Annotated in this window: 56 protein-coding genes and 1 other RNA gene (1 of these 57 running past the window's edge); 33 read left to right on the top strand and 24 right to left on the bottom strand. The window is 31.2% G+C overall.

Translation table 11 applies throughout. From position 1 onward, the window contains the following. The 5 genes in view from ACP5FO_RS01465 to ACP5FO_RS01445 are tightly spaced (each overlapping or abutting the next) and all read right to left on the bottom strand, a layout consistent with a single transcriptional unit that may run on beyond the window. A protein-coding gene (locus ACP5FO_RS01465; RefSeq protein ID WP_428156910.1) for a metal ABC transporter permease crosses the window boundary here: on the bottom strand, positions 1–377 show its beginning. It extends 439 nt beyond the left edge of the window; 377 of the gene's 816 nt are visible here — the first part of the coding sequence; it begins with the start codon at positions 375–377; its stop codon lies off the left edge, out of view. Continuing rightward, positions 353–1,120 carry a metal ABC transporter ATP-binding protein gene (locus ACP5FO_RS01460; RefSeq protein WP_428106933.1) on the bottom strand — a complete coding sequence of 256 codons (768 nt, stop codon included), beginning with the start codon at positions 1,118–1,120 and terminating at the stop codon, positions 353–355. Before ACP5FO_RS01460 ends, ACP5FO_RS01465 begins: the two co-directional genes overlap by 25 nt. Next, the gene (locus ACP5FO_RS01455) at positions 1,113–1,964 is read right to left on the bottom strand and encodes a metal ABC transporter substrate-binding protein (RefSeq protein ID WP_428106937.1); all 852 of its coding nucleotides are present in this window, start codon (positions 1,962–1,964) and stop codon (positions 1,113–1,115) included. The genes ACP5FO_RS01460 and ACP5FO_RS01455 overlap by 8 nt, the downstream gene beginning before the upstream one ends. Continuing rightward, positions 1,961–2,758, bottom strand: coding sequence for an inositol monophosphatase family protein (locus ACP5FO_RS01450; protein WP_025392045.1), 798 nt, complete (start codon positions 2,756–2,758; stop codon positions 1,961–1,963). Before ACP5FO_RS01450 ends, ACP5FO_RS01455 begins: the two co-directional genes overlap by 4 nt. Beyond that, a complete protein-coding gene (locus tag ACP5FO_RS01445) occupies positions 2,745–3,584 on the bottom strand; it encodes a 4-hydroxy-3-methylbut-2-enyl diphosphate reductase (RefSeq protein ID WP_428106943.1) in 840 nt (279 codons plus the stop codon). The genes ACP5FO_RS01450 and ACP5FO_RS01445 overlap by 14 nt, the downstream gene beginning before the upstream one ends. Before the next feature lie 89 nt (positions 3,585–3,673). On the opposite strand from ACP5FO_RS01445, the gene ACP5FO_RS01440 reads away from it, so the two are divergent. The 13 genes from ACP5FO_RS01440 to ACP5FO_RS01380 are packed head-to-tail and all read left to right on the top strand — an operon-like array spanning position 3,674 to position 17,248. After that, complete coding sequence (locus tag ACP5FO_RS01440) at positions 3,674–4,417, top strand: SAM hydrolase/SAM-dependent halogenase family protein (RefSeq protein WP_428106949.1); 744 nt, start codon at positions 3,674–3,676, stop codon at positions 4,415–4,417. Next, positions 4,401–5,918 (top strand): bifunctional phosphoribosylaminoimidazolecarboxamide formyltransferase/IMP cyclohydrolase, encoded by a 1,518-nt coding sequence (purH, locus tag ACP5FO_RS01435; protein WP_428106957.1) that lies wholly within the window; start codon positions 4,401–4,403, stop codon positions 5,916–5,918. The genes ACP5FO_RS01440 and purH overlap by 17 nt, the downstream gene beginning before the upstream one ends. Before the next feature lie 19 nt (positions 5,919–5,937). Then, on the top strand, positions 5,938–7,290 hold the full coding sequence (gene glmU, locus ACP5FO_RS01430; protein ID WP_428156909.1) for a bifunctional UDP-N-acetylglucosamine diphosphorylase/glucosamine-1-phosphate N-acetyltransferase GlmU: 1,353 nt from the start codon (positions 5,938–5,940) through the stop codon (positions 7,288–7,290). Next, positions 7,291–9,084, top strand: coding sequence for a glutamine--fructose-6-phosphate transaminase (isomerizing) (gene glmS, locus ACP5FO_RS01425; RefSeq protein ID WP_428156908.1), 1,794 nt, complete (start codon positions 7,291–7,293; stop codon positions 9,082–9,084). Next, positions 9,081–10,835 (top strand): chloride channel protein, encoded by a 1,755-nt coding sequence (locus tag ACP5FO_RS01420; protein ID WP_428106968.1) that lies wholly within the window; start codon positions 9,081–9,083, stop codon positions 10,833–10,835. Before glmS ends, ACP5FO_RS01420 begins: the two co-directional genes overlap by 4 nt. After that, positions 10,828–12,765 carry an ATP-dependent helicase gene (locus ACP5FO_RS01415; RefSeq protein ID WP_428106975.1) on the top strand — a complete coding sequence of 646 codons (1,938 nt, stop codon included), beginning with the start codon at positions 10,828–10,830 and terminating at the stop codon, positions 12,763–12,765. Before ACP5FO_RS01420 ends, ACP5FO_RS01415 begins: the two co-directional genes overlap by 8 nt. A gap of 8 nt (positions 12,766–12,773) precedes the next feature. Then, the gene (locus ACP5FO_RS01410) at positions 12,774–13,238 is read left to right on the top strand and encodes a hypothetical protein (protein WP_428106978.1); all 465 of its coding nucleotides are present in this window, start codon (positions 12,774–12,776) and stop codon (positions 13,236–13,238) included. After that, positions 13,216–13,755 carry a tRNA (adenosine(37)-N6)-threonylcarbamoyltransferase complex dimerization subunit type 1 TsaB gene (gene tsaB, locus ACP5FO_RS01405; RefSeq protein WP_428106983.1) on the top strand — a complete coding sequence of 180 codons (540 nt, stop codon included), beginning with the start codon at positions 13,216–13,218 and terminating at the stop codon, positions 13,753–13,755. Before ACP5FO_RS01410 ends, tsaB begins: the two co-directional genes overlap by 23 nt. A gap of 8 nt (positions 13,756–13,763) precedes the next feature. After that, positions 13,764–14,954: a DUF1015 family protein gene (locus ACP5FO_RS01400; protein ID WP_428106988.1), complete on the top strand. Its 1,191-nt coding sequence runs from the start codon at positions 13,764–13,766 to the stop codon at positions 14,952–14,954. Next, the gene (gene queD, locus ACP5FO_RS01395; protein WP_428106992.1) at positions 14,947–15,312 is read left to right on the top strand and encodes a 6-carboxytetrahydropterin synthase QueD; all 366 of its coding nucleotides are present in this window, start codon (positions 14,947–14,949) and stop codon (positions 15,310–15,312) included. The genes ACP5FO_RS01400 and queD overlap by 8 nt, the downstream gene beginning before the upstream one ends. Beyond that, a complete protein-coding gene (locus tag ACP5FO_RS01390; RefSeq protein ID WP_428106997.1) occupies positions 15,313–15,558 on the top strand; it encodes a DUF1844 domain-containing protein in 246 nt (81 codons plus the stop codon). It begins immediately after the preceding gene. A gap of 1 nt (position 15,559) precedes the next feature. After that, the gene (locus ACP5FO_RS01385) at positions 15,560–16,438 is read left to right on the top strand and encodes an HDOD domain-containing protein (protein WP_428107000.1); all 879 of its coding nucleotides are present in this window, start codon (positions 15,560–15,562) and stop codon (positions 16,436–16,438) included. Next, positions 16,439–17,248, top strand: coding sequence for a CheR family methyltransferase (locus ACP5FO_RS01380; protein WP_428107004.1), 810 nt, complete (start codon positions 16,439–16,441; stop codon positions 17,246–17,248). Here the strand turns inward: ACP5FO_RS01380 and rnpB are convergent. Both rnpB and ACP5FO_RS01370 read right to left on the bottom strand, forming a co-directional pair. Then, an RNA gene (rnpB, locus tag ACP5FO_RS01375) (RNase P RNA component class A) lies at positions 17,245–17,574 on the bottom strand. The two genes, ACP5FO_RS01380 and rnpB, sit on opposite strands and share 4 nt — an antisense overlap. 33 nt (positions 17,575–17,607) lie before the next feature. Further along, complete coding sequence (locus ACP5FO_RS01370) at positions 17,608–18,774, bottom strand: N-acetylmuramoyl-L-alanine amidase family protein (protein ID WP_428107007.1); 1,167 nt, start codon at positions 18,772–18,774, stop codon at positions 17,608–17,610. A gap of 90 nt (positions 18,775–18,864) precedes the next feature. Between ACP5FO_RS01370 and mltG the strand changes: the two genes are divergently transcribed. The 14 genes from mltG (at position 18,865) to yihA (ending at position 33,150) form a co-directional block, all read left to right on the top strand. Then, the gene (mltG, locus tag ACP5FO_RS01365; protein ID WP_428107011.1) at positions 18,865–19,878 is read left to right on the top strand and encodes an endolytic transglycosylase MltG; all 1,014 of its coding nucleotides are present in this window, start codon (positions 18,865–18,867) and stop codon (positions 19,876–19,878) included. Next, positions 19,878–21,146 carry a tRNA (N6-isopentenyl adenosine(37)-C2)-methylthiotransferase MiaB gene (gene miaB / locus ACP5FO_RS01360; protein WP_428107017.1) on the top strand — a complete coding sequence of 423 codons (1,269 nt, stop codon included), beginning with the start codon at positions 19,878–19,880 and terminating at the stop codon, positions 21,144–21,146. Before mltG ends, miaB begins: the two co-directional genes overlap by 1 nt. Continuing rightward, entirely contained in the window at positions 21,134–21,562 is a 429-nt protein-coding gene (locus tag ACP5FO_RS01355) for a hypothetical protein (RefSeq protein ID WP_428107021.1), read from the top strand. The genes miaB and ACP5FO_RS01355 overlap by 13 nt, the downstream gene beginning before the upstream one ends. After that, positions 21,563–22,576: a deoxyguanosinetriphosphate triphosphohydrolase gene (locus tag ACP5FO_RS01350; RefSeq protein ID WP_428107026.1), complete on the top strand. Its 1,014-nt coding sequence runs from the start codon at positions 21,563–21,565 to the stop codon at positions 22,574–22,576. A 15-nt stretch (positions 22,577–22,591) separates the two neighbouring features. Further along, positions 22,592–23,893: a TldD/PmbA family protein gene (locus tag ACP5FO_RS01345; RefSeq protein WP_428107031.1), complete on the top strand. Its 1,302-nt coding sequence runs from the start codon at positions 22,592–22,594 to the stop codon at positions 23,891–23,893. Continuing rightward, positions 23,869–25,404, top strand: coding sequence for a glutamine-hydrolyzing GMP synthase (gene guaA, locus ACP5FO_RS01340; protein WP_428107036.1), 1,536 nt, complete (start codon positions 23,869–23,871; stop codon positions 25,402–25,404). Before ACP5FO_RS01345 ends, guaA begins: the two co-directional genes overlap by 25 nt. A 1-nt stretch (position 25,405) precedes the next feature. Continuing rightward, on the top strand, positions 25,406–26,362 hold the full coding sequence (locus ACP5FO_RS01335; protein WP_428107042.1) for a PhoH family protein: 957 nt from the start codon (positions 25,406–25,408) through the stop codon (positions 26,360–26,362). Continuing rightward, on the top strand, positions 26,337–28,520 hold the full coding sequence (locus tag ACP5FO_RS01330; protein ID WP_428107045.1) for an HD family phosphohydrolase: 2,184 nt from the start codon (positions 26,337–26,339) through the stop codon (positions 28,518–28,520). Before ACP5FO_RS01335 ends, ACP5FO_RS01330 begins: the two co-directional genes overlap by 26 nt. Next, complete coding sequence (gene ybeY, locus ACP5FO_RS01325; protein ID WP_428107048.1) at positions 28,517–28,927, top strand: rRNA maturation RNase YbeY; 411 nt, start codon at positions 28,517–28,519, stop codon at positions 28,925–28,927. Before ACP5FO_RS01330 ends, ybeY begins: the two co-directional genes overlap by 4 nt. A gap of 65 nt (positions 28,928–28,992) precedes the next feature. Continuing rightward, positions 28,993–29,742, top strand: a complete 750-nt coding sequence (gene cysE, locus ACP5FO_RS01320; RefSeq protein ID WP_428156917.1) for a serine O-acetyltransferase — start codon at positions 28,993–28,995, stop codon at positions 29,740–29,742. Continuing rightward, complete coding sequence (gene leuC / locus ACP5FO_RS01315) at positions 29,723–30,991, top strand: 3-isopropylmalate dehydratase large subunit (protein WP_428156907.1); 1,269 nt, start codon at positions 29,723–29,725, stop codon at positions 30,989–30,991. The genes cysE and leuC overlap by 20 nt, the downstream gene beginning before the upstream one ends. After that, positions 30,988–31,482 (top strand): 3-isopropylmalate dehydratase small subunit, encoded by a 495-nt coding sequence (locus tag ACP5FO_RS01310; RefSeq protein ID WP_428107055.1) that lies wholly within the window; start codon positions 30,988–30,990, stop codon positions 31,480–31,482. Before leuC ends, ACP5FO_RS01310 begins: the two co-directional genes overlap by 4 nt. A gap of 1 nt (position 31,483) precedes the next feature. Then, on the top strand, positions 31,484–32,557 hold the full coding sequence (gene leuB / locus ACP5FO_RS01305; protein ID WP_428156906.1) for a 3-isopropylmalate dehydrogenase: 1,074 nt from the start codon (positions 31,484–31,486) through the stop codon (positions 32,555–32,557). Next, complete coding sequence (gene yihA / locus ACP5FO_RS01300) at positions 32,554–33,150, top strand: ribosome biogenesis GTP-binding protein YihA/YsxC (protein WP_428156905.1); 597 nt, start codon at positions 32,554–32,556, stop codon at positions 33,148–33,150. Before leuB ends, yihA begins: the two co-directional genes overlap by 4 nt. On the opposite strand, the gene ACP5FO_RS01295 is transcribed toward yihA, so the two are convergent. Continuing rightward, positions 33,128–34,150, bottom strand: a complete 1,023-nt coding sequence (locus ACP5FO_RS01295; RefSeq protein ID WP_428156904.1) for a TQO small subunit DoxD — start codon at positions 34,148–34,150, stop codon at positions 33,128–33,130. The genes yihA and ACP5FO_RS01295 overlap by 23 nt on opposite strands. A gap of 15 nt (positions 34,151–34,165) precedes the next feature. Then, positions 34,166–34,948: a sulfite exporter TauE/SafE family protein gene (locus tag ACP5FO_RS01290; protein WP_428156903.1), complete on the bottom strand. Its 783-nt coding sequence runs from the start codon at positions 34,946–34,948 to the stop codon at positions 34,166–34,168. A 120-nt stretch (positions 34,949–35,068) separates the two neighbouring features. On the opposite strand from ACP5FO_RS01290, the gene ACP5FO_RS01285 reads away from it, so the two are divergent. The 3 genes from ACP5FO_RS01285 to ACP5FO_RS01275 are packed head-to-tail and all read left to right on the top strand — an operon-like array spanning position 35,069 to position 38,695. Continuing rightward, positions 35,069–36,289, top strand: coding sequence for an NAD(P)/FAD-dependent oxidoreductase (locus tag ACP5FO_RS01285; RefSeq protein WP_428156902.1), 1,221 nt, complete (start codon positions 35,069–35,071; stop codon positions 36,287–36,289). A gap of 45 nt (positions 36,290–36,334) precedes the next feature. Continuing rightward, positions 36,335–37,804 carry an amidase gene (locus tag ACP5FO_RS01280; RefSeq protein WP_428156901.1) on the top strand — a complete coding sequence of 490 codons (1,470 nt, stop codon included), beginning with the start codon at positions 36,335–36,337 and terminating at the stop codon, positions 37,802–37,804. Between the two features lie 3 nt (positions 37,805–37,807). Then, the gene (locus tag ACP5FO_RS01275; protein WP_428107084.1) at positions 37,808–38,695 is read left to right on the top strand and encodes a DMT family transporter; all 888 of its coding nucleotides are present in this window, start codon (positions 37,808–37,810) and stop codon (positions 38,693–38,695) included. A gap of 4 nt (positions 38,696–38,699) precedes the next feature. On the opposite strand, the gene ACP5FO_RS01270 is transcribed toward ACP5FO_RS01275, so the two are convergent. The 15 genes from ACP5FO_RS01270 to ACP5FO_RS01200 form a co-directional block, all read right to left on the bottom strand. Further along, on the bottom strand, positions 38,700–39,788 hold the full coding sequence (locus ACP5FO_RS01270) for a branched-chain amino acid aminotransferase (RefSeq protein ID WP_428156900.1): 1,089 nt from the start codon (positions 39,786–39,788) through the stop codon (positions 38,700–38,702). A 57-nt stretch (positions 39,789–39,845) separates the two neighbouring features. Next, positions 39,846–40,796: an MBL fold metallo-hydrolase gene (locus ACP5FO_RS01265; RefSeq protein WP_428156916.1), complete on the bottom strand. Its 951-nt coding sequence runs from the start codon at positions 40,794–40,796 to the stop codon at positions 39,846–39,848. 37 nt (positions 40,797–40,833) lie between these two features. Then, on the bottom strand, positions 40,834–41,535 hold the full coding sequence (locus ACP5FO_RS01260) for an ABC transporter ATP-binding protein (protein ID WP_428156899.1): 702 nt from the start codon (positions 41,533–41,535) through the stop codon (positions 40,834–40,836). Further along, entirely contained in the window at positions 41,522–42,301 is a 780-nt protein-coding gene (locus ACP5FO_RS01255) for an ABC transporter ATP-binding protein (protein ID WP_428156898.1), read from the bottom strand. The genes ACP5FO_RS01260 and ACP5FO_RS01255 overlap by 14 nt, the downstream gene beginning before the upstream one ends. Beyond that, complete coding sequence (locus tag ACP5FO_RS01250) at positions 42,291–43,331, bottom strand: branched-chain amino acid ABC transporter permease (protein ID WP_428107101.1); 1,041 nt, start codon at positions 43,329–43,331, stop codon at positions 42,291–42,293. Before ACP5FO_RS01250 ends, ACP5FO_RS01255 begins: the two co-directional genes overlap by 11 nt. A gap of 1 nt (position 43,332) precedes the next feature. Beyond that, the gene (locus tag ACP5FO_RS01245) at positions 43,333–44,226 is read right to left on the bottom strand and encodes a branched-chain amino acid ABC transporter permease (RefSeq protein ID WP_428107105.1); all 894 of its coding nucleotides are present in this window, start codon (positions 44,224–44,226) and stop codon (positions 43,333–43,335) included. A gap of 83 nt (positions 44,227–44,309) precedes the next feature. After that, positions 44,310–45,446, bottom strand: coding sequence for an ABC transporter substrate-binding protein (locus ACP5FO_RS01240; protein ID WP_428107111.1), 1,137 nt, complete (start codon positions 45,444–45,446; stop codon positions 44,310–44,312). Positions 45,447–45,591: 145 nt separating this feature from the next. Next, entirely contained in the window at positions 45,592–46,572 is a 981-nt protein-coding gene (locus ACP5FO_RS01235) for a sodium:calcium antiporter (protein ID WP_428110572.1), read from the bottom strand. Positions 46,573–46,615: 43 nt separating this feature from the next. After that, the gene (locus ACP5FO_RS01230; RefSeq protein ID WP_428156897.1) at positions 46,616–47,815 is read right to left on the bottom strand and encodes an MFS transporter; all 1,200 of its coding nucleotides are present in this window, start codon (positions 47,813–47,815) and stop codon (positions 46,616–46,618) included. Next, entirely contained in the window at positions 47,808–48,566 is a 759-nt protein-coding gene (locus tag ACP5FO_RS01225) for a menaquinone biosynthetic enzyme MqnA/MqnD family protein (protein WP_428156896.1), read from the bottom strand. Before ACP5FO_RS01225 ends, ACP5FO_RS01230 begins: the two co-directional genes overlap by 8 nt. Continuing rightward, positions 48,563–49,108 carry a class II aldolase/adducin family protein gene (locus tag ACP5FO_RS01220; protein WP_025392000.1) on the bottom strand — a complete coding sequence of 182 codons (546 nt, stop codon included), beginning with the start codon at positions 49,106–49,108 and terminating at the stop codon, positions 48,563–48,565. The genes ACP5FO_RS01225 and ACP5FO_RS01220 overlap by 4 nt, the downstream gene beginning before the upstream one ends. Then, complete coding sequence (locus ACP5FO_RS01215) at positions 49,098–49,703, bottom strand: DedA family protein (RefSeq protein WP_025391999.1); 606 nt, start codon at positions 49,701–49,703, stop codon at positions 49,098–49,100. Before ACP5FO_RS01215 ends, ACP5FO_RS01220 begins: the two co-directional genes overlap by 11 nt. Next, complete coding sequence (locus ACP5FO_RS01210) at positions 49,700–50,494, bottom strand: DNA-3-methyladenine glycosylase family protein (protein WP_428156895.1); 795 nt, start codon at positions 50,492–50,494, stop codon at positions 49,700–49,702. Before ACP5FO_RS01210 ends, ACP5FO_RS01215 begins: the two co-directional genes overlap by 4 nt. Continuing rightward, positions 50,487–52,151, bottom strand: a complete 1,665-nt coding sequence (gene dnaG / locus ACP5FO_RS01205) for a DNA primase (RefSeq protein ID WP_428156894.1) — start codon at positions 52,149–52,151, stop codon at positions 50,487–50,489. The genes ACP5FO_RS01210 and dnaG overlap by 8 nt, the downstream gene beginning before the upstream one ends. Then, positions 52,148–54,385, bottom strand: a complete 2,238-nt coding sequence (locus ACP5FO_RS01200) for an endonuclease MutS2 (protein WP_428156893.1) — start codon at positions 54,383–54,385, stop codon at positions 52,148–52,150. The genes dnaG and ACP5FO_RS01200 overlap by 4 nt, the downstream gene beginning before the upstream one ends. 93 nt (positions 54,386–54,478) lie before the next feature. On the opposite strand from ACP5FO_RS01200, the gene ACP5FO_RS01195 reads away from it, so the two are divergent. The 3 genes from ACP5FO_RS01195 to ACP5FO_RS01185 all read left to right on the top strand — a co-directional run. After that, entirely contained in the window at positions 54,479–55,405 is a 927-nt protein-coding gene (locus tag ACP5FO_RS01195; protein ID WP_428156892.1) for a sulfurtransferase, read from the top strand. 75 nt (positions 55,406–55,480) lie between these two features. Continuing rightward, the gene (gene uvrC / locus ACP5FO_RS01190) at positions 55,481–57,259 is read left to right on the top strand and encodes an excinuclease ABC subunit UvrC (protein WP_428156891.1); all 1,779 of its coding nucleotides are present in this window, start codon (positions 55,481–55,483) and stop codon (positions 57,257–57,259) included. Positions 57,260–57,307: 48 nt separating this feature from the next. Then, positions 57,308–57,671: pyrimidine dimer DNA glycosylase/endonuclease V (locus ACP5FO_RS01185; RefSeq protein ID WP_428156890.1), on the top strand; the 364-nt coding region annotated here is incomplete at its 3' end.

Below are 57,671 nucleotides of genomic sequence, written 5' to 3'. Positions count from 1 at the left end.
ATATCGCCAAATAGCATTCCAAGTATATTTGCTGAGTACCCTGAAGAAAAACTCAATACTACAGCGCCCAAAGCCATTGTAAAAACGAACATTACATTTATAGCGCTGTCTTTGCTTAAACCCTTTCTATACAAAATGCCTATAAGTAAAGCAGTTAGGGTAGCAAACCCAACTGGTAAAAAAAGTGTGGTTAAACCAAAAAGGTAATTAAAGGCAAGACCCCCAAAAACGGAATGTGATATGCCAACACCTAAAAAATTTAATCGTTGCAAAACTATAAAATAACTCAAAATTGATAGCAGTATTGATAAACTAATGCCTACAATTAACGATTTGATAAAAACATCCAGTATTATTTGGTTTTGTAAAATTGACATGATTCACACCCATTTGAATGCACAACAATATTTGTGTCAGAGCCATACAATACAGAAACAAGTTTTGAGTAATCTATATTTTCTGGTTTTTCGCTACAGTGTAGCTTTACATTTAAACACATAATCCTATCCACAAACCTACTTACAGCACCTATATCATGGCTAACTAAAATGATAGTTGTATTATTTTTTTGTTTTTCTTCAACCAAAATGTTATACATTTTTTCATTGAATACAGCATCAAGAGCTGTGTTGGGTTCGTCTAATACTAAGATTTTTGGTTTTTTAAGTAGACATCTTCCCAGTTCTACTCTTTGCTTTTGACCACCAGATAATTCTTTTAAGTATTTATTTTCAATATCTAAAATCCCAAATCTATCAAGCATCAATCTTGCATTTTCAACTACATGTTTATCTGGTTTTTTAAAAACACTAAATGGTTTGAAATTTTCTATAAGCATAATGTCTATTACCCTAAGAGGCATAGACCAGTTTATACTTGTTTGCTGAGGTAAATATGATACTTTGTTTTTTGCAATATAATCTTTAGGGTCTTTTCCTTCAATCAATACTTTTCCACTTGTTGGCTTAATTAGCCCTAGCATAATTTTAATTAAAGAAGTTTTGCCTGCTCCGTTTGGTCCAATTATGCTTACAAATTCTGAAGTTTTAATAATAGCACTTATATTATCAATTACCGGTTTTTTATCGTAAATCAAACTGACATTTTGAAACTCAATCATTTATAGCACGTTTTAATTCTTCTAAATTGTACTTAAGTAATTTTGTGTAGCTATCTTGATTATTGTTTTTTGAGTTTCCAAGTGGGCTTAAGTATACTGGTTTGTAATGTTTTTCCTTGGCTATTGTTTGAGCTTGTTTTGATCTAAAAGCATAGATTGCAATACCTTTTTTGCATTTGCAATTTTCTAAAAGTTTGAAATTTCCTATTGAAAGTTCGCCTGAGCCTTCTTCAAGCATTTTAGCGCATGGTTTTTGACCAAAGCTTTCAAGAAAATAATCAAATGCAGGATCTACTTCAATAATGCATATATTTTTATTTTTAAATAGATTTTCATAATTTGTCTGAATATGCGATATTTGTTGACTTAAATGTTTGGCGTTTTGCATAAAAAATTGACAGTCTTTTGAGTCAATTTTGCATAAATGTTTTGCAATTTCAAATACTGCAGTATTTTTAACAAAATTCATATCAAGCCAAATATGAGGGTTTGCGATTGTTTGTCCTTTTAATACTTTTTTTCCAATGGGATTTGTGTAATAGTCTGAAAGCATTAAAATATTACCTTTTATATTATTTTTTACTTTATTAAACCAGAATTCAAAACCATAACCAACGCCAATAAATAAATTTGCTTTGGATAATTCCTGTACATCTTTTGGTGTTGGATTAAAGAAATGAGGGTTTGCGTTTTCTGGTACAATAAATTGTGTATCTATTTTATTTTGACCAATTTGTTTTGTAAGGGCACTTAAAATATAGGTACTTGTAACAACAAGTGGTTTTGAGAATGCATTTTGTACAAAAAATAAAACAAATAAAACAATAAATAATGATTTTTTCATTGACTTTCCTCCATAAAAACCTTGTTATAAAACTCATCAATATTTGTCAACTCAGCTACAGCCCAAAATGGTTTGTGTTTTTCCTGGTCTATTGGAACATTATACAGGTTTTTGGATTCAAATTCCAGCAAAACACCGCCTGATTCTTCAACTATAAGTTTTGCAGCTGCAAAATCTATGATTCTGGAAGGCTGAATATGAAAAAAAACATCTATCCTGCCACAGGCTAAATAACACAAATCTAGTGCCACACTACCCATTGATCTTACACGATAAAAGCTTTTATAGATTTTTTTTAAATCATCTAAATTAGTTTGTCGCTTTATTCCTTCAATTGCTGCAATGTAATTTTTTAGTGAGAGTTTTTTTATTTGTTTACCGTTTAAATAAGCACCATTAGATTTAGAAGCAAAAAACTCATCTGATGTTGATAGATTTAAAACATACGCTTCATTTATGAAGTCGCTTGAATCTGATGTAGAATAAGCAATAGAAAAAGCACTGTATGGTATACCCCTTTTAGCATTTAGACTTCCATCTATTGGATCAACTATAAATAATGGGTACTTTTGTCCAAAATCTAAAAATCCACTTTCTTCACTAAGTAATGTGCATTTTATTGATTCTTTTATTATTGATTCGACAACGATTTCCTGAGCTTTTTTGTCAATATACACACTTACATCACCAAAGGGATTTTCTTCAAACTCAAAGCTTGCTATTTTTTCGCCAAAAAATTTATTTAATTGTTGGATTTTTTTCCCTAAATTTTTAAAAAAATCAATGTATATCATATTCAATTTCTTCTATGGCTTTTATGACGTCTTCTATAAGCCAGTTTGGTGTACTCGCACCTGCTGTGATGCCTACATTTTCAATACCTTCAAACCAATCTTTTTTTAATTCTTCTTTTGTTTCTATGTGGTAGACTTTTTTGCAAAAGTTAAGGCAAATTTCATATAATTTGCGTGTATTGGCAGAATTTTTACCGCCTATTACTATCATAAGGTCAGAATTTTTTGCAAGCTCTTTAGCTGATTCCTGTCTTTTTTCTGTTGCGTCGCAAATTGTATTGAATATTCTTATTTCTTTTGCTTTTTTTACAAGCTCAGATACAATAGATACAAAATTATCCACAGATTGTGTGGTTTGTGATATGACACCTATTTTTTGAGCTTCAATATTTTTTGCTTCTTGTATCGAATTTATTACTTGAGCTTTGTAATTGGCATAAGCAATATGAGCTTTGACTTCGGGGTGGTTTTGGTCTCCAACTATAACTACAAAATAGTCTTCTTCGTACAACTGTTTAGCGTAATCTTGTGCTTCTTTTACAAAAGGGCAGGTTGCGTCAATACAATCTAAGTTTTTTTCGCTTATTTGCTCATATACTTGCGGTGGTATACCATGCGAGCGAATAAGCACAGCATTTTTTGCTTCTTCTATTGTTTCAACAACCTTTAATCCTTTTTTTTCATAACGACTTACTACCTGCGGATTATGTATTATAGGACCTAAACTATAAATTATTTTGTTTTTTTTTAGAGCTTCGTCTGCTATTTTTATAGCTCTTTTTACACCATAACAAAAACCAGCATTTTCGGCTATCCTAATTTTCACAAATTTATTATATCAAATACTAACAAAGTTTTCAAATTAGTATTTTATATAAACTTGAAAAACTTTTAATTAAGTATAAAATATAAAAGATGCAAACAGTAGTGTTTTTATCGGACTTTGGCTATTTTGATCCCTATGTAGGTATTGTAAAAGGTGCAATAAAGTCAAATTGCAATGCTGATATTATTGATTTAACTCACGGGATAGAGTCTTTTAGCTTAAAAAGCGCTCAGTTTATACTTAAATATTCTTTTGAGTATTTTCCAAAAGGAAGTGTTTTTTTAGTTGTTGTTGATCCGCAGGTTGGTTCTTTAGAAAAACCTATTGTTGTCAAAAGGAATGGTTATATATTTGTTGGTAGGGATAATGGTATTTTGACATTCGATGGTGATTTTGAAGTTTTTTATATTGATGAAGAATTTAAAAGTAAATCATCTACTTTTCATGCAAGGGATATTTTTTCAAAAGTAGTATGCAAATTGTTAAATAATGATATCAAACTTGTAAAAACAGATTCTTATGAGAAATTTGATTGTTTGGAGGTGATTTTTGACAATAAAGAACAAAAAGGTGAAATATTATGGATAGATAAATTTGGTAATATAATTACAAATATTAAATCAAAAATAGATAATTTTGAATTAGTTGTGAATAATAAGATTATAGACAAAAAAGCTAAATATTATGCACAATTTAAAGAAGGCTTGTTTGTAATAGAGGGTTCTTTTGGTTTTTTAGAGATTGCTGCCTATAAAAATAGTGCTGCAGAACTTATAAATGCTAAAGTATCAGACGAAATCATAATAAGGAGTAGAAATGAGAGCAATTATTAGTGTATATGATAAATCAGGTATTGTGGAGTTTGCAAAATTTTTACAAGAAAAAGGCGTATCAATAATTTCAACAGGCTCTACCTACAATTTATTGAAACAAAATGATATTAATGCAACAAGCGTTGAAAACTATACGGGCTTTGAAGAAATTTTAGATGGCCGTGTTAAAACGCTTCAATATAAAATTCATGCAGGCATACTTGCAGATTTAAGCAATCCAAAACATAAAGAAGAATTATCAATTCACAATATAGAACCCATAGATATTGTTGTTGTAAATCTTTATCCTTTTGAACAGGTAGCCATGCGCTCAAACAATACAAACGAGTTAATAGAAAATATTGACATAGGTGGCCCTACACTTATCAGAGCAGCTTCAAAAAATTATAAAAGGGTATTGGTTGTGGTCGATCCGAAAGATTATACAAGAGTAATGGAAAACTTTGATAACATAGATATAGATTTTAGAAAAAAATGTGCTTTAAAAGCTTTTGCTTTAACTTCTTATTACGATTCTGTGATTGTTGAAAAATTTGGTTATAAAGGTGACACACTGAATATTGGTATGAAATTAAAAAAATCTCTAAGATATGGAGAAAACCCTCACCAGACGGCAAATTTCTATAGAGTGCCGCTAAAAAAAGGTTTGCCAAACATGGTTCAACTTCAGGGAAAAGAAATATCTTTTAACAATATATTAGATATTGATGTTGCTTATAGGATGATGATAGAATCTACTTATTTGAGTAAGCCTTTTATGTGTACCATAATTAAACACAATACACCATGCGGTGTGGCTTGTGCTGATAATCTACAGGATGCGTATGAGAAAGCGCTATTTAGCGACCCTGTAAGTGCTTTTGGCGGTATAGTTGGAGTAAATGGTATTGTGGATGGAAGTTTGGCAAAAAAAATAGCAGAGCGTTTTTATGAAGTTATTGTCGCTTTTGATTTTGAAAAGGAAGCATTAAGTATTTTGTCAAAAAAGAAAAATTTAATTTTAGCTAAAGTAGATAAGGTTGATATAAATTCATATAAAGAAAATAAAGATATAAAAAGTGTAGTTGGAGGTTTTGTTGTTCAAGATAGCGATTATTTAGATGATTTTAGTTATGAAATTGTTACTCAATCAAAACCCACACAAAACCAAATTGAAGATTTGAAGTTCGCTTGGTTTGTGGCAAAGTTTGCTAAATCAAATGCAATATGTTTTGCTTTAAATTCGCAGGCTTTAGCAATTGGTGCGGGCCAAACCTCAAGGGTTGATGCTGTAAAATGTGCTGCACAGAAAGCCAAAGATTTAGGAATAAGTCTGCAAGGAAGTGTTTTGGCATCGGATGGTTTTTTCCCATTCAGAGATAATATTGATTTGGCAAAATCTTTTGGTGCAACAGCATTTGTTCAACCAGGTGGCTCGATTAGAGATGATGAGGTAATTAAAGCATGTAATGAGTATAATCTACCTATGATATTTACAAAAAAAAGACATTTCAGACATTAATGAGGGAGGTTCTTCGCTGATGTTCAGAATGACTATGGATGCTGTAATTTTAGCTGCAGGAAAAAGTAGTCGCATGAAAACATCAAAAAGCAAGATTTTTTATGACTTGTGTGGCAAAAGCATAATTGAAAATATTGTTAATACACTAAAAAAAAGCGGCTTTGAAAACATTGTTATTGTTTCAAATAAGGAGCACGCTAAGGATTTATCTATTTTTGGCAGTATTGCGTTGCAAGAAATTCAAAATGGCACAGCAAAAGCTTGTGAACTTGCTTTGCAATATATAAGTGATGACTTTTTGGTAATAAATGCTGATTCGGCTTTGATTAAACCTGATACACTCAAGACTGCTAAGGAATTTTTTTCAACCAGAGGTTTAGATTGTTTATTGCTTGTATCAGAAGTTGATGATCCAACAGGCTATGGACGCATTGTAAAGCATGAGAGTGGTTTTAGAATTGTTGAGCAAAAAGATGCAAATGATGATATTTTAAAGATAAGTTTAGTAAGCAGTGGCATTTTTTTTCTAAAAAAAGACTTCGCTGTAACTAATTTACCAAAAATAGACAATAACAACGCTCAAGGCGAGTATTACCTGCCAGACATAGTTAAGTTTGCAAAAAATTGTGATTTATTTGAAGTTGAAAAAGATGAAATTTTGGGCATCAATACGCAAAAAGAGTATTCAAATGTAAGAAAAATTATGCAAAAGCGCATCATTGAAGCTCATATGCAAAATGGTGTTGTATTTATTGATCCAGATACAACTTATATTGATATCAATGTCCAGATAGGACAAGATACGCTTATATATCCTAATGTGCACATAAGAAAAAACACAAAAATCGGTAAAAACTGTATAATTGACACTGGCTGCATTATAGATTCTTGTGATATATCAGACAATGTTGTTGTAAAACCTTACAGCGTCCTAACAGGATCGGTTATACAAAAAAATTGCTCTATAGGTCCGTTTTCTCACTTAAGACCAGACAATGTAATAAAAAAGAATGTACATATAGGTAATTTTGTTGAAGTAAAAAAGTCTATTCTGGATGAAAATACCAAAGCAAGCCATTTAAGCTATATAGGAGATGCAATTGTAGGCAAAAATGTAAATGTAGGTGCTGGTACAATTACATGCAATTATGATGGATACAAAAAACACCAGACAATAATAGGTGACAATGTATTTATAGGTTCAGATACACAACTTGTTGCACCTGTTAAAATTGGCAATGATTGCTTGATAGCAGCGGGCACAACTGTTACAAAAGACACTCCTGCGTTTAGTTTGATTTTATCAAGAGTGCCCCAACAAATAAAAGAAAACTGGGTTATAGAGTATAGAAAACGCAATGAGGAGAAGTAAATGTGTGGTATTGTAGGCTATATTGGAAACAAAAAAGCCAGTGGCATTTTGTTAAATGGTTTGTCAGCTTTAGAGTATAGAGGTTACGATTCTGCTGGTATCGCAGTTGTTAATGAGCAGATAGAAGTAATTAAGGTTAAAGGTAAGGTTGCAGATTTAGTCAGTCAGTGTTTATCTATTGGTAGTGAACTCAATGGTACAATAGGTATTGGACATACCAGATGGGCAACACACGGTAGACCAAGCAAAGAAAACGCTCATCCACATTCTACTAAAAATTTTGCGATTGTACATAACGGTATCATAGAAAATTTTAAAGAAATTGACGAATTTTTGATAAAAAATGGTTATCAAAAAACTTCAGCCACAGATACAGAAACTATTTTGCTTCTTATTGATTACTTTAGTAAAGATATAAGTACGCTTGAAGCTATAAAAAAAGCAATTTCTGTATTAAAAGGTAGTTTTGCAATTGCGCTTATACATTTAGGTGAAGAAAAAATATATGCCGCAAAAAAAGAATCACCGCTTCTTATAGGTGTAAAAGATAATGAGTTATTTTTAGCAAGCGATTTAAGCGCTTTTTTAGAACATACAAAACAATTTATTGTATTAGAAGAAAATGATGTAGCAGTTTTGGAAAAAAATGGTCAATTTGAAATTTACAATAATGGAGTAAAAGTTCAAAGGACGATAAAAAGTGTTGATTGGAATTTGCAAACAGCTCAAAAAGGCGGTTTTAAACACTTTATGCTAAAAGAAATAAGCGAGGAAGATGAGGCTTTAGCAAACACAATTTACGCACATATTGTCAACGATAAAATTAATATGGATATTGATGAAGAATTACTAAAAAAAACTCAAAAAATAACAATTGTAGCTTGTGGGACCAGTTATTATGCAGGTTTGACGTCAAAGTATTTTTTTGAAGAACTATTGTCCATACCAGTAAATGTTGAAATTGCATCGGAATTTCGCTATTCAAAACCTATATTTACACAAAATAATATATTAATAGCAATTTCACAATCTGGAGAAACTGCGGATACAAAAGAATCTCTAAACCTTGCAAAAACCTTTGGTATAAAAACAATATCAATTGTCAATGTTCAGGAAAGCACAATAGCAAGATTAAGCGATTATGTATTGTATACTCTTGCTGGGCCAGAAATTAGTGTTGCATCAACAAAAGCTTTTGTTTGCCAGCTTGCGATGCTTTATTTGCTTGCCCTAAAAATTGCTCAGCTAAAAGCTATTGATGTAAAGCCTTACCTGAACGAACTGATGAGTTTGCCATCTATTTTAAAAACCGAGTTTGCTCGTTTAAACACTGAAGTTGAAAAAATTGCAAAAAAATACTCAAATGTTAAAAATTTTATATACTTAGGTAGAGGCGTATCTTACCCATTAGCACTTGAGGGGGCATTAAAACTAAAAGAAATATCATATATTCACGCAGAAGGCTACCCAGCAGGAGAGTTAAAACATGGTCCTATTGCATTAATTGATGAAAATACACCTACCTTTGTTATAGCACCAAACTTTGAGCCGCTTTATTCAAAAACAATATCTAATGCAAATGAAGTAAAAGCTAGAAATGGAAAGATTATACTATTATCTGATAAATATTCAAATATTGCTGATGATTTTGTACAGGTTCCAAATACATCTTATTTTTTTTCTGCTTTTGTTAATATTGTACCGTTGCAATTATTTGCCTACCATATAGCAAATATTTTAGGCAATGATGTGGATCAGCCCAGAAACCTAGCCAAAAGTGTAACCGTTGAATGAAAGATATCTCAAGTTTAAGTTTTTTGCAAAATAATATTGCCAGAAAATGGTTAATTTATGTTTTACTTGGCATATTTAGTGGTCTTGGTGCAATATTCTTATTTGTTATGATAAATTTCTTTAGCGTATATTTACTTAATCATATAGCAGGATTTCCATTTAAGTTTCCTACAAATGAAAAATCTTTATTTACTTTAAAAAATGAGCCCTTTAAACCATTGATTTTTTTAATAATTATTACTGCTGGTGGTTTTTTAAGTGGCCTTGTATTATACATATTCAATGATAAAGAAAGTGGAGTAAATAAAATTATAAAATACTTTCATCATAAATCAACCATAAGACCAAAATCCGCAATTGTAAAACTTTTTGCAAGCTCAATTGCGCTTGGTAGTGGTTTTGCAGGTGGAAGAGAAGGCCCAGCAGCAGAAATTGGAGCTTCAATTGGCTCTTTTCTTGGTAATGTTTTTAACTTAAGTAACAAAGAAAAAAGAATGCTAATGGTAAGTGGACTTGCAGCAGGCATTGGTGCAATCTTTAGAGCTCCTATGGGAGCAGCTATTTTTGCCACTGAAGTGCTCTACAAAGAAGCAGATTTTGAATATGAAGCGCTAATGGCAAGTGCAATTTCATCAATTATCGCCTACTCAGTTTTTTCATCTTTGTTTGGGTGGCAGCATATGTTTAGTGTGCCAACAATGTATTTTTATAAGCCCTTAGAATTAATATCGTACAGTGTGCTTGCTGTAGCGATTTCCATTTGTGTGGTATTATTCATATATTTGTTTAAGCAGACAAAAATTTTAGTAAGTATGGTAAATCATCCTATTTATATTAAAACCGCCTTGGGTGGTTTTATTGTTGGTTTGTTTGGTATTTTTTTGCCTGCATCTGCGGGCATGGGATATGGTTTATTAGAAGCAGCATTTAATAATCCACAAAATTATTTTTTTTTATTGATAGTTGGGATTTTAAGAATGTTTACTACTTCAATTTCAGTTGGCAGTAAAAACCCTGTTGGTTTATTTGCCCCACTATTAATAATTGGAGCTTTAGTTGGAGTGGGCATTGGGAGTTTGCTAAAGCAAAGCGGCATATTCGTAGTTATTAACCCTTCAAGTTTTGCTGTTGTGGGTATGGCTGCTTTTTTGGCGGCATGCGAAAAAACACCTATTTCTGCAATTGTGCTTACTGCCGAGATAACTGGCGGTTATGAGCTTATTGTTCCAGCTCTTTGGGTAGTTACCATTGCATTTTTGTTAACAAGGAAAATAAATTTGGAAGAAGCACAGGTGGATACAAGAATAGATTCATTGGTACATAATAATGAATATACGATCAATCTTTTAGAACATATAAAGGTTGAAGAATGTATGGAAACAAATTTTTTAACTATCGAAAAAGATAAAATGCTAAAAGAAATTTACGATATATTTTCAAATGCAAAGTACAATGAGATTTTGGTTTTAGATGAAAACCATAAACTGTATGGTATTATTACATTGCATGTTTTGAAAACTATTTTAAATGAAGATATACTAAATAATTTTTTGTTAGCAGCTGACGTTGCAAATACAGATTTGATATTTGTTTTACCTCAAGAGAGTTTATATGTTCTTTTGAGTAAAATTGGTTTTAAAGAGATAAACACTATACCGGTTGTTAAATCTTTGGAAGATATGGAAGTTATTGGCATTATAAGAAGAAAAACAATACTAAAAAAATTATCGAAAGGAAACAACGATGCTTGATTCATTAAACGAACAGCAAAAAAAGGCAGTAGAGATTTGTGATAAAAATTTGTTAATTATTGCTGGTGCGGGTAGCGGAAAAACCAAAACCCTAACATATAAAATTGCATATATTTTAAAAAATAATATAGCTAAACCTTATGAAATTTTAGCACTTACTTTTACAAATAAAGCAGCAAACGAGATGAAAGAAAGGGTGGCTACTATTTTAGATACAAACATTGAAAGTTTTTATATTGGTACTTTTCATTCTATGTCTCTGAGATTTTTGCGTAAAATTGGTAAGAATTATACAATTTACGATAAACACGACCAGGAAATGCTTGTTAAAGAGACAATCATTTCTCTTAATTTAGATAAAACTAAATTTGATTCTGCTAAAATTTCTTCTTATATTTCAAAATTAAAAAATTCTTCTGAAATTGAATTTCCCAATAAAGAAATTGAAAAAATATACAAAACTTATGAAGAAAAGCTTGTAAATAATAACGCAGTTGATTTTGACAACATTTTAATAAACTTAATAAATGAAATTAAGTTTAACGAAAATATACGTCAATCATTTCAAAATCAATTCAAATTTATACTAATTGATGAATACCAGGACACAAACAATACACAGTATCAATTAATAAAACATTTTTATAATGGCAATAATCGTGTCTTTGCTGTAGGCGACGAAGATCAATCGATTTATGCATTTAGAGGAGCTAATATAAATAATATTTTATCTTTTAGTAATGATTTTTTGCCATGTCAAGTTATTAAATTGGAAAAAAACTATAGGTCAACTAAAAATATACTAAATATAGCAAATACAATTATTACAAACAATAAGATGCGCATAGGAAAAAAATTATACTCAGATATAATTGGTGTAGAGCCTATCATTAAAGAATTTTCAACGAATAAAGATGAAGCCTATTATGTAGTAAATCAAATAAAGAGAATTTTAAAAGAAGATTCGGATCAAAGTATAGCTGTACTTTATAGGAATAATATGCTATCAAGACTTTTTGAAGAATATCTTATCCAAAATGCAATTGCCTATAAAAAGATAGGTGCTCATAAATTTTTTGATAAAAAGGAAATTAAAGATATTTTGAGTTTCATAAAGCTTGCTTACAATAAAAAAGATGATGTGTCTTTTGTGCGTGCTATTAGTAATTTTGGCGGGATTGGCGAAAAGACTATAGAAAGCATAAAAGAGCATTCAAAAGATTTAAATATAGATTTATTTGAGTCCTCTTGTTCGTTTACACAAAAAAAATATACTAAAGTTGCTAATTTTATAAATTTTGTAAAAATTTTGCAAAAAAAGATTTATTCTGATAATATAAGCGAATGTTTAAGGTTTGTCTTTGATGAAGTTTTTTCAAGTAGAAATTTTTACAAAGAAAATTTACGGCAAGCGAATGTTGACGAGTTAATTGATTTTGCAAAAAATATGGACATTGATGCATTTATTGAAAGCGCAAGTCTATATGATTATTCTCAAAATGTTGGCGATAAAGAAAATCAATCAACACCAAATGTAAATTTGCTTACAATACATGCAGCTAAAGGTTTAGAATTTGATCATGTTTTTATGGTAGGTTTAAATGAGGGTATTTTACCAAGCCTTTATCTAGATTCAGTCATAGAAGAAGAAAGACGTATTATGTATGTGGGTGTCACAAGGGCAAAAAAAAATTTATATTTAAGTTACTATACCTCAGATTTTCGCAGTACTTACTTTCCCTCACGCTTTTTAAAAGAAATAGGCTCTTTAAGCAAAAACTCTCTTAGGCGTTACAAAATTGGTGAAGTGATTAATCATAAGGACTTTGGTAATGGCATTATTTTAAATGTTAAAGAAGAACCGTTAGAATTAAAAGTGAATTTTTTTAAATTTGGACTAAAAAATTTAACAAAAAATGATATAATTTAGGAGGTATTATGGCTGATAGCGTTCAAGAAAGATTTGCAAAACTCAATACAAACTTAGTATTGCATAATATTAGGCTTTATAAGTTAGAGGCTAATTTTGACGATGAGAAGATCAATGTTTCTATGGAGGAATCTAAGGTATATATTGACAAAAATGCATATTATCAGATTGTAGCAGATAATCATGTAAGAGTTTTTCAAGAATTCTTTTTCAAAGTAGCACTTCAGAATAATCCAGATGATGTACTAATAAAGATAACTCCTTTGTATATTTTAGATTTTCAAGTAGGCGGCCCAATGGATGATGAAATTTTTAAAATATTTGCTGACTCTACAGTTTTAGTTGATAGTTGGCCATATTTTAGAGAACTTGTTCAAAGTACTTTACTTAGAATGGGTTTAGCTCCTGTAGTATTACCACCTATAAATTTTAACCCATTTGTTAATATTGATGCAAACGCAAGCACAAAATAATAATATTGCTTTTGCGATTGACGGATCTTCTGAATCGCTTAGTATGGCTTTTTTCAAAGATGAATCATTGATTGATTCTATCTTTATAGAAAAAGCCATACATTCTGTTGCAATTATTTCTACATTTGATGTTTTATTAAAAAAAAACAATTTGAATTTTTATGATATCAAGACATTGTTCGTAACAATTGGTCCGGGAAGATATAGTAGCCTTAGAGTTACACTTTCTACTATAAAAGGTTTGTTTTTTGGATTTTGTGGTCAAGTGTACTGCATAAATTCTATGGATTTAATAGCTGCAAATTGCTATAATGAAAACTCTATAGTGGTTATAAAAAAAACATCTAAAGGTGAAATAGCACAATGCTATAGTGTAAACGAAATTGTAAAAAGACTTGATAGTTACAATAAAAATTATCAGGAATACAATGGATTTTCTGATATAAAAAATTTATTTAGGATGGATGAAAACTTGTTTGTAAAATATAGTCTATCAAATATAAAGCTAATTTATTAGGAGGAATTATGCCTATTGTTGAACCATTTAAAGGTATTTTATTTAAAGAAAAAAAGATTGATTCTTACATATGTCCACCATACGATGTTATAGATAAAGACTATAAAAAACAACTATTATCTAAAAATGATTTTAATATAGTAAGGATAGTTTTGCCAGAAGGCGAAAATGATAAAAAGTACGAAAATGCTAAGGATATTTTAGATTCCTGGGTTTTAAAAGAAAAGCTAATTTTTGACAATGATTGTTCATTTTATGCTTATACTTGCACATATAATATAAATAATACAAAAAAAACACTGTATGGCTTTTTGGGAGCGCTAAAGCTTGAAGAACTTGGCGGTTCTATAAAGCCACATGAAAAAACACTAAAAGGCCCAAAAATAGATAGATTTAAGCTAATAACTTCAACAAACGCTATGTTTTGTCCTATAATGATGATTTACGATGATGAGGATTTATCAAATTTCGTGAAAGGTTGTAAAAAAGAAAATCTTTTTGAAGTTAGTTTCGAAGATAAAATTCATAATGTTTATAAAATAAATGACATAGAAATAGTAAATCATATAAAAGAATCAATTAAAAACCAAACATTAGTTATAGCTGATGGCCACCATAGGTATGAAACCTGCTTATCTATCAGAAATTATTACAGTAAAGCTGGCCAAAAAAAGGCAGGGAGTGAATATGCACTTGTATTTTTTGTAGATAAGAATGATGGGTTGGCTTTAATGCCTATTCATAGATTGATTAAAGAAATTAATGTTGATGATTTTAGGCAAAAAATTTACAATTTCTTTGAAATAGGCAACGATTTTGACTATGATATAATCATGTATGATGGAAAGTTTACCTATTTGAAATATATTGATAAAAATACAAAAGATTTAATAGACAAACTTGATGTTAAGCTTTTTGAAAATATAGTGTTTAAAAAAATGCTAAATCTCAGCGATGAAGATATTGCAAGTAACGAAATTTCAGGTTATGCACACTCTAAAGAAGAAGTTATAAAAAGCGTGGATAGAAAGGAAGCTGTAGTTGGTTTTTTGTTAAAGCCTGTTACTTATGAGTCATTATTTGAGATAACAAAAAATAATCTTACATTTCCTCAAAAATCAACATATTTTTATCCTAAAATTCCAAGCGGTCTTGTAGGATATCACTTTAGTAGCATTGAAGGATGTCGACATGTTTGAAATATTTGTTGAAAGTGATTTTTCTGCTGCTCATAGATTAAATAATTATCGTGGAGCATGTGAGAATCTTCATGGCCATAACTTTAAGGTAGAAGTTGTTGTTAGATGTAAAAAATTAAATCAAATCTACATAGGTATTGATTTCAAAGAATTAAAAAAATACTTAAAAGAAATATTGTCAACGCTAGACCACAGATACTTAAATGAAATTGATTATTTTTCTAAAACAAATCCCACCTCCGAAATGATTGCTAAATATATTTTTGAAACATTAAAACCTCGCATTAAAGACTGCATTCTCTATAGCGTAAGTGTTTACGAAACACCCACATCTAAAGCTACCTATATGGAGGATTAAATGAAATTTGAAGAATTTATATTATCCATTGCTGGGAGTGCTTACGTCCAACTTGGTATAGTTGAAGACCCATTTGATAACACAAGAAAAATAGATTTAGAAATGGCGAAGGCAAGCATTGAATTATTGGAAATGCTCAAAGAAAAAACAAGCAATAATCTTTCGAATGAAGAAGAGGAATTGATTAGTAGTATAATATTGGATTTAAATGAAAAATATAAAGAAAAAATAAACAGGCAGGTTTAAAATGAATAATGTAGAAAAATTGTACAATAGCTTAGAATCCATTGAAAATTTGCCTGCTTTCCCGCAAATTGCCCTTGAAATTACATATTTGTTGAGAAAAGAATCAACATCCGCAAAAAATCTGTACGACCTTATTCAAAAAGATCCTGCTTTGGTATCACAAATTTTAAAGACTGCAAATTCTCCTTTTTATGGTCTTCACGGGAAAGTTTCTTCTCTTATTCATGCAATAAATTTGCTTGGTTTTGTGCAAATAGAAAATATTGTCATAGCTTCAGCTTTACTTTCTACTATGAAAAAATTTCCTGTAAGCAAAAGGTTTAACCCAAATCAATTCTTGGACCACTCGTTTGGTTGTGGCATAACAGCAAAGATTATTGCCAATATTTTGAATTTTCAATCTGGTGGCTTAGAGTTTTCCGCTGGCGTTATACACGATATAGGAAAAGTAATATTGGATTTATATGACCAGGACGATTTTGATAGAACTTTAAATTATGCATACAAAAAGAATAAATCATTCTATGAGTCAGAAGTTGAACTTTTTGGCATAACGCACTGCGATTTGGCAGAAAAATTGCTAAAGCGATGGAATTTGCCAGAAGAGTTAATTGATGCTGTGGTAAATCACCACACGCCAAAAAAAGCAAAAAATCAAGTAATGGCATCTATAATAAGCGTTGCAGATTTACTCACTTACTCAGAAGGCATGGGTTTTGGTGGTAACTATTCAAGATTTTTAATAGAAAATCAAGAAGGATGGCAAATTATAACACAAAATATAGAAGTTTCTAAAAGAATTGATTTGGCATTATTTACTTTTAAACTTTTTGAGCAAATCGATGAGGCCAAAAAGACTTATTTTAAGGAGTTGTACTAAATGCCCGAAATTGACCCTGAAATATTCGAAAACTTAAGAGACTTTATTTATGAAAAATCTGGCATATTTTTTGAAATTAGTAAAAAATATTTGCTTGAAAATAAGCTCACTAAGCGCATACAAGAATTAAGATTACGCAATTATGAAGATTATTTAAGGTTTTTAAAAACAAATAAAGATGAGTTATGCAACCTATTTGACGCTATAACAATTAATGAGACTTATTTTTTTAGGCATCTACAGCAAATCGAAGTATTTAGTGATATTGTTGTTAGTGAATTGTTAAAACAAAAACCTATACTGAACATATGGAGCGCTGCTTGCTCAAGTGGTGAAGAAGCATACACTCTAGCAATTGCTTTAGTGGAAAAGTATGGAGCAAATATTCCAGCAAGAATCTTAGCATCAGATATTAGCATTGAAGTTTTAGAGAAAGCAAAAAATGGAGTTTATAATGAATATGCCCTAAAAGAGCTCTCAAATGCCTTAAAACAAAAATACTTTGACATTGAGAAAAACACTTATAGGATAAAAAGTTTTGTTAAAAATAAAGTAGTTTTTAGACAAGTAAATATTGTAGAAGACAAAGATTTAAACACTGTTGGCAACATGGATATTATTTTTTTAAGAAATGTTTTGATTTATTTTAACAATGAATCTCGTCAAAAGGTTATAGATAAAATTTATAATCATATTTTAAATAAAAACGGATATTTGTTTTTAGGTGCTACAGAATCAATATCAAGGTTAAACACAAACCTTAAGCTTGTACATTTTAAACAGGCATTAGCTTACAAAAAAGAAGATTAGGCAAGCAGGCTATAAGCCAGGTTCTGTAAGGATTAAATCCTTTAGGGTCATTTATCTAAGCGACCTACCCAGAGATTATAGGCTCGGATCAGGCCAATCTCTCTATTTGGTCTTGCTCTAAGTGGGGCTTGCAATGCCACAACCATTACTGGGTGTGCGGTGAGCTCTTACCTCACCATTTCACTTTTTCTTAACGCATTAGCTTTAAGAAATTTCTTTTCTGTTGCGCTTTCCTGTGGATTGCTCCAACCTTTTTAAAGGCGCTTCGATCCGATAGAGCCTGGACTTTCCTCTAGTTTTAAGCTAGCGACCCTACGCCTACTTGCCCATTATTAAATATAGTGTTAAACTTTTTATTGTCAATTGTTTTTGTATGTATCTAAATATTTTATTAGACCATCTGCTATACCTTTTGCAATGATTTGCTGATAGCTTGGATCTTTTAAATATTCATTGTCTTTGGGATTTGTTATAAAAAGTGTTTCAATTAAAATTGAGGGGCAATTTGTACCTACAAGCACATAGAACGGTGCCTGGTCTATACCTCTATTTATTAAACCAGTGTATTCTGGTTTTGCAAGTGTAAATACAGAATCATCTACATCCTTGGCAAGTACCGCTGATTCTTTTAATTTTGCTTGATTTATAAGAGATATTATAATTTTATTTATTGTACCCATTTGCTCTAGCGGTACATCGTTTTCTAATGCCGCTATTCTTAGAGCTTTTTGATTACTTGTAGCATTTAAAAAAAACACTTCCATTCCTCTTGCAGAAGGATCAAGTGAAGCATTAGCGTGAATTGATACAAATAGATTTGCTTTTTCATCATTTGCAATTTTTACCCTCTGTGCGAGTGGTATAAAAACATCATTATATCGAGTTAAAATTACTTTGAAACCTTTTTCTTTTAAAATATTTGCACAGTATTGTGCTATGCTTAAAACTACATCTTTTTCTTTTAGACCACCTACACCAACTGCACCTGAATCTTTGCCACCATGGCCTGGATCAAGGACAATGGTAATATTTTTTGGATTATATGAAGGCAATTTTATGGGTGCTAATATAATAGGTTGCTTATCTTTACTAGTTTGATTTTCTTGAGTATCTTCTTGTGTATTTGGGCTTAATTGTTCTTCATTTGCAGTTTTATTTTCTTGCGATAGAAATAGGTTTATTACCAGAGTATTTTTGTTTGGTTTAGAAATTTTTATGTTGTATTGATTTTTATCATTTAATTTAAAATATATACGTGTTTGATTAGAAAGTTGTTTTAATATAATATTTTCTACATCATAGTCTGATTTTAAAGTGGCATTTATAAGGCAATTATCAGTACCTATATAAAAAAGGTTATTTGAAAGCCTAATGTACGTATAATTTTCTAAATTGTCAAATTGGAGAATTATTGTTTGCTTTGTCTGGGAAATTTTTACTATATTTAGTGTCTTAAGAGTTAAGCTAAAAGCGTTTGATGTCAATAATAGAACAAACAATGCAATAAAAACAGTTGCTTTTTTCATTATTTACCATTATACTAACATTCGATTTTTATTGCAAGGCGTTTTTGGAGTTTTTGAATTGAGTTTTGATTTTTTAAAAATGTACCTTAAATGAAAAAGCTTAAAAAATTAATAATATTTAATTCAATTCTACTTTTTATAGCTTTAGTTTTTGTCGTTTACGCTGTAATTTCTTTCAATAGTTTTATAAACGCACCTAATTCTAGTGTAAAGAAAAAGATTTATATAATTATTACCCCAAATGAGCCTGTTTTGTCTGTATCTGAAAAATTGGAAAAAAATGGCTTGATAAAAAGATACGATTGGTTTTATTATTATGTACGTTTGTCTGGTAAATCTAAAGATATAAAATCGGGCGTTCATGTTTTTTATACAAACAATTCACCAAAACAAACACTCAAAGAACTTATTGGCGAAAATAAAAATGATGTAATATTTACCATACCGCCAGGTTTTGATATAGAAAGCATTGCGCATAGACTTAATCGACTTGGTTTTGATGGTAACGAATTTTACAAGTTAGCAAATTCTAAATCATACTCTTACAAATTACTTGGCTATAATGCATCTAATATGGAAGGTTTTTTGGGTGCTGGTGACTATTTTATTGAAAAAAAAGAAAATCCGTCTGTTTTGTTAAAGCTTATGTTTGAATTATTTAAAAAAGATTTTTCGAATTTTGCAGACTTTAATCATATTAATAAAAGTTTATATGATAAAGTAATAGTTGCATCTATGGTAGAAAAAGAAGCAAAAGTAAACTCTGAAAGACCACTAATTGCAAGCGTTATTTACAATAGGTTGCAAAAGCACATGCTTTTGCAAATCGATTCTTCTGTTATATATGGTATAAAAAACTTTAATGGAAAATTAACATTAAAAGATTTAGAAAATCCAAAAAATAAATATAACACATATATATACAAAGGTTTACCTCCAACACCAATTTGTAGTCCAAGCTATCAATCTTTAAAAGCAGCATTTGAACCTGCTAAAACCAAATATTTTTACTTTGTTTCAAAAAATGATGGCAGGCATGTTTTTTCTACAACTCTAAAACAGCAGAATTATTGGGTAGATATATATCAGAAAGGAAAAAATTAATGAAATACTACATCAAGACATTTGGCTGTCAAATGAATGAGAGGGATTCAGAAAAAATTGAATCAATTTTACAAGAAAATGGCTATGAGATATCTAATGTTAAAGATGCAGATATTGTTATTGTGAATTCTTGTGCTGTTAGAGAAAAGTCTGAAAGGAAGATATTTAGCGAAATCGGCAGAATAAAAAACTTAAACAAAAAGGCTAAGTTTATTTCCATGGGTTGTGTAGCGCAAATTTATCCAGAAGAACTTTCTAAAATATCTGATGTTGTTTTAGGCACAACATCACTTTATGAATTTAAACAACTATTTAATGATGGCATAAAAGGAACATTTATTTCTAATACAATACAAAATCCTGACTATGTATTTGGTCATTTAAAAAACATAAGAGCTTATGTTGATATAACTTACGGATGCAATAATTTTTGCACCTATTGTGTAGTACCATATACAAGACTACGGGAGGTTTCACGCTCGTATAAATCAATTTTAGAAGAAATTAAAGAAATAGTTGAATTTGGTGGAAAAGAAGTTATATTATTAGGTCAGAATGTGAATTCATATAATTATGAGGGGTTAAATTTTATTGGATTGTTGGAAATGATAAACAAAATTGAAAAGTTAAAAAGGATAAGATTTATAACATCTCATCCAAAAGACTTCGGAGAAGATTTGGCTATAGCAATATCTGAATTTGAAAAAGCCTGTGAGCATTTGCATTTGCCATTGCAATCTGGTTCTGATAGAATTTTAAGATTGATGCGAAGAAGGTACAATTTTAAAGAGTTTGCTAAAAAAATTGAATATTTTAGAAAGTACAATCCTAAAGGTTCAGTTACAAGTGATATTATAGTAGGTTTTCCGCAGGAAACAAAAGATGATTTTAAAAAAACTATTTTTGCGTTAAAAGAAATTCAGTTCGATGAAATTTATTCATTTAAATATTCTAATAGGCCTTTTGCCAAAGCAAGTCTTATGCCTAATCAAGTTAGCGAAGAGGAAAAAAACGAAAGACTGTTGATGGTTCAAGAGATTCAATCAAAAATAAGCAAGCAAATAAATAATCGTTACTTTGGTAATATTGAAGAAGTATTGCTTGATTCGAAAGCAAAGTTAGCTAACCAAATGCAGGGAAGAACTAGAACAAACAAAATCGTGAATATAGATAATGTAGATTTTACTTTAAAAGAAGGCGATATAGTTTTTGCAAAAATAAAAAAAATAAATAAGCATAGTTTAAATGGTGAAATATGTACAAATTAGAAGTTAGGGATTTAATGTTTGGCGACAATAAAAATCAAACGCAAATAATTTTTGAAGATGAAAATAGCGACTACTATGCGTTTGCCCTTTCATCCGAAAGAGCAAAGTTTGTTAATTTGCTGCTTTATCAAACATATGTTCCAAAAAATACTGTATACGAAGTTTTTTTAAATTTTATAGATGCGCTGGGCATAAAAGTTAAGTCTGTTGTGATAGAAGATGTGGAAAATTTAAGTGCTTATTTAATTCTAGAAACACAAGACCTGCAAGATATAAAAATGACAATATGTACTCAAGATGCTTTTTTAATTGGACTTTTAGCTAAAGCTGATTTTTATATTAAAAAAGACACATGTTTTGTAGATCCTATTGAGTATTGCTGGCTTGATTTTGTTAAACGCTTTTTGGGGGGTTGATTGAACATCAGAGAGCGCATAGAAAAAAACGAAGAGCTCTATTTGTGTGAATTCGCTGCAAAATCAAGTCAGACAAGAGGCAGATTAAAACCAGAAGAAAAAGACGATATCAGAACTGATTATATGCGGGATAGGGATAGAATAATTCACTCAAAATCGTTTCGCAGGCTAAAACATAAGACACAGGTATTTTTTTCTCCTCTTGGTGACCATTACAGGACACGTATGACACATACACTTGAAGTATCTCAGGTTGCAAGAACGATTGCTGTTGCCTTAGAACTCAACGAAACACTTACAGAAGCAATAAGTTTAGCTCACGATCTGGGTCATACGCCGTTTGGTCATGCAGGTGAAGCTGTTTTAAATAAAAAAACACATGGTAAGTTCAAACACTGGTTTCAAAGCTTGAGAGTAGTTGATATACTTGAAAAGGATGGTAAGGGATTGAATTTAACATACGAAGTCAGAGATGGCATATTAAAACACTCAAAGGGCAGGGGTAATATTTTGCTTGACAAAAAAAATTCTGCTATTACGCTTGAAGGACAAATTGTGCGAATAGCAGATATTATTGCTTATGTAAATCACGATATTGACGATGCGCAACGTGCAAAAATTATAGACAAAATACCACAAAAACTATCAAGTGTTCTTGGTGATACACACTCAAAAAGGATAACTAAAATGGTAAAAAGTGTTATAAAACAGACAAAAGAGTCTAATTATCAGCAAATTTTAATGGAAAATGATATACTTGAGTGTTTGAATGAATTAAGAGATTTTTTATTTGAAAATGTATATATGTCGGATGTAATACAAAGCGAAATATCAAAAAGTTCTAAAATTATTAGTGATTTATTTGAGTATTTTATGGAAAATATTGATTTAATAATTCAATATGGCTCTACAAAAGAAGAGTCAGTTGCAGATTACATATCTGGTATGACAGATAGATATGCAATGGATTTGTACTATAAAATTTTTATACCAAAATCATGGGTAATTACTTAAAATTAGGGGGATAGTGTGTTTAAATTTGCTGAAAAACTAATTGATTATTCAAAAAAGAAAGGCTTTAGTCAATGCGAAATATACATTGAAAAAATATTAGAAAAGTCATTTGATTTAAAAAATGAAACTGATTTTTCAAAGGGTTTGACTGAAACAATAGGCGTTGCTTTGCGCTTAATAAAAGGTAAATTTGTGTTTTTTGTAAATTCTACTATAAATGATGAAAAAAGAATTGAAGATCTTATAGATAAAGCATCTTCCATAAATTTTTCAAAAAAAATTGATGCGCAAATTTTGCCACAATTAAACGAAGAGTTAAGCTTTAGCGAGATTAACTCAATTGATGAAACAAAAATCAAAGATGCAGTATACGAGATGAGTTCAATTGCAAAAAATGCAGATAAACGCATACAGAATGTTAAATCTTCTTCTATAAATACAATTGAAAAACACGTCTGGTTAATGAATTCATATGGTCTTAAATCTCATCAGGCTTACAACGCAGTAGATGCTCAGGTAAGTGTTCTTGCCAAAGACAAGATAGAAGAAATAGGCTGGTATGATCAAAAAGGTTTTAGTTTAGATGAAATTGATTTTGAAAATATTGCCAAAACTGCGTCGATCAGAGCAATAGAAAAACTATCACCATCAAGTTTTTCTACAAAAAAGTTAAGCGTTATACTATCCAATGAAGTAATGTCTTACATGCTTAGGTACTTTTTTAATATTTTTAGCGCGCAAAGCGTTATTGACAAAACCACAAAGTTAGAATTAGGCAAAAAGGCATTTTCGAGTTCAATAAGCATAATAGATGATTTTTTTGCAAAAGGTGGTATAAAGTTTTTTGTTGATGAAGAAGGAATTAAAAAAACACACACAATAGTAGTTGAAAATGGAGAATTAAAAACATTCTTGCATAATACTTACACGAGTAACAAACTAAAAAGTCAAAATACAGCAAATGCAAAGCGTTATGGTTTTGTAAACCCAATTAAGGTTGGCCCTGCTAATTTTTATTTAAAACCATCTGAAAAAAGTTTACAAGATTTATTTGATAGCATTGACGGTTTTTACATAACAGAGATAATGGGAATGCATATGGCAAATCCTGTAAGTGGAGATTTTTCGCTAGGCGTAAATGGGTTTTTAATTGAATCTGGCCAAAAGGCTCACTATATAAAAGCTTCAACATTTTCTGATAATTTTTATAATATTTTAAATAAAATAATGACAGTAGCTAATGACCTATATTTTACTGGTTCTGTGGGTAGCCCAAGTGTTTGGGTTGCAGATTGTGTTATTGGAGGAGAAAATTGAGTTTAGTAATTTTGGATTTTGGATCTCAATATACTCAACTAATCGCAAGACGCATAAGACAGATGGGATATTATGCCGAGATTTTACCATACAATGCAAAACCAAGCGGCAACATAAAAGGTATAATTTTGTCAGGATCGCCTTTTAGTGTTTATGAAAAAAATGCACCAAAACCAGATAATTCTATTTATGAATTGAATGTTCCAATACTTGGAATATGTTACGGTATGCAACTTATAGCAGAAAAGTTTAAAGGAAATGTTGCATGGGCCCAAAAAAGAGAATACGGTTATTCAAAAATCTACATTGATAAACAGGATGATTTATTTTTTAATATAAAAAATGAAAATATTGTATGGATGTCGCATGCAGATAGAATTGATAAACTACCAGAAGGTTTTGAAACAATATCACATACGCAAAATTCACCGTATGCTGCTATTAGAAATTTAGACAAAAAAATATGGTCAATCCAATTTCACCCAGAAGTTTCCCATACTCAAAATGGCAATGTTATTCTTGAAAATTTTGTTTCGCGCATATGCGGCATAAGCAAAGATTGGAATATGGTTGATTTTCTGGAAAATACTATTAATGATATAAAACAGGAAGTAAAAGATAAGAAAGTTTTATGTGCAATATCAGGTGGTGTGGATTCTTCTGTTTTGGTAGTATTACTAAATAAAGCAATAGGTGATAATGTAATACCGATTTTCATAAATAATGGTCTTTTGCGCCAAAACGAAGAGGTAAGCGTGCAAAAGGCTTTTGAAAAATTAGGAATTAAAATAAACTATATTGATGCAAGTGAATTGTTTTTAACAAGATTGGAAAAAATAAAAGATCCAGAACAAAAACGTAAGATTATAGGTCATACTTTTATTGACGTATTTAGGGATTTTGTGTTAAAATTAGGTAACATTGAGTATTTAGCACAGGGTACATTATATCCTGATGTCATAGAAAGTGTTGCTGTAAAGGGTCCCTCTGATGTAATAAAAAGTCACCACAATGTGGGGGGATTGCCAAAAGATTTAAAATTCAAACTTATTGAACCTTTTAGATTTTTATTTAAAGATGAAGTAAGACAGCTTGCAAAACAACTTAATCTTGATGATTCTTTTATTAACAGGCATCCTTTTCCAGGTCCTGGTCTGGCAATAAGAATAATAGGCGAGATTACAAAGCAAAAGCTTGAAATTTTAAGGCACGCTGATGCTATAATTATAGAAGAAATTAAAAAAAGCGAATTGTACAATAAAGTTTGGCAAGCATTTGGGGTTTTGCTTGATTTAAAAAGTGTCGGGGTTATGGGTGACAAAAGGACTTACGATTATACAATTGTAGTAAGAGTGGTGGAGAGTTTAGATGGTATGACAGCTAACTGGACATATTTACCTCAGGAGATTTTAAATACTATTTCGACAAGGATAATAAATGAAGTTGAACAAGTAAATCGTGTGGCGCTGGATATTTCGAATAAACCACCAGCTACCATTGAGTGGGAGTGATGTGGAAAAGCGCCTTGTTTTAAGTGACCCAGCATATTTGGGTAATGTACTGTATAACCGTAAGGAGACTTTAAAAAAAATTGAGCAAAAACTTAATGTTTATGTTATTTTTAGAGGGGGCGAAGTTTTAATTAAGGGCAATGATAAAAATATTCAACTTGCCTATAATTATTTAAAAAATATCAATGATATGGTTGATAAGGGTATTTTTGTTGACGAAAATGCTATAGATAGCTTAATTTCTGAGTTAGACAATAATAATACTTTAGACGCAAAGGTAATTTTTAATTCACCAAAAGCGCATGCAAAAATAAAAGCCATACTGCCAAAGAATGTTAATCAGGCAAAATACTTAGAACTTATTGAAAAAAATACAATTATATTTGGGGTTGGACCCGCTGGTACAGGAAAAACATACCTTGCTGTTTTTGCTGCTATTAATGCTTTGCTTGAAAAAAAAGTTAAAAGAATAATACTAACAAGACCAGCAGTAGAAGCTGGTGAAAAGCTTGGCTTTTTGCCTGGCACTTTATATGAAAAAATTAACCCTTATATGAAACCATTATATGATGCCATTTATGATTGTATCGAAACCGAGCTTGCTCTAAAGTTAATTGAACAGGGAAAAATTGAAATAGAACCGCTTGCCTATATGAGAGGCAGAACACTTAATAATGCTTTTATCATTTTAGATGAAGCTCAAAATACAACTGTAAGCCAGATGAAGATGTTTTTAACAAGAACTGGTTTTGATTCAAAAGTTGTAATAACAGGCGATATTACACAAATTGACCTGTCGCACAATATAAAAAGCGGTCTGGCTGATGCAGTGAGTTTACTTAGAAAACTAAACATAGAATCAATTGGCTTTGTTGATTTTAAAAGAGAAGATGTATTAAGAAATCCGATAGTATCAAAAATAGTTGAAGCATATGAAAAAAGAGATAAAAATAGTTAGAAAAACAAAAGCACTTTTTGAAAAATATCAGCATTTAATTACAAATGAATTTTTACTCGCACTGGTATTTTTTGTTTTAATTGTTTTTTTAATAGTTCCAAAAAGTAAACTCGGTATTAGTTCTCTAAAAATTGGAGATGTTGCACCAAAAACAATTCGCTCAAATGTATCAATGTTAGTTGAAGATCCATATGCTACACATGCAAAAGTTCAGCAAGCAGAAGCTGCAGTACCTAATGTTTTTTACTACAATCCTGAACTTTACGACAATTTATACAATAAAATATATAGTGCTTTTGATGATATAGCTAACATGAAAGATAAAACGCTTGCTTTAAAAAAATTCAACCAGGATTTAGAAATAAATTTAGACCTGGATACTTTTAATAAAATTTTAAAAAATAAAAATACAATACTAAGATTTACAAACACAATATTGAAAGATATTAATAGATATTATGTTTTATCTGGACCGTCGGACTACCAGTATGTAAAAAACCAGATTTTGATATACAATACAGAGTTAAAAACTAGCAGGTTAGAGACCAATACGGAGAAGTTTATTGATTTGAATACAGCCAAAGCTCTATCGTATGATAAATTGCATTGGTCAGTACCAAACTCAGAATTAAGAAAACTAATTATCGATTTTGTTTTTTCTTTAGTTAAGCCAAATGCTTTCTATAATTCAGAAAAAACTCAAGAACTTAAAAAACAGGCAAGAGAAAAAATAGCTCCTGTATATCTAAAGTTATCCAAAGGTGAAGTTGTTGTTAGAGAAGGTGACATAATAGATAAGAACGTTTATGTAAAGTTAAAAGCATTAAATTCTTTGTTTGAAGTTAAAAACAGATTTTTAGATTTAATAGGCATTATTTTAATGTTAGCTGTTTTTTTTGTTACTTCGGCGTTTGTTTATAAAAAACTCAGGCCCACAGAAAAAATCCCGTACAAGAAATTGATTGTAATAACTGGCGCTATTGTGCTTTTACAAATAATTTTAATAAAGGTATTTTACTTCTTGTCAGTAGTTGTGGGTTACTACTCGCCAGACTTTCCAAAAAGTGTTTTACTTTATCTGGTACCTTTTGCTGTAGCTTCAATTCTGGGTGTTTTGCTCGTTGGTTTTAAATACTCGATTTCCATTTCTTTAGTTACGGTTATTTTAGCTTCTATTACTGTAGATAACAGTTTAAGGTTTATGATCTTTATTTACTCATTTTTAGATAGTGCTATTGCAAGTGTTTATCTTATTGGCAACAGAAATAGGGGAGGTATTGTAAAAGTTGGATTTATAATATCTTTGGTAAATGCTGTTTTGATAATAATATTTTATATGCTTCAAAGCAATAGCATATTTAACACATTAACGTTAATCAGTGTTGGTTTAGGAGCGCTAAGTGGCATACTAACGGCAATTATTATTAGTGGGATACTGCCGATTTTTGAGTGGCTTTTTGATATAGCAACAAACGTTAAGCTTGTTGAGCTTGGAAATCTAAATCATCCTTTATTAAAAGAGTTGGCTATTAAAACACCTGGAACTTACCATCACAGTATAGTTGTATCAAGCCTTTCTGAGGCAGCCTGTCAAGCAATTGGAGCGAACTCTTTGCTTGCGAAAGTAGGTTCTTATTACCATGATATAGGAAAAACAAAAAAACCAATTTATTTTATTGAAAACCAGTTTGATATAGAAAATCCACATGATAGACTTATGCCTTATGTGAGTAGTTTAATTATTAAAAATCATGTAAAAGATGGTGCAGAGATAGGTAAAAAATATAGGTTGGGTTCTCAAATAATTGATATTATTGAGCAGCATCACGGTACAATGACTGTAAAATATTTTTATGAGAAAGCAAAAGAAATGGGTTTAAACCCAAATGAAGAAGATTTTCGCTATCCTGGACCTAAACCTCAATCCAAAGAGTCTGGTATTGTTATGCTTGCAGATAAAGTTGAAGCGGCTACAAAAAATCTAAATGAACCAACTGCAACGCATTTAAAAAATTATGTTAAAAACTTAACAAACGAGATTTTTTTAGATGGACAATTAGATGAATCTGATTTGTCTTTGAGGGAGTTAAATCTAATTGTTGATAGCTTTGTAAGCGTTCTAATTGGTATATTCCATCACAGGATAAAGTATAAATGATAGCTATTATAGATGAATGCGGGCTCAAAAAAAAATTATACTTTAAGCAATTTATAGTTTTTTTATATAAAAAATTTAATATTCCAAAAAAAAAGGAAATAAATATTTTATTTTGTAGTACAGATAAAATAAAAGAATTAAATAAGCAATATAGAAAAAAAAATAGTGCAACTGATGTCTTGTCATTTTATGGCTATGATGATAATATACTAGGCGATATAGCTATATGTTGCGAGATGGCAACTAAAGAGTCAAAAAAACTTAGTATAGATAAGGAAGAATATGTATTGTTTTTGATGGTCCATGGTTTTTTACATCTTTTGGGATATACACATGAGAGTGTACAAGATTATGAAAATATGGTAAATTTACAAAAACAAGTATTGAAAGAATGGAGTTCAGTATGAAAAATAAATTTTTATTGACGTTACCTTTGTTGGTAGGTGGTATTTATGTTGGTAAAAAAACAAACTTGATAAAAAAAGCGAAACAAGATATAGATAATATTTTTGAAAAAGATCCGGCAGCGCGAAGCATACCAGAAGTAGTATTGTGTTATCCTGGTCTTCATGCTTTATGGATGCATAGATTTTCGCATTATTTATGGAATAAAAATTTAAAATTAATTGCTCGATTTACATCGCATGTAAGTAGATTTTTAACAGGTATTGAGATTCATCCTGCTGCAAAAATTGGAAAAAATTTTTTTATTGATCATGGAATGGGTGTAGTAATTGGCGAAACTGCAGAAATTGGAGATAATGTTACACTATATCAAGGTGTAACGCTTGGTGGCACTAGTTTAGAAAAAGTAAAAAGACATCCAACTTTAGGCAATAGTATAGTAGTTGGAGGCGGTGCAAAAATATTGGGTGCATTTAAAATAGGAGACAACTCTAAAATTGGCTCAAATAGTGTGGTGGTAAGGGAAGTGCCAGATAATTCAACAGTTGTTGGCGTACCGGGTAAAATTATTAAGAAAGAACCTGCAGAAGAAAGCAAAGATTTTGACCATACAAAATTACCTGATGTTGAAGGAAAACTGTTTAGATATTTATTGCACAGGATAGAAGAATTAGAAAAAGAAATACAAGCCATGGGTGACAAAGAGTTTATAAAAATCGAAGAAGAAAAAAATATAAAAGAGTTAAAAAGTATAGAAAGTTACATAAAAAGTTTTGATATAGGTATAGGAGGGGTTAATGGAAAAAATGACAATTAGTCAAAAAATTCTTGCAAAACACGCAAAGAAAGATTTTGTAAAGCCAGGAGAGATTATATTGGCTGATGTAGATCTGGCGTTTGCAAATGATGTTACAGCACCTATTGTTATAAAATTTGTTAATGATTTGGGCGGTGCAATAGCAAACAAAGATAAAATAGCGCTTATACCTGATCATTTTACACCAAATAAAGATATAAACTCTGCAAACCAGTGTAAAGTTATGAGAGATTTTGTCAAACAAAACAACATAAAGCATTACTGGGAATCAGGAGAGGTGGGAATAGAGCATGCGCTTTTGCCTGAACAGGGGTATATTAAACCTGGTATGTTAATAGTAGGTGCAGATTCACACACTTGTACGCATGGAGCTTTTGGTGCATTTGCAACAGGTATGGGAAGTTCTGATGTAGGTTTTGCTTTCGCCACACGTAAATCATGGTTTAGAGTTCCAGAATCCATTAAATTTATTATCAATGGAAAAAGAAATAAGTGGGTTGGCGGCAAAGATGTTATACTTAAAATAATTGGCACAATTGGTGTTGATGGTGCACTTTATAAATCTATGGAATTTTGCGGTAGCGCAATTAGTGAGTTACCTATGGATGATAGGATGACAATGTGCAATATGGCAATAGAAGCAGGTGGAAAAAACGGTATTATTGAAGCTGATGAAACCACAATTAATTATTTAAAAGAAAGAAATATTGCAGATTATGAGATATTCAAAAGCGATGAAGATGCACAATATGCAAAAATATATGAATTTGATGCTTCAAATATTGAACCACAAGTAGCTTTTCCACACTTGCCAGAAAACACTAAAGGCATAAGCGAGATTAAAGAAGATATAAAAATAGATCAGGCTTTTATTGGTTCATGTACAAATGGTCGCATAAGTGATTTAAGAATTGCGGCTGAAATTTTAAAAAACAACAAAGTGGCAAAATATGTGCGCTTAATTATTATACCTGCAACTGTTGAGATTTACAAGCAAGCTATGAAAGAAGGTTTATTTGATATCTTTTTAGAGGCAGGAGCTGTTATATCCACACCTACATGTGGACCATGTCTTGGTGGACACATGGGTATTTTGGCTGACTCAGAAGTTGCAGTGTCAACATCTAATAGAAATTTTGTTGGCAGAATGGGATCGCCTAAATCTTTTGTTTATCTTGCCAATCCAGCTGTTGTTGCAGCAAGCGCTGTAGCAGGAAAAATAATAAATCCTGATGAGGTGATAAAATGATTGTCGCGAAAGTATGGAAATTTGAAGATAATATTGATACAGATCTAATCATACCTGCAAGGTATTTAAATACTTCTGATGAAGCTGAACTTGCCAAACATTGTATGGAAGATGCAGATCCGGATTTTGTAAAAAAGGCACAAAAAGGTGATTGCATTGTGGCTGGTTTTAATTTTGGAAGTGGTTCATCTAGAGAACATGCACCAATCGCTATAAAAGCAGCTGGTATATCGTGTGTTATAGCAAAGTCATTTGCAAGGATATTTTACAGGAATGCTTTTAATATAGGTTTAACAATTTTAGAATTACCCGAAACAGACAAAATAAGCGAAGGTGACATTTTAGAAATAGATACCAAAACTGGTAAAATTTTCAATAAAACAAAAAACGAAACATACCAGGCAACAGCTATACCAGAATTCATGCAAGAGTTGATTGAAAGCGGCGGTTTGTTTAATTATGCAAAAAAAATGATTCAAAAAGGAGCTTAAAATGAGTAAATTTGTAATTTCCGTAATGGAAGGTGATGGCATTGGCCCAGAAATTGTTAAAGAAGGTCTTAAGGTTCTAGAAGAAATAGCAAACAAATTTAATCATACATTTGAGTATAAATATGTTTATGTAGGCGGTTGTTCAATTGATAAATTTGGAGTACCGCTAACACAAGAAACAATTGATACGATATTGTCAACAGATGCGTTATTTTTTGGTTCTGTAGGTGGTCCAAAATGGGAAAACCTGCCACATCATTTAAAGCCAGAAGCAGGTCTTTTGGGAATCAGAAAAGCTTTAGGCGCTTTTGCAAATTTAAGGCCTGCAAAGGTATTTAATGAGCTTGTCGATGCATCAACGCTTAAAAGAGAAGTCATTGAAGGAATTGATTTAATTGTAGTTAGAGAACTAACGGGGGGGATTTATTTTGGCGAGCCAAGGGGTTTTAGCCAAGACAGAAAAAAAGCTTTCAATACAATGGTTTACACAGATGAAGAAGTCAGACGCATAGCCAAACTCGCATTTGAAATCGCAAGACAAAGAAGAAAAAAATTAACAAGTGTAGATAAAGCAAATGTTCTTGAAGTATCACAATTCTGGCGTGATATAGTAATAGATGTATCCAAAGATTACCCCGATGTAGAGCTAAATCACATGTATGTTGATAATGCTGCAATGCAACTTGTTCGAAACCCAAAGCAATTTGACGTAATTGTGACAGGTAATATATTTGGCGATATATTAAGTGATGAAGCAAGTATGCTAACTGGTTCTATCGGTATGCTTGCCAGTGCATCTGTTGGCGGCAAAGTTGGATTGTTTGAGCCAATACATGGTTCTGCTCCTGATATTGCAGGCCTTGGCATTGCAAACCCTATTGCTCAGATTGAATCACTTGCAATGCTTTTAAAATATGGTCTTAAGCTTGATAAAGAAGCAAAATGTGTTGAAGATGCTGTTAGTTTGGTTTTAAAGATGGGTTATAGAACGCCAGATATTGCAACAAACTCAGATAAAAAAGTTAATACAGCACAAATGGGTGATCTTATAGCAAAAGCAATTCATGAGGTATGAAAGAAACATACTTTAAAAAAGTCAAATTTGTGGGTAGCTTTTTAGAAGCTCCCACAAGGCTTGAGTTGCCTCAGTTTGTTTTTTGCGGAAGAAGCAATGTAGGTAAATCTTCGCTGATAAATGCTATTTTAAATCAAAAAATAGCTAAAGTAAGCAAAACTCCAGGAAAAACCACAACAATAAATGTTTTTTTGGTTGATGAAAAATTTTACCTTGTTGATTTGCCAGGGTATGGTTTTGCAAAGTGTTCAAAATCCATGGTCAATGCCTGGCAAAAACCTATAGAAAACTATTTGCTAAATGCCAATATGTTGCGGTTGATTTTTTTGCTTATAGATACAAAGGTGTCAATAATGCCTAGCGATGAGATTTTTTTAAATTGGCTTAAGTATAATAATTTAAGTACTGTAATTGTGCTTACAAAAATAGATAAAGCAAGCCAATCTCATTTTGCTAAAACAAAAAAAGCCATTGAAACATTAAACATAAAATACATTAAAACATCAACTGCATATCATAAGGGTATAGACAAGCTTGCCCAATTAATTGAGCAAGCTTGTGATGTTAGTTTTAATCTAAGTTTATTTTCTTAGACCATTTCAAACCGCTAACATCGGTTAACTCTAATGTATAATAACCTCTTCTGAGTGATATGTGGCCTGTTGGCTTGATATTTATTGTGGCTTTTGCTCCAAGTGGTACAACAAGCGAAAATTTGTTTGGCTCAATTTTATTAAAGTAAAAATTTTTTATATCATTTTTAAATAAATTTTGATTGTTTGGATTTATTGCTTCAACTACCTTGCCTTTTTCATCAAGAAGAGCTATTTCTTCAATAAAAGCACCGTAAGTATCAGGACCATTTGTGCGATAAATAGTTAAATTTAACTCACCATTTTTTTTGAGATGTGCATTTAAAATTTCAATTTTTGGTATTTTTGATAAATTGTACAATTTGCCGTATAAGCCACCATGAAGGGCCTGATAAGTATATAGTGTTATAAACATAGCTATAATACTAAAAATCAAAGCCTCTGTTTTAAAAGAAGACTCGTTAGTTTTTAAGTTATTTGAAGCCAAATATGCAAGGAGTTTTGAATTTTTATTTTTAAAAAACATATTATCAAGTGAAAATAAACCCCCACCTAAACTAAAAATAACAAGACCGCTTGATATGCCTGCTATGCCAATCTGCCATTCATCTACACAGGTTGAGCCAAGCCATCCAGAGCCAAGCAAAATTCCAAAAGATAAAAGCGTTGCTCCAATAGCAGAAAGTCTTGTAAACAAACCCAATAACAAACCAATGCCAACTAAACCTTCTATTATTGTAAATGTTACCAAGAAAACATAAAGCAAATGAGGTTGTGTAATAAGGTATTCAATCATCGGTTTAATAAATAGCGCATGAGGTAAAAAGTGATTAAATGCGTGCCCCATAAATGCAGGCGAATTTGGGTCAAGTTTTTCTGGATCATTTACGACCCTTCTTAAGAATGCACTAAAAAATTGCCATCCAAGCACAAGCCTGATAGGCGTTGCCAGGGTTGATATGCTTTTAAATGAAAAAGATTTTTCTGTAGCCATAGCCATCAAATCCTCCAAATATTAATGTATTAGACCAAGTGTTCTTGCAAACATATAAAAAGCAAGTATTATAACAAAATAGGAAAAAATTCTTGTTAAATAGCCTGCTTTTATTCTTTTTGCAATAACTACACCAATGGCCATACCAATAATCGCACCCACGCTTATGTATATTGCTTGGGTTATTTCTATTGAACCTACGCCACTAAGTCTTGAAAGAATACCCCATAAGCAATTTAAGGCAATAACTAAGAGGCTTGTTGCAATGGCATCTTTCATTGGAAAATCTAAAATCAAAACAAGCGTTGGTACTATTAAAAAACCACCACCTACACCAAAAAATCCGGTCATCAAACCAATACCGAAACCTGCCAAAACAAACTTCGACCACGCGCTTAAACCTTTGATATTTTTCAGACTTATTGTTTTTTGAGTTTCTTTTTTATTTTGGTATTCTTTTTGTCTTAGCATCAGTATGCCAATAATCAACATCAATGCAGAAAATCCATACAGTATAATTTTTGCTGGCAGCAAAGAATTTATGTAAGAACCTAAAAATGCACCAAATATACCAGCTATAGAAAATACAATAGATATTTTCCAGTGCACGTACTTTTGCTTGCCAAGCATGTATTGTATAGCACCAGCTAAAGAGCCAACACCAACAACAACCAGGCTTGTCCCTGTTGCACTATGAACATTTATATCAAGCAAATAAAGCAGTATGGGTATAGTTATAATTGAGCCACCAGCACCGGTTAAACCAAGTGTTAAACCAATTATAATTCCATAGATTAATTCCATATAAAAAATAATACTCATCAAAATATTTTTTGTCAATATAAATTAATACTTGTTTTTAAAAACTTGACAATTTTTGTAACATTTGTTAGTATTTAAATATCTTATAATAGGAGGCTAATTATGAAGCCAAAGATTGTTATTTTAGGGTGCGGTTTTGCTGGATTTGGAGCATTTTATAGCTTAGCAAAAAAATTAAAAGAGGAGGCTGAGCTTACTGTTATTGATTCGAGTGTTTTTAGTCTATCAAAGCCAATTTTACCTGAAGTTGCCTTTGGAGAAAGGGCTTTAAATGAAGCACTTATACCAATTGGTTCAACTATTGAAAAATTCAATCATAAATTTATAAGAAAAGAAGTTAAATTAATAAAACCGCAATTAAATCAAGTTATTTTAACAGATGATACCATTGTTGATTATGATTATCTATTAATAAGTGTTGGGGCTGTTAAGGATTATGATGCGATAGAAGGTTTTAATGAGTATGGTTATTCTATATGCGATTATACACAAGCGTTAAGATTTTTAGATAGAAGAGCATCGTCTATTGGTAAAAAAATAGTTATTGGAGCCTGTCTTACAAAGTGGGGTAGTGCATCAACTGTAAAGACACTTGCTGCACCATGCGAAGGCCCAATTGGCGAAATTATGTTTATGCTTGACTATTATCTAAGAAAACACAATAGAAGACACGAAACAAGTATTACAGTTTTTACACCAGGTAAGATTTTTTTTGAAGATGTAGGCGAAAAAGTTCATAAAGATATGGAGCCGATAATTAAAAAAAGTAATATTAATGTGGTAACTAATAAAGTTTTAAAGCACATTGATAAAGAATATGTAGAATTTGAAGATTCTACAAAACTTGAATGTGATATGGCTATAATAATTCCACCATACAAAGGACCTAAATTTCTTATTGATTCAAATTTAACTGATGAAGCTGGTTTTGTTCCTACAGATAAATATATGAGGCATGTTAAGTATGAAAATATTTTTGCAGCAGGTGATATAAATGCTTCTTCGATGCCAAAATTAGGCCATATTGCAGTTAAGCAATCTCATACAGCAGCAAGCGTTATTATAAGCGAAATCACGCAAAAAAATGTAATTGTACCATTTAAACCAGAAATTTTATGTATCATGAATAGAGGAGAAAATGCAACTTTAATTTTATCAGACTGGATGTATGGAGGAAATAGAGATTTAACACTTAGTGGTAAAATACCGAAATTCATGAAAATGGGTTTTGATTCATATTACTTTTATTCTCATGGCAAAATGCCCCCAAGATTATCTGAGGAATATTTAAGCAAACTTTTAGTAAAATGTTGCAATAAGTAGCTTTATAAGCTTGAATTAATTTTTTAAATATTGTATAATATTAATATGAAATTAAATGAATATGTAAAGTATGATGCTATAGGTATTGCTCATCTTATAGCAAAAAAAGAAGTTAGCCCACTTGAAGTATTAAAATCAGCTATAGAAAAAATTGAAAAATTAAATCCCACACTCAATGCCGTTATATGTACTCATTATGATTTAGCTAAAAAACAAATAGAAACATCTGATAAAAGTGCACCGCTTTATGGTGTAGTAATTTTGCTAAAGGACAGTTTGCATGAAATTGAAAATACATGTTCAACTATGGGCTCAAGACTCTTAAAAAACTATGTTTCTAAAAAAACATCCACATTTGTAAAGCGACTTTTAGATGCAGGATGTATTGTGTTAGGAAAAACGAATGTCCCTGAGTTTGCTTTAATGGGAACAACTGAACCGAAACTATTTGGCCCAACGAGAAACCCATTCAATTTGGAATATTCACCGGGTGGCTCAAGCGGTGGTTCAGCTGCAAGTGTGGCAAGCGGGATGGTTAGTGTGGCTACTGGTAACGATGGTGGTGGCTCAATCAGGATTCCTGCCTCTATGTGTGGATTATTTGGTTTTAAACCTTCAAGGTATTTTACACCAATGGGTAGCGAGTTTTTTGATGCATGGATGGGTCTAGTTGTAAATCATGTTTTAACAAAAACTGTAAGGGATAGTGCATTTTTTCTAGATGTGGAATATGGTTTTGACGGCCCAATTTATTGTCAAAAACCAGTTGAATCATTTTTCAAAGAGCTAGATAAGCCATTAAAGCCACTTAAAATTGCTTTAAATACCAATTCATATCTTGGCAATGTAGATAGTCAAATGATAGAAGCAACTTATAAAGTAGCAAAAACATTGGAAGACTTAGGTCATACGGTAGAAGAAACTCAACCGCAGCTAGATTTTGCCAGACTATACGATACATACATTGATGCTATGTTTATAGAAACATCATTTTTATTAGATTATCTCGAAAACAAATTACAAAGAAAGATTACAATTAACGATGTTGAACCTTCTACATACATACTTGCAAAAATTGGTGATAGTCTTCATTCAAAATTGAATGTTTACATAAAGCATTTCTGGGATCAAACGGCTTACTTAATGCGAGGTTTTTTTGAACAATGCGATATTTATATGACACCAACACTTGCAAATCCTCATATAAAATTAGGTAGTTTATTGCCATCAAGCTTTGAAGAATTAGCATTAAAAACCATATCCTCAGCTAATTTAAGCTCATATATAAAGCCAATTATAAAAAAGATAGCTTTTAAGCAATTAAGTGCATTTCCATTTACGCAACTTGCAAATCAAACTGGATTGCCTGCAATGAGTATTCCAGCTGGAATTAGCTCACAAAATATACCGCTTGGCGTTCAATTTATGTCATCTTATGCAAACGATCATATATTATTCAGATTAGCAAAACAACTTGAAGATACGCCTGTTTGGTTTAGGCAAATAAAAGAATAAGATATGCTGTATGTTGCTTTTGTTTTATTAATCCTTGGTTGGTCGTATACTGCTGTTGTTACAAAGATTGCACTAAACTATATTGGTCCTTTTGAATTTACACTCTGGCGAGTTTTAGTGGGATTTTTGTTTTTATTTTTAATTACAGCATTTATGAAAAAACTTGAAAAACCAAAAAGTATAAAATGGGCTTTTTTACTGGGTTTATTTCAAAATGCTTTGCCTGTTGTTTTTTACAATTTGGCTTTGGTTTACTCATCTGCTGGCAAAGTAACTGTTTTGGGCTATATTATGCCCTTTTGGACAATATTATTAGAAAGATTAATTTTAAAAACAAAGCTGGAAAAAATAAAATATATTCCCATTAGCTTATCTTTTATAGGGCTTATACTTATAATGCAGCCTTGGTATTTCAGGGCAAGTGTTTTGGGATATTTATTCGCAATACTATATGGTGTAAGCTGGGGTATTGGCAATGTAGTTTCTGTAATTATCTGGGAAAAATATCCTCATTGGGATGTATTTTCTCTTACATTTTGGCAAATGGTATTTGTCGTTTTAGTTGTTATTTTGTTTAATGTTTTGATACCTTATCAAAGAACCGTTGTTTTAAATAGTTATTTAATTTTTGCAATTCTCTACACGGGTATAATAGCTACGGCTTTTGCGTGGTTTTTGTGGCTTTTTCTATTAAAAAAACTCCCAGCAAGCATTGTTGGTTTGTCATCACTTGCAATACCTGTATTTGCAATGATAGAATCATATATTCAACTACATGAAAAATTCAGCTTAACAGATTTAATTGGTTCTTTTTTTATAATTTTATCACTTTTGATTATTTATATATATTCTTTGCATAAAAAGACGCAAAGCCAAAACTTTGCGTCTTAAAGCTTTAAATTCTTTTTTCTACTTTTTTTATCCAACCATTAGGTGCAGCAATTTTTCCTGTTTGTAAACCAGTATAATACTCGTAAATTTTTCTTGAGTATGCTCCAATAGAACCATCTCCTACAGTTAAAATACTATTGTCTTCAAAAACATATTCACCAACAGCTGATACTACAGCTGCTGTACCGAATCCACCTGCTTCAATTATTTCTTTACTTTTAATTTTTTCAATGAATTCCTCTAAAGCAACTCTTTTTTGTATTACTTTAAGTCCTAAAGAGTTTTGTAATTCAATAATAGATTCAGAAGTAATACTTCTTAATACAGTATCAGTAAACTCAGGTATAACTACTGCCCCATCTTTTTCTATATGGTAATGATTCATTGCCCCAGCTTCTTCAATGTATTTATTTTGAGCATCTAAATAAAGAACCTGGCTTGCGCCAAATTGTTTTGCAAACTCTCCGGCTCTCAAAGATGCGGCATAGTTGCCTGCGGCTTTTGATTCACCAGTGCCACCGCTTACAGCTCTGTGGAATTTTTTGGTTATAAGAAGCCTGATTGGTTTAGTAAATCCTTCTGGGTAGTATGGACCGCTTGGTGATAAAATGATTGCATATCTATAAGACTTACTTGGATGCACACCTAAAGAATCTTCAGTTGCAAACATAAATGGCCTAATGTATAGTGAAGCACCATTCTGAATTGGAAACCACAATCTATCAACATCTATCAATGCGTGTATGGCTTCTATTTGAAGGTTTTCATCAATGGATGGCATACAGAGAATTTCGGCTGATTTATTTAATCTTTTTGCATTTTTATCTATTCTAAATGTATAGATTTCATTATCTGGATGCATAAAAGCTTTTGCACCTTCAAATAAAGCCTGTCCATAGTGCAGTGCAATTGCACCAGGTGATATAGTAAATGGCTCATATGGTACAATACGTGCGTTTTGCCATTCTCCATCTTCATAATCAATCAAAAACATGTGATCAGTTCTTAATTGACCAAAAGGTAAGGGTTGAGTAGGTTTTAATTGTTCTTTTCTTCTTTGGGATTTTGGTTTTAAAATATACGCTATTTGCATAACAAACTCCTTTCTTAATTAAATTATTTAATCTTATATTACTTAGAAAAATAAATGTCAAGTTTTTAAAAAATAGTATTTATCGTCTTGAATTAAGATTTTTGCTTTGTTTGTATCAACAAGATACAACAGGTGCGCTAGTGCTTCTGAATGTGCAAACCATTTTTGAGCAATAGGAAAATCTTCCCAGTTTTTGTACTTTATATCCCAATGCATCAGTGAGGCTACTTTGTAGGCATCATTTGGAGTTTTTGTATCAATAAGATTCAATACTTCATTTAATCTTTCTTCATGGTGTTTTTTAAGCTCATCAATTCTTTTTTGTAAATTATAAAAAATTCTTCTGTGTCCAGGTAAAACCATATCTACATCAAAATTATAAACTTTATCAAGACTTTCTAGATATTCTTTTAGAGGGTTTTTGTTTTCATATGCTGCAGATATATTTGGAGTTATATCTTCTAACACATGATCCGACGAAAAAAATAATTTTTTATTAGCTTCATATAGACATACAATACCTTTTGTGTGGCCTGGTGTTTTAATACATTTAAGTTCCAATTGGCCGTAATTTAATACCTGCTGATCTTCAACATAAGAAATTTTCGAAAGAAGATTGCCCCTAAAAGCGTATTTGTAACCTGGATGTTTTTTTATTGCATTTGACAGAGAATCTATTGGAAACCCAAATTTTTTTGCATAATTTGCTTCTTCAAGCCAGAATTCTTCCCAGTTTGTGCCTAATATGTATGGCGCATCTTCTTTGGTAAAATATACAATTGATTGTGGTGTTGATAATTTACCTATTAATCCACTATGGTCTGCATGCATGTGAGTAATAAAAATATCTGTTTTTTCAAGATCAATATCAAGTTTTGCCAAAGCATATTTTAGTGTCTGCTCGCATTCAATTCTATTCATACCAGTATCAATAATTAAACTTCTTTCTCCTTTTATCACATAAGAGTTTATTGATTTAAGGGGGTTTTGAGGTAGGGATACTTCTATTTTGTAAATATTATCAAAAATACATTCTATGCTAATTTTACACCTCCCCCAGGTAACTTTTTCTTACTTCTTCATTTTGTAATAAGTTTTGGGCTATATCTTCAAGCACAATTTTGCCTGCTTCAAGTACATAACCATAATGAGCAATTTTTAATGCCATTGCTGCATTTTGCTCTACAAGCAAAATTGTCATACCTTCACGATTTAAGTGCTGGATTATCTCAAAAACTTCTTGTACAACTTTTGGTGCCAAACCAAGCGATGGTTCATCAAGCATTAAAAGGGAAGGCTCACTCATAAGGGCTCTGCCTAAAGCCAGCATTTGTTGTTCACCACCAGAAAGTGTTCCAGCATATTGTTTGGCACGTTTTTTTAAAATAGGAAATATTTGAAAAATCCGTTCATATTTTTCTTCTAATGTTGAAGCTGGTTTATTAAATGCCCCAATGCGTAGATTTTCTAAAACTGTCAGGTTAACAAAAACTTTTCTACCTTCTGGCACGAGTGCTATACCACGTTTAATTCGCTGGTATGTTTTTTCTTTTGATATATTGTTAGATAATAAATTTACTTGACCGCTTGACGGCACAAGACCCACAATGGATTTCAGCGTACTTGATTTTCCAGCACCGTTCGGTCCTATTAATGTTACTATTTTGCTTTCGGGAACCTCAAATGAAATATCGTTTACTGCGTGTATAAGTTTATAAAAAACATTTAAATTTTTAACCTTTAACATTTGCTTCCCCTAAATAAGCCGCTATAACTTTTGGGTTTTTTTGAATTTCTTCAGGTGTACCTTCTGCAATTTTAGCGCCATAATCAAGCACATAAATTCTTTGGCAGATTCCCATTACAAACTTCATATCATGTTCTATTAAAAATATAGTTAAATTGAATGTATCTTTGATTTCTTTTACAAAATACATTAGTGCTATTTTTTCGCTTGGGTTCATGCCAGCTGCAGGCTCATCTAGAAGTAACAATTTTGGTGAAGTCGCAAGAGCCCTTGCAATTTCAACTTTTCTTTGTTCTCCATAAGATAGACCTGTTGCTTTTAGATGCGCTTTTTCTTTTAAATTTACCTTTTCTAACAATTCAAGCGCTTTTATTTTTATTTCCTTTTCTTGAACTAAAAATCTCGGAGTTTTTAAAATTGGTTCAAATAGTCTATATTTAACTTTATGTGCAAAACCTATCATTATGTTTTCAAGAACGGTTAAATTTTCAAATAATCTTATATTTTGAAATGTTCTTGCCATACCAATGGGAACAATTTTATATGGTTTAAAGCCAGTAATGTTTTTCCCTTCAAATACTATACTTCCTGTTGTTGGTTTTAGATTACATGTAACAACATTAAACATGGTCGTTTTGCCAGCGCCATTGGGTCCAATTAAACCAGTTATGCTAGATTTGGCAACGTTTAAACTAACATCATTTAGAGCAACAAGACCACCAAACTTCATTGTAATATGTTCGCATACAAGTATATTATTTTCCATTTTTTGCGCCACCTTTTATAGCATTAAATAGCCAATCCCATGAGAATTCTTTCTTTCCCATTATGCCTTCCCTTGCAAAAAGCATTACAAAGATTAATAACAATGAGAAAATAATCATCCTAAGGCCAGGTATTCCTGGAGTTGTTATGCCAAATATATGCATTGGTTGATCAAATACTCTAAGCAGTTCTGATCCCCAAACGATAACGATTGTAGCTATAACTGTTCCTGTTATGCTACCAAGACCACCCATAACTATAATTACAAGCAAATTGAATGTTAAGAAAAATGTAAAAAGCGTTGGAGAAATAGTTGTAATTAAGTGTGCAAGCAAACCTCCTGCAACACCTTGAAAAAAAGCACCTACAACAAAAGCAATCATTTTCATCTTAAATGTGTTTATGCCCATAGCCATAGCTGCATCTTCATCATCCCTTACAGCCTTCATAGCCCTGCCATAATTGGAATTGATTATACTCATTACTACAAAAATAGTAAATACAAGCCAGCCATAACTCCACCATATATTTGTATAGTTAGATATACCCTTTAATCCTAGTGGTCCATTAGTTATAGTTATGGCATTATTTGCAACAATATCTATAACAATACCAAATCCCAATGTAACAATAGCAAGATAGTCGCCTCTTGTTCTAAATACAGGAAATCCTAAAATAAATCCAAAAAATGCAGTTACAAGTCCAGCAACTATAAGTGCAGCCAAAAAAGGTAGATGAATTGAACCCAATAACGGCATAATAGGATCAATGATAAACATCGCTTGCTTTTGCGCTGGGGTAAGGCTTAAAAGCGCAGCAGTGTAGGCGCCAACTGCTGCAAATCCGTTTGGAGCAAGAGAAAACTGTCCTGTAATGCCGTTTATAAGATTATAGCTTACAGCTAGTATCATTGTAATGGCAATATTATTCAATATGATAATTGTGTATCTGCTAAAATGATGATTTGCGTAATATAAAAAAATAAAAAGTAGAATTATGCTTAAAATTGTAAAAATTGTATTCTTATTCATACTAAAATCTCTTCCTTTCTAATTCTTTTCCCATAATACCAGTAGGTTTGACTAAAAGTACAAGTATTAATAGCAAGAAAGCAAACGCATCTTTATAACCAGCTAAACTCGGGAAAAACGCTACTATTAGAACTTCTGATATTCCAAGAACCAGTCCACCAATTGCAGCTCCAGCAACATCCCCGATACCACCTAAAACTGCGGCAGCAAATGCTTTAAGTCCTGGCATAATACCCATTAATGGATTTATTGAAGGATACTGTGTAGACCACAAGATCCCGCCAACAGCAGCCAAGGAAGAGCCTATAAAAAACACTAGCGAAATAACGATATCAACATTTATACCCATTAAACTTGTAGTATCAATATCCAACGCAATAGAACGCATAGACATACCATATTTTGTATGGTGCAATATATAAAGTAGCATATATAAAAGAGCAAGCGCAATAATTGGGGTATAAATACTAACAACTGGTAAATACAATTGATTATAGTTTAAAACACCATGAAATATCGGTGCTATAGGAAAAGCTTTTGGCACTCCACCAAATAACACTAAAAATAAATTTTCTAGAAAAAAAGATACACCGACTGCTGTAATCAACAATGAAACACGACTCGCATTTCTAATTGGTCTATACGCTAATCGTTCAATTAGAACACCAATTAGGCCAGTAATAATTATTGCTGTACCAAAAGAAATCCACCAGGGTAACATAAAAGCACTAATACCAAAAAACGCTAAATATGCACCTACCATTAAAATATCGCCATGAGCAAAGTTAATCATTCGCAAAACGCCGTACACCATAGTATAGCCAATAGCAACAAGAGCATAGAGACTTCCAGCAGAAATTCCATTAATTAGTTGTTGAAGAATGGTTGTTAACATTATTTAATCATCCTTTTAAAAAATATATGTTATTTGAATGAATAGGTAAGGAGAGCACAAATGCTCCCCTTATAGAGGTTGTTTTACGGTTTAATTGAAGTAACATAAACAAATTTGCCATTTTCAACCTTTTCAATAACAGCTGGCTTGATTGCATCACCATTTACAAGTGTAATGTTTCCAGTTACGCCTTGGAAATTTTTTGTTGCTCTAAGAGCTTTATTTATAGCAACTGGATTATCAGATTTAGCTCTATCAATTGCGTTGACTAACATAAAATAAGAATCTGCAGACAAAGCGGCAAAATTGTCAGGTAATTTATGGTATTTTGCTTGATAGGCTTGTTCAAATTTTTTACCCAATGCAGTTTTTATAGCTTCTGGCGCAAAACCAGTAGTAAATGTAAGCCCATTTACCGCTGCTCCACCTACTTTTAATAAGGCAGCTTCGTCAGCGCCATCACCAGCAAGAATAGTTTGTTTTAATCCAAATTCTCTTGCTTGTCTTGCAAACAAAGCTATTTCTTGGTAATAGCATGGCATGTAGATAATTTGTGGATTTGCTGGCTTAAGAGAAGCAATCTGAGCAGAAAAGTTACTTTCGCCTGTTTGTATAAATGTTTTAGCTACAATTTTGCCACCTAATTTTTTAAAATTTTCCTCAAAAAACTTTGCAAGACCAACTGAATAATCTTGAGCAGAATCAATTACTATTGCAGCAGTTTTGGCATGCAGATCTTTTACAGCATAAAATGCTGCAACTTTTCCTTGAAATGGATCAATAAAGCAAGCTCTGGATATAAAGTTTTTGCCTTCTGTTAACAATGGGTTTGTTCCAGTTGGCGTGATTAAGGGAATTTTAGCTTTTTCTACAATTGGAGTTGCAGACATAACATTACCAGAAATTAAAGGTCCGATAATTGCATCTACCTTGTTGTCGTAAACAAGCTTGTTTACAGCATTGGCTGCTTGCACTTTATCGCCCTGGTCATCTACAAGAATTAGGTCAATTTTTTTACCCAAAGCGGTTGGCATAATTTCTTTAGCAACCTGTAAACCCTGCCATGAGCTTTGACCAAAAGAGGCAACTGGTCCTGTCATTGAAAACACAACACCGACTTTGATTGTGTTTTGCGCTGCAAAAGATTTATTTGCACTAAAGCCAAAAGTAAACACAGCCGCCAATGCAAACAAAATAGTTTTGTAAAATGTACGTTTCATAAAACCCCCTTTCTTAAAATTATTCTTAAGTATAATTTTTTATTTCTGTTTTGTCAATTATTTTAAATTAAATTAATTTAAAAATAAAACCTTTGTTTAAAACTAATTAGCTAATTATAATTTTACAAAACAATGACTCAAAAAACTATATAACTTTAATTATATAATAAATATAAGTCATAAGATTTATGCTAAAAACCCACCCATTTATTTTTTTTAGCAGGCAAACCCACAAAAGCATTAAAGCAATATTAAATAATGCAATGTACGCGCTCAAAAGAGCATTTTGCGTAATAGTCCAATTAGTTAGTAAAATTCCAACACTTACTGGAAATGTTGATTGAAAAACCATAGCACCACTTATGTTACCAAAAGCCAAAATATCTTTGTTTTTTAATGTCCAGGTTAGAGAATTAATTTTTTCTGGAAGCTCAGTTGCTATTGGAGAAATTAATAGAGAAAATATCAGAGGATTAAAGCCAAAATGTTGACTTATAGTGCTTAAACCATTGACAAAAGCATAAGCACCAAAAATAATAGTAGCCAAAGACACAATTAATTGAAAAAAACCGGATAGAAGGTTTTCTTTTATTTTAAAGAGTCTAAAAAAATATAAATTGTCTTTAAATTCAAGCTTTGAGCTTCTGCCATTAAATGTTAAATATAAATAAACTAGATATATGCCAATTACAGCAAATGCAAATATACCTTTTATATGGTTAAATTGAGTTGCTAAAATTGCAATAATGTAAGATATTAAAAAAAAAGTAAGGTCCCGTTTTGTTGTTTTTTCTTCAATTTTCAGACTAAATGAGCCTTTTTTTAATAAATGTCTAATAACCACACCAATACCAATCATCAAAAAACCAAGCGTTGAAAGCATAAAAGGTGCTCCCAAAATTGCACCAATTCCTATTTCATGAGCTGAATTTTTTAGAAACAAGATTGCAATAATTGGCAATATAGTTTCTGGCAGGGCTGTTCCAATAGCGGCAAGTATTGAACCTATAACTGCCTGTGAAAGTTTTAATTTAGAGCCTATATATTCTAAAGAATTTGTAAACATTTCGCTAGCAACAACAATAAACGCAATGCTAATAATAAGAAAAAATAAATTCAAAATCATAAGTTAAAATTACCATAATGTATAATTTTAGTCAAATAAACAATTATTCTTCTGGAAAATTAAAGCTTTTAAATACTTTTTTGTATAAAATCAGATATGTAGCTTGCAAAAAAGCTGCCATAAAAAAGGGCATCTCGAATGAATTTGCTTCAATCAAAGCTCCAGTTACATAAGGACCTATGGAGCGTGGAAACTGCATTGAAGCAGAATTCAAGCTAACAGCAAAACCCCTTCTTTTGTCTCTAACCAAACTTACAGTAAGTGCCTGTCTTACACCAGCTGAACTTCTGTTAAAAATTTGGTGAAAGATATAAAATAATGATGCCAAAAAATATGTTGGAGCAAGTGGTAAGAGTATTAAAAATACAAGACCAACAAGCCTTTGTGCAAAAACAGAATTAACAATCCCAAATTTTAGAGATAGTTTACCTGTATAGAAGGATAGTATTGCGCTTAGTAAAAAAGTTATTGCAAAAACAGGAGCGATTAATCTTGCGCCAACACCAAACCTTAATGCAAACCAATACGCTATCAGTGGACCCTTTAGACCTATTGCCAGACCATTTATACTGTTTAAGCCTATAAGTTTAATTAAATTAAGATTTTCTTTTTTATCAATACCTGCTTCTTTTTTATCCGACGCTTGTTTTAAAATTTTAGGTTTATAATTTTCTTCAACTTTAAAAAGCAAATAAAGCGTTATACTTGCAAACAAAAAAACAACAAAGAAAAGTAATCTGTAATCCATGTTTTTTTGTGTAAAATTTAAAAAAGCAAAAAACATTGCTAGAAGAGAACCAATACACATCCCCAAAAAACCCAATGCTGTATTTAAGCTAAAAACCATACCACGCATGTTTGGTTGTATCTTTTCAGCAAGCAATGCTTGTTCTGCAGGAGAAAAAGGCCCAGCTGCACCGTTTGCTCCAAGACCAAAGCTACCAATAGCACTAAAAATAGCTATTACATAGATATTATTTGCAAAAAACATTCCTAAACTTGCAAACATTAAAAGCAATGTGTAGATTATTAAAAACGGTTTTCTTTTGGTTTTATCACTAACAAATCCTATAAATAAACTGCCAAAAGCACCAAATAGACTAACAAATGTATAAACCAGACCTATTGTTGTTGCGCTGTAACCTAAAGCTTTGAGATACAAAGCAAAATCAACAATTAATAACCCCTGACCAATGCTGCGCAAAAATCTTATAGAAAGTAGATACTTTGTGCTTTTATTCATATAAAAAACGCAATTTTGGTTTTTGTGGTATTAAGTTCAATTTATAGGCGTAATCAAAAAAAAGCTCAAGAGACTTTTTTTTGTTTTCTGTTAAGTCGTACGATAGGTTGTTTTTTAAGTAATCATAAGCTTTTTCATAGTCATAATTGTGCGTATCACAAAAAGCTTCAGCAATTGTATCAAGATTATTTACACCCCATTCTTTAGCTTTTAAAAACAAATCTATATATTTAGCTGAGATTTTATCATTTGCAATCCATAAAGCGAAAACAAATGGATATCCGCTAAACTCTTTCCATTCATAAGCTAAATCAATAATTTCTTCGTCTGTATGTTCTATTCTATATAAGGCATTATCGCCTATTACAAGTTCGCAATCGGCTCTATCCTGTATATAGTCAACTTCCAATTTGTACTTATAAGCAAACAAGATTTTAGTAAGAGCAACAGATGTATTTGAATTTTTATCAAGCTTAACGGTTTTTACTTTATTTAACGGTTTTTTTAAAAATAGTGCTACACTTTTAACCTTGTAATCGCTTGATATGCAAACGTTAGGTACCAGATAGTAATCAGATTTTGCGTATTCTATGGAAGGCGCTATACCTACATCTACCTGTTTTTCAAAAAGTAGCCTAGCACAAACAGAAGGCATTTTTTTTATAAACTCAATGTCATTGTCTATAATTTTATTTACAAGCGCATAGTATAAAGGATATGCATTTAAAAAGTCTACTAAAACTACTTTCATTTAATGTTCTCCTTTAGGTAAATTATTTTAGAGCTAAATTCTAAAGCACTAACCAACTTTAAAGCATCAAATAAATTATCAGAAAATGCAAAAACTCCATGTCCTTTTGCTATTACAATTTTATTTTCTGTTTCATTAAAATGTTGAGCAATTGCATCTTTGGCTTCATCCCAGTTTTTTATATCAAGCACATCAACTTGCTTTAAAAAAAACTTTCCTTCATGGTCAATTGGAATGATTTTAGAGTATACCATGGATAGAGCTACTGTGTAAGGACTATGTGCGTGTACAATAGCGCTTGCTTTATCAATTGTTTTGTAAATATTTACATGCAACTCTACTTCACTTGAAGCTGCATTCCAGCGAACATCCCTTTCAAACCCAATTTTTACAATATCTTTGCTTTTTAGACCATATAAAGATTTACCAGTTTTTGTTATCCATATACCATCTTTTACCTTTGCGCTCATATTGCCACTTGATGCATCAACGAGCCCCATTAAAAAAAGCATATCTCCTATTCTTTTAAACTCACTTATCATACTTTCTCCTATAAAAAATATATCCAATTATTAAAATCACTGCAAACGCAATTAATCCAGCGCTAAACCTATGCATGTAATATTTTAATAAATCAGGATTTTTACCAACAAAATAGCCAATTAAAGCAAGACCTGCAGTATAGATGAAAGCGCCAAGCGTAGTAAAAAGTGAAAAGGCAAATACTCTCATTTTAGATAAACCAGCAGGTATTGAAATAAGGTGTCTGATTGTAGGCAAAAGTCTTCCTACAAAAACACTTATTGCACCATGTTTTTCAAAAAAAACAACAGTTTTTTTTAGTGCTTTTTCCAGTCTGAAAATTTTACTAAATTTTAAGACAATTTTTAGTCCAAGTGTTTTGGATACATAGTAGTTAAAAAGCGCTCCAGCTAAACTACCAAGCGTACCATCAATAATAACAACCCAAAGGTTCATTTTTCCAACTGCAGCTAAATAACCGGCAGGTGGAATTACGAATTCTCCCGGTAGCGGTACAATTGAGCTTTCTAAAAACATCAGAAAAAAAATACCTAAATATCCAGACGCCCCAATAGCTTTAACCAAAAAATCAGCCAAATCAATTAAATAACTCATATAACTCCTTTTTTTGCCGCCAAAAACAAGTACTGCTGGGCAATGCCTGCGTATTGTCCAAAATAATCTTTTCCAAATTCTTCAATAGTTCTTACACTTTGTTTACGATTGTCAAAGTATAGCTTTTCAATTATTCTTTTTATCCATACATCAGTGCAAAAAACTTCATAACGCCTGTATGCAAAAAGCAAAATACAGTCTGCAACCTTTGAACCTATGCCTTGCAAGTTCATTAACTTTATTTTTGCTGTTTTTGTATCGAGTTTATAGATGCTATCAAAAAAATCTTTGTTTTGTGTAAGATTTGAAATGTATCTTTTTCTAAACCCAAAACCACACTTAGATAATACCTCTTCCTCAAAGTTAACGCTACAAGAAGGAAATGTATAACCTAAATCTGTTTTATTGCCATAGACCTCACTTACCTTATCAAGCATTAATCTTATGCGCTTTATGTTGTTGAAAGCAGAGCAGATAAAAGACACTGTTGTTTCGTATGGATCTTGCGTGAGTATAATTAAACCTTCAAATGCTTTTATTGCTTTAATTATGTGATTGTCAAGCATGATCTGGTTAATAATTTTATCAAAATTAATATCCAGTGAAAAAAATCTCATTATGTAGTTTTTATCTACATTGTTGTAATATAAGTAATTACCATCAAAATACACATCAAATATTACACTTGAAAATATTCTATAACCATCATTTATTTTTGAGATTCTGAAAATTTGCCCGCTTTCAAGCGTGTATTCTAAATTAAATTTAAATGGCACTTTTATTTTATTCATTTTTTAGCCTTTGAAGTTTGTTTTTAGTTTGTCTGTAGAGTTCTTTTAGCTCTTCATTATTTGGATTTTTGGCAATCTCTTTTAGAAAATGTTGCATCTGTTTTTTAAGTTTTTCTATCTCCATAGCATTTATAAGCATTAAAAAATTGATGCGTTTTTGAGAAATGGTTTCTTCATTTGTTAACAGGTATAGTTCATAGCATAACGACGCACTTTGTTTGTCCAGATTTGATACAAATTCTTCAAAACTAATTTGGTTATTTTCTATAAGTTTTAAAAATATATTTTTAAGATCATCATTAAAATTTTTTGCAAATTCTTCTTTATCTTCAATCCAATCAAGCAAAAAAGGGTCTTTTAATAGGTAAGATATTATATAATGATTTTTTGTGTATTTTTTGTTAGGTTTTTCTTGGGTAGAAGGATTTTTTTGGAGTATATTGAGATTAAGGAGTCTTCTTGCCTTTGAGTAATACAAACTTTTTGTTACAGGATCATTTATGCTATCTATTGCGCTTTTTATAGAATTTATTGCACTTGCAACAAATATCGGTTGTGAATGAAGAAGCCTTGCATTTTGGAGGTTATACTGGGCAAGTATCTTTTCTTCTAAAAAACTAAAATAGTCTTTTGCGTTTTGCAATTGTTTTTTGTATTCATCTATAGAGTATTTTAATACAAAACTATCTGGATCTTCTTTTTTTGCATCATCTAAATTAAATTCTATTACATATGCATCAAGCTGACCTAAAACCTTAGTGTTTTTTAGCATTGCATTTATGCCTGCTTTATCTGTATCAAAATTGAAGTAAATCTTGTTTGTATATTTTTTTATTAGCCTTATGTGATAATCAGATAGATTTGTACCCATTGTTGCACACGCACATTGCAAGCCTTCTTGGTATAGTCTTATGCAATCAAAGTATCCTTCACAAACAATAAGAAAATCTTTTGCGTAATTTTTTGCTTTATCAAAACCGTAAAGTATTTTTTGTTTTGAAAATAAAACTGTTTCTTTTGTATTAATATACTTTGCTTTTTGGTTTTCATGCAATGCTCTACCTGCAAAACCTACAATGCGACCATATTCGTCGTGTATTGGAAACATCAAACGGCCGCCAAATATATTATAAGAATTCGATAAAATACCAACTTCGTTTATCTGCTTTTTTGTGTATTTTTTGAGCAAAAAATCAAGCAATGAGTTATCATCTGGGTTATATCCAAGCTGAAATAATTCTTGAGTTTTTCTTGTTATTTGCCTTTTTTCTAAGTATTTCAATGCAAGATTTGAATTTTTAAGTTTATTTTGAAAAAACTCGCAAGCAAGTTTATTTATATCAAGAAGTATATTTTCTTTTTTAGTGCTTTCATCTAAAGTATCCGCATCCAATCCTAACTCCAGCGCAAGGTTTTTAATTGCTTCTTTAAACTCCAGGTTTTCTATTTTCATATAAAAAGTTATTACATCACCGCTTTCTCCGCAACCAAAGCAATGAAAAAACTGTTTTTGTTTGTTTACGGTAAATGAAGGTGTTTTTTCTGAATGAAAAGGACATAAGCCAACATAATTAGAACCAATTTTTTTTAAGTTTACATATCTGCTTATAAAATCTACAATATCTAATCTATTTTTGATTTCTTGTGCAAGGTTCATTTTAAAACCACTATAGTAGCACCGTCTCCGCCCAGATTTGGCGGCGCCATTGAAAAACTTTCTACAAATTTGCTATCTTTTAATAGATTCCTTACCATTTCTTTAAGCACACCACTTCCTTTTCCGTGGATAATCCGGACTTCTTTTATATCATTTGCCACAGCATAGTCAAGAAATTGCAATACTTCAAGTTCAGCTTCAAATGCATGCATGCCGATTATATTCAATTCCTGCCTGTACTGTGTTGAATCAGTTATATTTATAGAACTTTGTTTTAGTGGACTTTGTTTTTTTTCCAACATAGATATTTTTGCCTGTATAAGTTTACCATCAATACTTACCTGAGCATATTGTCCTTTTATGTTAATAATTGTACCAAAGGATTTTCCTAACTTTACAGTATCTCCTTTTTCAAATACTTGTCTTGAATTTGGAGTTTGCTGACTTGGTAAGTCAAATTTTTCAATTGAGCTTACAAACCTTTGGGCATCTTTTATTTCTTTGGTCTTGATAACCTTTGAAATCTCTTTTTTTAATGTATTTAACAGTTGTTTATATTGCTGTTGCGTTTGCAGGTGTTCACTCAATAAACTTTCCTTTAACTGATTTATTTGTTGATTGAGTCTGTTAAAGAGCATCTTGTATCGTTTTATGAGTTTGTTGTATAGATCTTTTTTTCTTAGCATTTCATTAAGTTCTTTTTCGTATTTGTCAAATAGCTGATTTTCTTTTGATTCAAAAGCTTGTTTAGCTATTTCGGATATATCAGTGTTCAAATACTTTTGCATGATTTCTATGCCGTAGCTTTTGCCAATTTTGCCATAGGTTAGCTTATAGGTAGGTTGCAGTTTATCTTCGTCAAACTCAAATGCAGCTAAATAGACATTGTCAATATCTTTTAGCTTATATACCAGATTTCTATAGTGCGTGCTCATGATAAGCATTGGGTTTTTCTTGTTTAAATAATAAAATATAGCATATACGATTGCATATGCTTCATCAGGGCTTGTCCCACTTCCTGGTTCGTCTAATAGTATCAGGGAGTTTTCGTCTGATTTATCTATTATTTCTTTTATTCTAACCATATTCGAAGAAAAGGTGCTCAAACTTTCTGTTTCTTGCTCGTCGCCAATTACAGCAAATATATTTGACACTTTACCTATCGAAAAGTAATCTGCACAGATTGGTATATTGGCAAACGCACAAAGCGTTGCAAGACCTACTTGCTTTATAAATACTGTTTTTCCGCCAGTATTTGGACCTGTTATAATTAAAGATCCATTTAAACTTAAATCGTTGCCTACAACATTTTCGTGAGTTTTTAAAAGCAATGGATGTTTTAAATTGTAAGCTTCAAGACGATTTTTTTCATCAAATTGTGCCAATATTGCATTAAATTTTTTTGCAAATAAGATTTTTGCACAAAAACAATCAAGCTTTGCAAGTTCTTTTGTATTATGAATCAAATCTTGAGTGTGTTTTCTTATAAGGTTTGTGAAAGCAACAAGGATTTTTTGTATTTCTTTTGTTTCTTCCAGTATTAAATCTTCAAGATAATTGTTTTTTTCAAATATTTCGTATGGTTCTACAAAAAAACCTGCTCTTGAAATATCCACCTTTCTTGCTTTTATGTATTCTTTATAATTTGGCTTTACAAGTATTGTAAAGCGTGAATTTTTCAAAAAAACATTCGTATCAAGAAGTATATTTTGCAAACCCTTTTTCCTTACAAAAAAATGCAAAAGCGTTGTTATATCGTCTTTTGTTGCTTTAATTTTTGACCTTAAAAATGAGAGTTTTTTTGTGCTTGAGTCTTTAATGTAGCCTGTTTCATCAATTGTTTGGGCTATTAAAAGTTTAAGTTTATCAAGATTAACAAAATTGATATATTTTTTGACATTTTCATTTAAGTCTTTGTCTAATTTGCTTATAAAATCAATAAAAGTATATATGTAGTAAATTTCTTTTGCACTTAATTGCGAATAAATGACTTTTTCCAGATAATCATCTATGTATATATCATCAAGTATTGGTATAGAGTTTTGTAGACTTTCAAAAAAAATATCTAAAATCTTTGAATTTTGGAGAGCTTTTTCGAAGTCAAATACAGGCTCTATCTTATCAATACAATTTTTACCGTATGTTGTTTGAGCAAACTCTTTTAGAACATTTTTTAGTTTATCAAACTCTAAAACTTCAAAAACACTTTTCATATCTTTGATATTATAATACATTAGTTTAATTTTTTGGCAAAAAAAATTTTAGGGTTGAAATTTAATAATATGTGTATATTATATAGTGAGAAACTTACTTAAAAGGAGGTACTTATGCTAAAGCGTTTAGCATGGATGGTATGTTTATCTTTGCTTTTATTGTTTAACTTTGCTTTTGCAAAAGTTGGTATTTTAAGCACTCAAGAAGTTGCATCTATGATTGGTAAAAAAGGTGTGGTAATTATAGATACAAGACCACAAGAAGCATATCTAAAAGCACATTTACCCAATGCTGTAAATTTAACACCAACGGGCGAGCTTTTTAGTGAACAATATGGTGTTAAAGCTGCAAGTATTGCTAGTAACTCGCAACTCGAAGCAGCTTTATCAAATGCTGGAATTTTACCAACTGACACTGTAATCGTTTATTCTGGAGGAGATAATCCTGCATTTTTCTTAACAAATGCTACAAGGGTTATTTTGGCTCTAAAATGGGCTGGCGTTGAAAATGTGTATTTTATGAATGGTGGTTTTGAAAAATGGGTTGATGAAAAAAGACCAGTTCAATCAGGCGAAGTTGCGCTACCAAAAACACATTTTGTAATAAAGCGCAATACACCACAAACTTATGTATTTAGCGATTTTGTTGAATGGGCAGTTAAAAATGAAAATAAAATTCAACTTGTCGATGTAAGACCATTTGCTCAATACACAGGTGAGTTTACAAGTGATAAACGACTTGCAAAATATGGCCACATAAAAGGGGCAGTTAACCTGCCAGTAGGCGAGTGCGTTAAAAAAGTTGATAATTACTTTTTAATTAAAACACCACAAGAAATTGAGAGCTTACTTAAAAAAGCTGGTGTGGATAATAATAAACCAATTATTTCATATTGCAACACAGGTTACTTTGCTAGCGGTCTATGGTTTGTAGAAAGAGCTTTATTTAATAATGAGCTGGTTTTTACATATAACGGCTCAATGGTTAGCGCATCAAGAAATCCAAATATACCAATCGTTACAGGAACATCCCCCCTCTGATACTTTTTTGTAAGCAAAGCTTAAAAGCTTTGCTTACATATTCTAAAAATACATTTTTTTGTTATAATTGACTATATGAACGGTGTTGAAATTTTTTTAGATAAAACACTTTTGCGTCAAATCCCAAAACTTTCTGGTGTATATAAAATATATTCAAGCCAAAACGAACTGCTCTATATAGGAAAAGCAAAAAACCTAAGAAACAGATTGGCTTCTTATCTAAGAAAAAATATTGATCCTTATAAACAAAAGATGATACAGGAAGCTCACAGTGTTGAAATCATTGTTACAAAAAATGAAGAAGAAGCATTACTTTTAGAATCAAATTTAATAAAAGAACAACGTCCACCATACAATATTGTATTTAGAGACGATAAAAGCTACCCTTACTTGCGAATAACATATAGTGAAAATTTTCCTCGTGTTACATACTCACGACGCATAAAAAACAAAGATGATTTTTATTTTGGTCCTTTTCCTTCAGCAGAAAGCTTACATATGCTTATAAAAGTTATAAAAGATTCGTATAAAATTATACAAAAAGATGACAAAAGCTGTCAAAAAACAAATCAAAAACCATGCATTTATTATCAGATGAAAAAGTGTTTTGCGCCCTGTGCCCAGATGGTAAGCAAACAAGACTATTTAAAATTAATTGATGAAATAAATCTTCTTTTGTCAAAAAATCACGATGTGCTAAAAAATAAAATCATCGAACAGATAAAAAAATATGCAAACGAAGAACAATTTGAAAAAGCAATTGAGCTTAGAGATTCACTTGAAGCAATCAATATATTAAAAGAAAAACCTATTGTAACAGATACAAAAGCACAAATTTTGGATTGTTTTGCTTTTTTGGAAAAAGACGATATTACTTGCGTTTATGTTTTAAATGTAAGGTTAGGTAAGGTTATTGCTGGTAGAAGCTTCTTTTTTAATAAGTCATTTGATTTGGAATCAAAACAGGAATTTGTCATACAATACTATCTTCAGGGAGAACTTTTGCCTAAAAAAATTTTAATAAGCGAACCCCTTGAATTATCCAATAGTATTTTTGAAAAAAAGGTAGAAATTGTCTATCCAAAAAAAGGAGAAAACCTCAAAATATTGGAATTGGCAAAAAACAATGCCAAAGAACAGCTGGATTTGCATCTTTCAAAACTCAAAGCAAATTTGGAAGTTTTCAAACAGATAAAATTATTACTTGGACTTGAAAAAATACCTTATTATTTTGACGTATTTGATATTGCACACATTAGCTTTGAATATGTAGTTGCAGGTGTTGTAAGGTTTGATATTTCAGGTTTTAACAAATCCTACTATAGAAAATACAAACTTGAATCAAAATTCGAGTATGAATCTATGAAAGAAGCTATTTGCAGGCATATTAATTTGATTAAAAACTCAAAACTCATCTTGCCAGATGTAGTTATACTTGATGGCGGACCTATACAATTAAAAGCAGCAAGTTTTTGTGGTGTAAAAGCTATTGCTATAGCAAAAGAAAAGATTGATCATAAAACCATAAGAAGCTTATATGATGTTGAAGATAGCGTGTATTTAGAACATGGCAAAGTTGAAACAGATAAAAAAGTTTTAAACTTTTTGCAAAAGCTAAGAGATGAAGCTCATCGCTTTGCAAACACATACCATAGAAATCTAAGAAACAAAACAACAATAGCAAGTGCACTTGATAGGATAGAATTTATTGGTCCAAAAAGAAAAAAAGAATTATTTGAAAAATTTGGTAGTATAGAAAATATAAAAAATGCCCCGTTAAAAGATATTGTCTCCATAAAAGGCATAAGCGAATCTATTGCTCAAATGATAAAAGAAAAATTAAAAGATTTTTAGGCAAAATTGTTTATTGAAAAAAAATATACCTGTAGTTATAATATTTTCATGAGACTATGGTCTTTGCATCCTGTTTATTTAGATACAAAAGGTTTACTTGCGCTGTGGAGAGAAGGACTACTTGCAAAAAAAGTCCTTTTGTCTTTAACCAAAGGCTATAAAAATCATCCACAACTTAATAGATTTAAAGCTTATAGTGACCCATTAAATGCTATCGATTCTTTTTTGTACTTTGTATATTTAGAAGCAAGAAATAGGAATTATAATTTTAATGTAAGCAAAATATCAACTCTAAACTTACTTGTCGAAAAAATTCCCCTAAAGAGAGGTCAGCTTGAATTTGAATACAACCATTTGTTAAATAAGCTCAAGTTAAGGGACAAAAATAGGTATGAATTTTTGCTTAAATTAA

This window comes from Desulfurella sp. (genome assembly GCF_049977265.1).
GTDB lineage: Bacteria > Campylobacterota_A > Desulfurellia > Desulfurellales > Desulfurellaceae > Desulfurella.
This window is presented reverse-complemented; position numbering and strand designations above follow the sequence as displayed.

Excerpts from the sequence above, each read along its gene's own strand:
- ACP5FO_RS01285 (WP_428156902.1), top strand. The coding sequence starts at position 35,069 with ATGAAGCCAAAGATTGTTATTTTAGGGTGCGGTTTTGCTGGATTTGGA.
- ACP5FO_RS01450 (WP_025392045.1), bottom strand. The coding sequence starts at position 2,758 with ATGATATACATTGATTTTTTTAAAAATTTAGGGAAAAAAATCCAACAA.
- dnaG (WP_428156894.1), bottom strand. The coding sequence starts at position 52,151 with ATGAACCTTGCACAAGAAATCAAAAATAGATTAGATATTGTAGATTTT.
- yihA (WP_428156905.1), top strand. The coding sequence starts at position 32,554 with ATGAAAGAAACATACTTTAAAAAAGTCAAATTTGTGGGTAGCTTTTTA.
- queD (WP_428106992.1), top strand. The coding sequence starts at position 14,947 with ATGTTTGAAATATTTGTTGAAAGTGATTTTTCTGCTGCTCATAGATTA.
- ACP5FO_RS01310 (WP_428107055.1), top strand. The coding sequence starts at position 30,988 with ATGATTGTCGCGAAAGTATGGAAATTTGAAGATAATATTGATACAGAT.
- leuB (WP_428156906.1), top strand. The coding sequence starts at position 31,484 with ATGAGTAAATTTGTAATTTCCGTAATGGAAGGTGATGGCATTGGCCCA.
- ACP5FO_RS01440 (WP_428106949.1), top strand. The coding sequence starts at position 3,674 with ATGCAAACAGTAGTGTTTTTATCGGACTTTGGCTATTTTGATCCCTAT.
- ACP5FO_RS01260 (WP_428156899.1), bottom strand. The coding sequence starts at position 41,535 with ATGTTAAAGGTTAAAAATTTAAATGTTTTTTATAAACTTATACACGCA.
- purH (WP_428106957.1), top strand. The coding sequence starts at position 4,401 with ATGAGAGCAATTATTAGTGTATATGATAAATCAGGTATTGTGGAGTTT.
- ybeY (WP_428107048.1), top strand. The coding sequence starts at position 28,517 with ATGATAGCTATTATAGATGAATGCGGGCTCAAAAAAAAATTATACTTT.
- ACP5FO_RS01235 (WP_428110572.1), bottom strand. The coding sequence starts at position 46,572 with ATGATTTTGAATTTATTTTTTCTTATTATTAGCATTGCGTTTATTGTT.
- ACP5FO_RS01290 (WP_428156903.1), bottom strand. The coding sequence starts at position 34,948 with ATGGAATTAATCTATGGAATTATAATTGGTTTAACACTTGGTTTAACC.
- ACP5FO_RS01245 (WP_428107105.1), bottom strand. The coding sequence starts at position 44,226 with ATGTTAACAACCATTCTTCAACAACTAATTAATGGAATTTCTGCTGGA.
- ACP5FO_RS01220 (WP_025392000.1), bottom strand. The coding sequence starts at position 49,108 with ATGATAAGTGAGTTTAAAAGAATAGGAGATATGCTTTTTTTAATGGGG.
- uvrC (WP_428156891.1), top strand. The coding sequence starts at position 55,481 with ATGAACGGTGTTGAAATTTTTTTAGATAAAACACTTTTGCGTCAAATC.
- ACP5FO_RS01270 (WP_428156900.1), bottom strand. The coding sequence starts at position 39,788 with ATGCAAATAGCGTATATTTTAAAACCAAAATCCCAAAGAAGAAAAGAA.
- ACP5FO_RS01355 (WP_428107021.1), top strand. The coding sequence starts at position 21,134 with ATGTACAAATTAGAAGTTAGGGATTTAATGTTTGGCGACAATAAAAAT.
- ACP5FO_RS01460 (WP_428106933.1), bottom strand. The coding sequence starts at position 1,120 with ATGATTGAGTTTCAAAATGTCAGTTTGATTTACGATAAAAAACCGGTA.
- ACP5FO_RS01330 (WP_428107045.1), top strand. The coding sequence starts at position 26,337 with ATGAAAAAAGAGATAAAAATAGTTAGAAAAACAAAAGCACTTTTTGAA.
- ACP5FO_RS01240 (WP_428107111.1), bottom strand. The coding sequence starts at position 45,446 with ATGAAACGTACATTTTACAAAACTATTTTGTTTGCATTGGCGGCTGTG.
- ACP5FO_RS01420 (WP_428106968.1), top strand. The coding sequence starts at position 9,081 with ATGAAAGATATCTCAAGTTTAAGTTTTTTGCAAAATAATATTGCCAGA.
- miaB (WP_428107017.1), top strand. The coding sequence starts at position 19,878 with ATGAAATACTACATCAAGACATTTGGCTGTCAAATGAATGAGAGGGAT.
- ACP5FO_RS01280 (WP_428156901.1), top strand. The coding sequence starts at position 36,335 with ATGAAATTAAATGAATATGTAAAGTATGATGCTATAGGTATTGCTCAT.
- ACP5FO_RS01215 (WP_025391999.1), bottom strand. The coding sequence starts at position 49,703 with ATGAGTTATTTAATTGATTTGGCTGATTTTTTGGTTAAAGCTATTGGG.
- glmS (WP_428156908.1), top strand. The coding sequence starts at position 7,291 with ATGTGTGGTATTGTAGGCTATATTGGAAACAAAAAAGCCAGTGGCATT.
- ACP5FO_RS01250 (WP_428107101.1), bottom strand. The coding sequence starts at position 43,331 with ATGAATAAGAATACAATTTTTACAATTTTAAGCATAATTCTACTTTTT.
- ACP5FO_RS01225 (WP_428156896.1), bottom strand. The coding sequence starts at position 48,566 with ATGAAAGTAGTTTTAGTAGACTTTTTAAATGCATATCCTTTATACTAT.
- ACP5FO_RS01415 (WP_428106975.1), top strand. The coding sequence starts at position 10,828 with ATGCTTGATTCATTAAACGAACAGCAAAAAAAGGCAGTAGAGATTTGT.
- ACP5FO_RS01385 (WP_428107000.1), top strand. The coding sequence starts at position 15,560 with ATGAATAATGTAGAAAAATTGTACAATAGCTTAGAATCCATTGAAAAT.
- ACP5FO_RS01370 (WP_428107007.1), bottom strand. The coding sequence starts at position 18,774 with ATGAAAAAAGCAACTGTTTTTATTGCATTGTTTGTTCTATTATTGACA.
- ACP5FO_RS01455 (WP_428106937.1), bottom strand. The coding sequence starts at position 1,964 with ATGAAAAAATCATTATTTATTGTTTTATTTGTTTTATTTTTTGTACAA.
- ACP5FO_RS01400 (WP_428106988.1), top strand. The coding sequence starts at position 13,764 with ATGCCTATTGTTGAACCATTTAAAGGTATTTTATTTAAAGAAAAAAAG.
- glmU (WP_428156909.1), top strand. The coding sequence starts at position 5,938 with ATGTTCAGAATGACTATGGATGCTGTAATTTTAGCTGCAGGAAAAAGT.
- tsaB (WP_428106983.1), top strand. The coding sequence starts at position 13,216 with ATGCAAACGCAAGCACAAAATAATAATATTGCTTTTGCGATTGACGGA.
- ACP5FO_RS01200 (WP_428156893.1), bottom strand. The coding sequence starts at position 54,385 with ATGTATTATAATATCAAAGATATGAAAAGTGTTTTTGAAGTTTTAGAG.
- ACP5FO_RS01295 (WP_428156904.1), bottom strand. The coding sequence starts at position 34,150 with ATGGCTATGGCTACAGAAAAATCTTTTTCATTTAAAAGCATATCAACC.
- ACP5FO_RS01390 (WP_428106997.1), top strand. The coding sequence starts at position 15,313 with ATGAAATTTGAAGAATTTATATTATCCATTGCTGGGAGTGCTTACGTC.
- ACP5FO_RS01195 (WP_428156892.1), top strand. The coding sequence starts at position 54,479 with ATGCTAAAGCGTTTAGCATGGATGGTATGTTTATCTTTGCTTTTATTG.
- ACP5FO_RS01230 (WP_428156897.1), bottom strand. The coding sequence starts at position 47,815 with ATGAATAAAAGCACAAAGTATCTACTTTCTATAAGATTTTTGCGCAGC.
- ACP5FO_RS01255 (WP_428156898.1), bottom strand. The coding sequence starts at position 42,301 with ATGGAAAATAATATACTTGTATGCGAACATATTACAATGAAGTTTGGT.
- ACP5FO_RS01380 (WP_428107004.1), top strand. The coding sequence starts at position 16,439 with ATGCCCGAAATTGACCCTGAAATATTCGAAAACTTAAGAGACTTTATT.
- leuC (WP_428156907.1), top strand. The coding sequence starts at position 29,723 with ATGGAAAAAATGACAATTAGTCAAAAAATTCTTGCAAAACACGCAAAG.
- mltG (WP_428107011.1), top strand. The coding sequence starts at position 18,865 with ATGAAAAAGCTTAAAAAATTAATAATATTTAATTCAATTCTACTTTTT.
- ACP5FO_RS01410 (WP_428106978.1), top strand. The coding sequence starts at position 12,774 with ATGGCTGATAGCGTTCAAGAAAGATTTGCAAAACTCAATACAAACTTA.
- ACP5FO_RS01210 (WP_428156895.1), bottom strand. The coding sequence starts at position 50,494 with ATGAATAAAATAAAAGTGCCATTTAAATTTAATTTAGAATACACGCTT.
- ACP5FO_RS01275 (WP_428107084.1), top strand. The coding sequence starts at position 37,808 with ATGCTGTATGTTGCTTTTGTTTTATTAATCCTTGGTTGGTCGTATACT.